This is a genomic window from Roseibium sp. (assembly GCF_051016195.1).
In the GTDB taxonomy this organism is placed as follows: Bacteria; Pseudomonadota; Alphaproteobacteria; order Rhizobiales; family Stappiaceae; genus Roseibium.
Genome location: NZ_CP134616.1, coordinates 6,292,111 through 6,349,141, shown reverse-complemented (window position 1 = coordinate 6,349,141; position 57,031 = coordinate 6,292,111). Strand labels below are relative to the sequence as shown.

At 58.5% G+C, this 57,031-nt stretch carries 53 protein-coding genes (2 of these 53 running past the window's edge); 34 read left to right on the top strand and 19 right to left on the bottom strand.

All coding sequences use genetic code 11. From position 1 onward, the window contains the following. Positions 1-538, bottom strand: the 5' end (the start) of a protein-coding gene (locus RDA78_RS28790; protein WP_434053168.1) for a bifunctional sugar phosphate isomerase/epimerase/4-hydroxyphenylpyruvate dioxygenase family protein. The gene continues 1,340 nt to the left of window position 1, outside the view; the window shows 538 of its 1,878 coding nt (coding positions 1-538); it begins with the start codon at positions 536-538; the stop codon falls past the left edge of the window. 102 nt (positions 539-640) lie between these two features. Between RDA78_RS28790 and RDA78_RS28785 the strand changes: the two genes are divergently transcribed. The 3 genes from RDA78_RS28785 (at position 641) to RDA78_RS28775 (ending at position 2,996) form a co-directional block, all read left to right on the top strand. After that, on the top strand, positions 641-1,291 hold the full coding sequence (locus tag RDA78_RS28785; RefSeq protein ID WP_434053167.1) for a TetR/AcrR family transcriptional regulator: 651 nt from the start codon (positions 641-643) through the stop codon (positions 1,289-1,291). A 215-nt stretch (positions 1,292-1,506) separates the two neighbouring features. Further along, positions 1,507-2,499, top strand: coding sequence for a YHYH protein (locus RDA78_RS28780; RefSeq protein ID WP_434053166.1), 993 nt, complete (start codon positions 1,507-1,509; stop codon positions 2,497-2,499). A gap of 71 nt (positions 2,500-2,570) precedes the next feature. After that, complete coding sequence (locus RDA78_RS28775; protein ID WP_434053165.1) at positions 2,571-2,996, top strand: YybH family protein; 426 nt, start codon at positions 2,571-2,573, stop codon at positions 2,994-2,996. Between the two features lie 40 nt (positions 2,997-3,036). Here the strand turns inward: RDA78_RS28775 and RDA78_RS28770 are convergent, their stop codons facing one another. Genes RDA78_RS28770 through RDA78_RS28760 form a run of 3 tightly spaced genes read right to left on the bottom strand, consistent with a single transcriptional unit; the run spans position 3,037 to position 7,358 of the window. After that, positions 3,037-4,248 carry a mandelate racemase/muconate lactonizing enzyme family protein gene (locus tag RDA78_RS28770; protein ID WP_434053164.1) on the bottom strand — a complete coding sequence of 404 codons (1,212 nt, stop codon included), beginning with the start codon at positions 4,246-4,248 and terminating at the stop codon, positions 3,037-3,039. 9 nt (positions 4,249-4,257) lie between these two features. Next, a complete protein-coding gene (locus tag RDA78_RS28765) occupies positions 4,258-5,745 on the bottom strand; it encodes an aldehyde dehydrogenase family protein (protein ID WP_434053163.1) in 1,488 nt (495 codons plus the stop codon). Beyond that, positions 5,742-7,358 (bottom strand): GMC family oxidoreductase, encoded by a 1,617-nt coding sequence (locus RDA78_RS28760; RefSeq protein WP_434053162.1) that lies wholly within the window; start codon positions 7,356-7,358, stop codon positions 5,742-5,744. Before RDA78_RS28760 ends, RDA78_RS28765 begins: the two co-directional genes overlap by 4 nt. A 154-nt stretch (positions 7,359-7,512) precedes the next feature. Between RDA78_RS28760 and RDA78_RS28755 the strand changes: the two genes are divergently transcribed. Next, positions 7,513-8,409 carry a LysR family transcriptional regulator gene (locus tag RDA78_RS28755; protein ID WP_434053161.1) on the top strand — a complete coding sequence of 299 codons (897 nt, stop codon included), beginning with the start codon at positions 7,513-7,515 and terminating at the stop codon, positions 8,407-8,409. 23 nt (positions 8,410-8,432) lie between these two features. Here the strand turns inward: RDA78_RS28755 and RDA78_RS28750 are convergent, their stop codons facing one another. Together RDA78_RS28750 and RDA78_RS28745 are read right to left on the bottom strand one after the other, a co-directional pair. After that, complete coding sequence (locus RDA78_RS28750; protein ID WP_434053160.1) at positions 8,433-10,817, bottom strand: fatty acid cis/trans isomerase; 2,385 nt, start codon at positions 10,815-10,817, stop codon at positions 8,433-8,435. A 5-nt stretch (positions 10,818-10,822) separates the two neighbouring features. Then, complete coding sequence (locus RDA78_RS28745) at positions 10,823-11,080, bottom strand: hypothetical protein (RefSeq protein WP_434053159.1); 258 nt, start codon at positions 11,078-11,080, stop codon at positions 10,823-10,825. A 205-nt stretch (positions 11,081-11,285) separates the two neighbouring features. On the opposite strand from RDA78_RS28745, the gene RDA78_RS28740 reads away from it, so the two are divergent. Next, positions 11,286-12,611 carry an NAD(P)/FAD-dependent oxidoreductase gene (locus RDA78_RS28740; protein ID WP_434053158.1) on the top strand — a complete coding sequence of 442 codons (1,326 nt, stop codon included), beginning with the start codon at positions 11,286-11,288 and terminating at the stop codon, positions 12,609-12,611. Between the two features lies 1 nt (position 12,612). Beyond that, complete coding sequence (locus RDA78_RS28735; RefSeq protein WP_434053157.1) at positions 12,613-13,935, top strand: NAD(P)/FAD-dependent oxidoreductase; 1,323 nt, start codon at positions 12,613-12,615, stop codon at positions 13,933-13,935. 34 nt (positions 13,936-13,969) lie between these two features. On the opposite strand, the gene RDA78_RS28730 is transcribed toward RDA78_RS28735, so the two are convergent. Beyond that, entirely contained in the window at positions 13,970-14,365 is a 396-nt protein-coding gene (locus RDA78_RS28730) for a hypothetical protein (RefSeq protein WP_434053156.1), read from the bottom strand. A gap of 257 nt (positions 14,366-14,622) precedes the next feature. Here RDA78_RS28730 and RDA78_RS28725 point away from each other — a divergent pair, with 257 nt between their 5' ends. Next, positions 14,623-15,129, top strand: a complete 507-nt coding sequence (locus RDA78_RS28725) for a ClbS/DfsB family four-helix bundle protein (RefSeq protein ID WP_434053155.1) — start codon at positions 14,623-14,625, stop codon at positions 15,127-15,129. A gap of 36 nt (positions 15,130-15,165) precedes the next feature. Here the strand turns inward: RDA78_RS28725 and RDA78_RS28720 are convergent, their stop codons facing one another. From RDA78_RS28720 to RDA78_RS28710, 3 genes are read right to left on the bottom strand one after another with little or no spacing between them, the layout of a single operon-like run. Next, positions 15,166-15,852: a GNAT family N-acetyltransferase gene (locus RDA78_RS28720; protein ID WP_434053154.1), complete on the bottom strand. Its 687-nt coding sequence runs from the start codon at positions 15,850-15,852 to the stop codon at positions 15,166-15,168. 1 nt (position 15,853) lies between these two features. Further along, a complete protein-coding gene (locus RDA78_RS28715; RefSeq protein ID WP_434053153.1) occupies positions 15,854-16,156 on the bottom strand; it encodes an antibiotic biosynthesis monooxygenase in 303 nt (100 codons plus the stop codon). Then, positions 16,153-16,683: a MarR family winged helix-turn-helix transcriptional regulator gene (locus tag RDA78_RS28710; RefSeq protein ID WP_434053152.1), complete on the bottom strand. Its 531-nt coding sequence runs from the start codon at positions 16,681-16,683 to the stop codon at positions 16,153-16,155. Before RDA78_RS28710 ends, RDA78_RS28715 begins: the two co-directional genes overlap by 4 nt. Positions 16,684-16,773: 90 nt before the next feature. Here RDA78_RS28710 and RDA78_RS28705 point away from each other — a divergent pair, with 90 nt between their 5' ends. Then, positions 16,774-17,136 (top strand): ArsR/SmtB family transcription factor, encoded by a 363-nt coding sequence (locus RDA78_RS28705; RefSeq protein ID WP_434053151.1) that lies wholly within the window; start codon positions 16,774-16,776, stop codon positions 17,134-17,136. Between the two features lies 1 nt (position 17,137). Then, a complete protein-coding gene (locus tag RDA78_RS28700) occupies positions 17,138-17,629 on the top strand; it encodes an SRPBCC family protein (protein ID WP_434053150.1) in 492 nt (163 codons plus the stop codon). Positions 17,630-17,711: 82 nt separating this feature from the next. On the opposite strand, the gene RDA78_RS28695 is transcribed toward RDA78_RS28700, so the two are convergent. Together RDA78_RS28695 and RDA78_RS28690 are read right to left on the bottom strand one after the other, a co-directional pair. Next, a complete protein-coding gene (locus RDA78_RS28695) occupies positions 17,712-18,707 on the bottom strand; it encodes a DnaJ C-terminal domain-containing protein (protein ID WP_434053149.1) in 996 nt (331 codons plus the stop codon). A gap of 201 nt (positions 18,708-18,908) precedes the next feature. Beyond that, positions 18,909-19,376, bottom strand: coding sequence for an RT0821/Lpp0805 family surface protein (locus RDA78_RS28690; RefSeq protein WP_434053148.1), 468 nt, complete (start codon positions 19,374-19,376; stop codon positions 18,909-18,911). 81 nt (positions 19,377-19,457) lie between these two features. Here RDA78_RS28690 and pdxH point away from each other — a divergent pair, with 81 nt between their 5' ends. Then, complete coding sequence (gene pdxH / locus RDA78_RS28685; protein WP_434053147.1) at positions 19,458-20,093, top strand: pyridoxamine 5'-phosphate oxidase; 636 nt, start codon at positions 19,458-19,460, stop codon at positions 20,091-20,093. A 52-nt stretch (positions 20,094-20,145) separates the two neighbouring features. Here pdxH and RDA78_RS28680 read toward each other — a convergent pair whose 3' ends face one another. Together RDA78_RS28680 and RDA78_RS28675 are read right to left on the bottom strand one after the other, a co-directional pair. Next, positions 20,146-21,120, bottom strand: coding sequence for a magnesium transporter CorA family protein (locus RDA78_RS28680; protein ID WP_434053146.1), 975 nt, complete (start codon positions 21,118-21,120; stop codon positions 20,146-20,148). Positions 21,121-21,961: 841 nt separating this feature from the next. After that, positions 21,962-22,402: a hypothetical protein gene (locus tag RDA78_RS28675; RefSeq protein ID WP_434053145.1), complete on the bottom strand. Its 441-nt coding sequence runs from the start codon at positions 22,400-22,402 to the stop codon at positions 21,962-21,964. A 190-nt stretch (positions 22,403-22,592) separates the two neighbouring features. Between RDA78_RS28675 and RDA78_RS28670 the strand changes: the two genes are divergently transcribed. Continuing rightward, a complete protein-coding gene (locus RDA78_RS28670; protein ID WP_434053144.1) occupies positions 22,593-23,579 on the top strand; it encodes a DUF1499 domain-containing protein in 987 nt (328 codons plus the stop codon). A 3-nt stretch (positions 23,580-23,582) separates the two neighbouring features. Here RDA78_RS28670 and RDA78_RS28665 read toward each other — a convergent pair whose 3' ends face one another. Then, positions 23,583-24,485 (bottom strand): MBL fold metallo-hydrolase, encoded by a 903-nt coding sequence (locus RDA78_RS28665; RefSeq protein WP_434053143.1) that lies wholly within the window; start codon positions 24,483-24,485, stop codon positions 23,583-23,585. Positions 24,486-24,897: 412 nt separating this feature from the next. On the opposite strand from RDA78_RS28665, the gene RDA78_RS28660 reads away from it, so the two are divergent. The 8 genes from RDA78_RS28660 (at position 24,898) to phoB (ending at position 33,650) form a co-directional block, all read left to right on the top strand. Continuing rightward, positions 24,898-25,377 (top strand): SRPBCC family protein, encoded by a 480-nt coding sequence (locus RDA78_RS28660; protein ID WP_434053142.1) that lies wholly within the window; start codon positions 24,898-24,900, stop codon positions 25,375-25,377. A 187-nt stretch (positions 25,378-25,564) separates the two neighbouring features. Further along, positions 25,565-26,899, top strand: a complete 1,335-nt coding sequence (locus tag RDA78_RS28655; RefSeq protein ID WP_434053141.1) for an ATP-binding protein — start codon at positions 25,565-25,567, stop codon at positions 26,897-26,899. A 504-nt stretch (positions 26,900-27,403) separates the two neighbouring features. After that, entirely contained in the window at positions 27,404-28,441 is a 1,038-nt protein-coding gene (locus RDA78_RS28650; protein WP_434053140.1) for a substrate-binding domain-containing protein, read from the top strand. Positions 28,442-28,523: 82 nt separating this feature from the next. Continuing rightward, the gene (gene pstC / locus RDA78_RS28645; RefSeq protein ID WP_434053139.1) at positions 28,524-29,996 is read left to right on the top strand and encodes a phosphate ABC transporter permease subunit PstC; all 1,473 of its coding nucleotides are present in this window, start codon (positions 28,524-28,526) and stop codon (positions 29,994-29,996) included. After that, positions 29,996-31,345, top strand: coding sequence for a phosphate ABC transporter permease PstA (gene pstA / locus RDA78_RS28640; RefSeq protein WP_434053138.1), 1,350 nt, complete (start codon positions 29,996-29,998; stop codon positions 31,343-31,345). The genes pstC and pstA overlap by 1 nt, the downstream gene beginning before the upstream one ends. 11 nt (positions 31,346-31,356) lie before the next feature. Beyond that, complete coding sequence (gene pstB / locus RDA78_RS28635) at positions 31,357-32,154, top strand: phosphate ABC transporter ATP-binding protein PstB (protein ID WP_434053137.1); 798 nt, start codon at positions 31,357-31,359, stop codon at positions 32,152-32,154. A 31-nt stretch (positions 32,155-32,185) separates the two neighbouring features. After that, complete coding sequence (gene phoU, locus RDA78_RS28630; protein ID WP_434053136.1) at positions 32,186-32,884, top strand: phosphate signaling complex protein PhoU; 699 nt, start codon at positions 32,186-32,188, stop codon at positions 32,882-32,884. Between the two features lie 67 nt (positions 32,885-32,951). Continuing rightward, positions 32,952-33,650, top strand: coding sequence for a phosphate regulon transcriptional regulator PhoB (phoB, locus tag RDA78_RS28625; protein WP_319386220.1), 699 nt, complete (start codon positions 32,952-32,954; stop codon positions 33,648-33,650). A 118-nt stretch (positions 33,651-33,768) separates the two neighbouring features. Here the strand turns inward: phoB and RDA78_RS28620 are convergent, their stop codons facing one another. Further along, the gene (locus tag RDA78_RS28620; protein WP_434053135.1) at positions 33,769-34,302 is read right to left on the bottom strand and encodes a GcrA family cell cycle regulator; all 534 of its coding nucleotides are present in this window, start codon (positions 34,300-34,302) and stop codon (positions 33,769-33,771) included. A 525-nt stretch (positions 34,303-34,827) separates the two neighbouring features. Between RDA78_RS28620 and RDA78_RS28615 the strand changes: the two genes are divergently transcribed. From RDA78_RS28615 to RDA78_RS28595, 5 genes are all read left to right on the top strand, one after another. After that, a complete protein-coding gene (locus RDA78_RS28615; protein ID WP_434053134.1) occupies positions 34,828-36,027 on the top strand; it encodes an aspartate aminotransferase family protein in 1,200 nt (399 codons plus the stop codon). Further along, positions 36,024-36,953, top strand: coding sequence for an ornithine carbamoyltransferase (argF, locus tag RDA78_RS28610; RefSeq protein WP_434053133.1), 930 nt, complete (start codon positions 36,024-36,026; stop codon positions 36,951-36,953). Before RDA78_RS28615 ends, argF begins: the two co-directional genes overlap by 4 nt. Before the next feature lie 12 nt (positions 36,954-36,965). Continuing rightward, complete coding sequence (locus tag RDA78_RS28605; RefSeq protein ID WP_434053132.1) at positions 36,966-37,940, top strand: Hsp33 family molecular chaperone; 975 nt, start codon at positions 36,966-36,968, stop codon at positions 37,938-37,940. 176 nt (positions 37,941-38,116) lie between these two features. Next, positions 38,117-39,547 carry an efflux RND transporter periplasmic adaptor subunit gene (locus RDA78_RS28600; RefSeq protein ID WP_434053131.1) on the top strand — a complete coding sequence of 477 codons (1,431 nt, stop codon included), beginning with the start codon at positions 38,117-38,119 and terminating at the stop codon, positions 39,545-39,547. A 15-nt stretch (positions 39,548-39,562) separates the two neighbouring features. Next, positions 39,563-42,961, top strand: coding sequence for an efflux RND transporter permease subunit (locus tag RDA78_RS28595; RefSeq protein ID WP_434053130.1), 3,399 nt, complete (start codon positions 39,563-39,565; stop codon positions 42,959-42,961). 4 nt (positions 42,962-42,965) lie between these two features. Here the strand turns inward: RDA78_RS28595 and RDA78_RS28590 are convergent, their stop codons facing one another. Continuing rightward, the gene (locus RDA78_RS28590) at positions 42,966-43,613 is read right to left on the bottom strand and encodes an alpha/beta family hydrolase (RefSeq protein ID WP_434053129.1); all 648 of its coding nucleotides are present in this window, start codon (positions 43,611-43,613) and stop codon (positions 42,966-42,968) included. 146 nt (positions 43,614-43,759) lie between these two features. Between RDA78_RS28590 and RDA78_RS28585 the strand changes: the two genes are divergently transcribed. Continuing rightward, positions 43,760-44,608, top strand: coding sequence for a sterol desaturase family protein (locus RDA78_RS28585; protein WP_434053128.1), 849 nt, complete (start codon positions 43,760-43,762; stop codon positions 44,606-44,608). Here the strand turns inward: RDA78_RS28585 and RDA78_RS28580 are convergent. Both RDA78_RS28580 and RDA78_RS28575 read right to left on the bottom strand, forming a co-directional pair. Then, on the bottom strand, positions 44,602-45,441 hold the full coding sequence (locus tag RDA78_RS28580; RefSeq protein ID WP_434053127.1) for a transporter substrate-binding domain-containing protein: 840 nt from the start codon (positions 45,439-45,441) through the stop codon (positions 44,602-44,604). The two genes, RDA78_RS28585 and RDA78_RS28580, sit on opposite strands and share 7 nt — an antisense overlap. Before the next feature lie 308 nt (positions 45,442-45,749). Continuing rightward, on the bottom strand, positions 45,750-45,950 hold the full coding sequence (locus RDA78_RS28575; protein ID WP_434053126.1) for a hypothetical protein: 201 nt from the start codon (positions 45,948-45,950) through the stop codon (positions 45,750-45,752). Positions 45,951-46,093: 143 nt separating this feature from the next. Here RDA78_RS28575 and RDA78_RS28570 point away from each other — a divergent pair, with 143 nt between their 5' ends. From RDA78_RS28570 to RDA78_RS28530, 9 genes are all read left to right on the top strand, one after another. Next, complete coding sequence (locus RDA78_RS28570; protein ID WP_434053125.1) at positions 46,094-47,734, top strand: hypothetical protein; 1,641 nt, start codon at positions 46,094-46,096, stop codon at positions 47,732-47,734. Between the two features lie 22 nt (positions 47,735-47,756). Next, positions 47,757-48,887, top strand: a complete 1,131-nt coding sequence (locus RDA78_RS28565; RefSeq protein WP_434053124.1) for a phosphatase PAP2 family protein — start codon at positions 47,757-47,759, stop codon at positions 48,885-48,887. Positions 48,888-48,904: 17 nt separating this feature from the next. After that, complete coding sequence (locus RDA78_RS28560; RefSeq protein ID WP_434053123.1) at positions 48,905-51,034, top strand: hypothetical protein; 2,130 nt, start codon at positions 48,905-48,907, stop codon at positions 51,032-51,034. 270 nt (positions 51,035-51,304) lie between these two features. Further along, the gene (locus RDA78_RS28555) at positions 51,305-52,204 is read left to right on the top strand and encodes a hypothetical protein (protein ID WP_434053122.1); all 900 of its coding nucleotides are present in this window, start codon (positions 51,305-51,307) and stop codon (positions 52,202-52,204) included. A gap of 838 nt (positions 52,205-53,042) precedes the next feature. Next, the gene (locus tag RDA78_RS28550) at positions 53,043-54,266 is read left to right on the top strand and encodes a tyrosine-type recombinase/integrase (protein ID WP_434053121.1); all 1,224 of its coding nucleotides are present in this window, start codon (positions 53,043-53,045) and stop codon (positions 54,264-54,266) included. A 166-nt stretch (positions 54,267-54,432) separates the two neighbouring features. Continuing rightward, positions 54,433-55,425, top strand: coding sequence for a hypothetical protein (locus RDA78_RS28545; protein WP_434053120.1), 993 nt, complete (start codon positions 54,433-54,435; stop codon positions 55,423-55,425). Between the two features lie 92 nt (positions 55,426-55,517). Then, entirely contained in the window at positions 55,518-55,760 is a 243-nt protein-coding gene (locus RDA78_RS28540) for a helix-turn-helix transcriptional regulator (protein ID WP_434053119.1), read from the top strand. After that, positions 55,757-56,068, top strand: coding sequence for a hypothetical protein (locus RDA78_RS28535; protein WP_434053118.1), 312 nt, complete (start codon positions 55,757-55,759; stop codon positions 56,066-56,068). Before RDA78_RS28540 ends, RDA78_RS28535 begins: the two co-directional genes overlap by 4 nt. After that, positions 56,061-57,031, top strand: the start of a protein-coding gene (locus tag RDA78_RS28530) for a DUF6371 domain-containing protein (RefSeq protein ID WP_434053117.1). It continues 1,273 nt past the right edge of the window; the window shows 971 of its 2,244 coding nt (coding positions 1-971); the start codon lies at positions 56,061-56,063; the stop codon falls past the right edge of the window. The genes RDA78_RS28535 and RDA78_RS28530 overlap by 8 nt, the downstream gene beginning before the upstream one ends.

Here is a 57,031-nt window from a genome sequence, read left to right as displayed (position 1 = left end):
GGATACTGTCCGGCGAAAGCTTTCGCCCCAGCGTATGGAAACTGTCGACGATCAGGCCGACGGTCGGATGATCAGCCCGGCGCACCGCCTCCCAGGCGTCCCGGTGATCGTTGATGTACCGGCCCCATGCGAGCGCCTCATAGCCGACGCGAACGCCGTGCGCCCGGGCAATGTCTCCGAGTTCGGCAAGGTCGGATGCGGCCCGGTCGATCCCTCCAAGTGCCTGCGGGTGGACGCTTGAACAGATGAGAACCAGATCGGTTCCGAGCTTGTTCATCACGTCGAACTTGCGCTTTGCGCGGTCGAAAGCGCGGTTACGCAGGGTATCCGGCAAACCTTCAAAGTCGCGGAGGGGTTGAAACAGCAGAATTTCTAGCCCATGGTCGCGGACCATTTTTCCGATATCTGTAGCGCCACCATCATGTGCGATGAAGTCCTGTTCGAAAATCTCGATCCCGTCGAAACCGGCAGCCGAAATTGCGGCCAGCTTCTGCGGCAGGTCACCGGCAATCGATACCGTCGCGATCGACGTCTTCACCGCGTTGCCCTCCTCCAAAGAACGCTTGAGCAAATGGTATTTCAGAATGTACCAAAAGGTTAAATTGTCAATGATCAAGTCTCAGAAAGACGGTTCAGGCGCGTGAAAAAGAACGAAGGCGAGCGCAAGACGAGCTGGAAACAGGACCCGGAAGGCGTAAAGGCCGACATTCTGGCCGTGGCCACATCCGTTTTCGCCGAAGCCGGCTTTTCGGGTGCACGGATTGACGAGATCATCCGCCGGACAAAGTCGTCGAAGCGGATGATCTATTATTACTTCGGTGACAAGAGCGGCCTTTATACCAAGGTCCTTGAAGCGGCCTACACGCGGCTTCGAACCGGTGAGGGGCAGCTCGACCTGGAGGCTTTACCGCCCCTGGACGCACTTGCAAAACTGGCCGCTTTTACCTTCGATTTTCATCGCGAAAACCCCGAATACATTCGCCTGATCACAATCGAGAACATCCATCACGGCAAACACCTGAAACAGTCCGAGACAATTCCGAAACTGAACAGCCAGATCATTACGGGGCTGGAAGATCTGTGTCGACGCGGTGTCGAGGAAGGCACGTTCAGGCACGACGTCGATCCGCTTGAGCTGCACTGGACCATCTCCGCATTCTGTGTGTTCAACATTTCGAACAGGGCGACGTTCTCGCACCTCTATGGGGATGATCTGTTCACGGAAGCCGGGCAGGAAAGACTGCGCGCGCGCCTGGTCTCCATGGCGCTCGATACCGTGCGGGCAACATAGTACGGGCTGGCGGGATGGCTCAGGCCCGTAGCGCGTTTTCCCGGAGAGCGCAGGCATTCAACCTGCCATGACACCGGGAGAAACCTCGCTGCCGTTTGTCGAAGTTCGGATTAGCTGCAATAGTCGAGAACTGAGCTTGAGTCCCGACCGGCGGCAAGACCGAAAATCTGGAGTTCCAAATGATTGTTTCTGCGCGCGATCTCCGATGCCTATTCATGGCTACATTTATGTTCGCCTGGACTCTGCCGGCTTTGTCCCACGAAGAGGGCCAACTGAAAATTCCGGCAGACGCGTCGCCGGCGATGCAGGCCTTTCTGTCACATCTAAGCGCGGATTCGCTTATGCAGGAACCGGAGGTGGTCGATTGCACCCTCTCGGGCGGCAGCGAGGCGAAGTGCATCAAACTGATCCTCAAGCAGGCACCTGCATATGAACCGGGCCCGTGGTGCCCGGGCAGCATCACCGACGGACCGGAAGCTGCGGGCATCTGGGTCAAGGACGGCAAGGTTTATGACGCCGACGGCGAGTTCGTGAAAAATCTTGCCAAGTTCTACGGTGACCCAAAGTGGAAAATGTACGACCCGGCGACAGGCGAAGTGCTTGTGACCAGATCGTTCGACGCCTGTTATGGAGCCGCACGTGTCGATGTCTGGAAGGAGTATTACTACTACTGTGCCCAGTGTGAAATCGACCAGACAGTAGCGGCTCCGATCAACACGTTTTTCATCCCGCTCGACCCGGTCAAGGCGGAGAAACCCACGCCTTTGAAGGACCAGCCGGGGGCCGGTGTTTCGATGAACGGTGTCAGGTTCGAAGGTCCGGCACCGCTGTCCGCGATCCTCAAGGCCTACAATATCGCGCCATTCGACGATTGCGGCGGGCATGTGAACCCGTTCGCGGGATACCACTATCATTTTGTGACGGGATGTCTTGAAGACATTGCCGACCCCAGCGGACACGCGTCCCAGGTCGGCATTTCGGTCGATGGCCATGGTCTGTTCAAGCGTCTGGACGTTAATGGAAATGAACCGGAGGGCCTCGACGAATGCCGCGGGCATTCTTCGGAAGAACTCGGGTACCACTATCATGCGGCCGAAGTTGGCATGAACAGTATCATCGGCTGCCACACCGGCCAGACCGGGTGCGTTTCCCCGGGTGGAACCCAGACCTGCGACGCTACGAAGAAACACACGCCTCCGTTTCAGTAGAACCGTGGTCAAATGGACGATCCGGCACGCGGAACTGCAATTCCTACCGGGAGCAACAGACAGGAACAAACATGAGCGACAAGGAAGAGGTACGCGAAGCCTCGCGTGCATTTTACGCCGCCCTGAACAGCACGTTCAACAAGGATGCGACTCCGATGCGCGACATTTGGCTACACAGCCCCGAGGTGACGGCCATGCGCCCGAACGGCGGCAGGGAGGTCGGTTGGGACAGCCTCTGGGAGGCATGGCAGCATGTCGCCGATGTGTTCTCCGGCGGCAAGGTCGAACTGACCGAACAGGTCATCGTCACGGACGGAAACTTTGCGTATGAAATAGGACTGGAGATCGGCACCTTTTATCCCGGAGGGGAAACAGTCGAAGTTGCCCACAGGGCGACCAATATCTACCGTCGATCGGCGGAAGGCTGGAAAGTCGTTCACCACCACACGGACAAGTCCGATGGTGCCATGGTCGCCTTCAGTCACTTGGAGACTTAGCGCAAATCAAGACCGGACAGGTGACTTGCACACCGTTCCTTCAAAGCGGTGGCGCCGGTGTTTCCTGCAGGCCCAGATGCAACTCGTCGCCTTCATAGGGATGTGCGCGGGCTATGTCCTCGTTGAGGTCTGCGCCGAGACCCGGTTCCGTCGACGGGATGACATAGCCGTCTTCCCAGCGGATCGGCGTTTTCAGGAGATCGGCATAAAACCCGTCGAACGTGCGGATCGATTCCAGCACCAGGAAATTGGGACTGCAGGTGGCCAATTGGACATTGGCGAGGGCGATCAGCGGCCCGCAGTAGAGATGCGGCGCGACCTGGGCTGAATGACACTCGGCCATCGCTGCGATTTTCTTGGCCTCCAGCAGGCCGCCGACGCGCCCGAGATTCATTTGCAGGATGCTGGCGGCCTTCGTTTCAAGAACGCGGGAAAATTCGTACTTGGTACACAGGCGCTCGCCCGTCGCCACGGGGATGGACGTGAAGCGAGCAACCTCGGCCATATCCTCCGGTTTTTCCGGCGGGATCGGTTCTTCGAACCAGAGCGGGTCGTAGGCCTCCAGCCGCCGGGCCATGCGTTTGGCGCCGGAGACTGTGAACTGGCCGTGAGTGCCGAACAGAAGATCCGCCCTGTCCCCGACGGCCTCCCGGATCGCGCGGCAGAACGCTTCCGAACGGTCCAGGTCCTGAAGGCTCGGCTGGTGCCCGTCATAGATCGTGTAGGGTCCGGCCGGATCGAACTTGACAGCAGTGAAGCCTTTCTCAACGGCTGCGACAGCTGCCTGCGCGGCGATGTCCGGATCGTTATAGACATTGGGTTTGCCCGGGTCCGGGTAGACGTCCCCGGCCTCGGGATAGAGATAGGTGTAGGAGCGGAGCCTGTCGTGAACCCTGCCGCCCAGCAGTTCATAGACGGGCTTGCCTGCCGCCTTGCCGACAATGTCCCAGCAGGCCATCTCCAGCCCGGACAGCACACCCATCACCGAAACATCCGGGCGCTGCGTATAGCCGGCCCCATAGGTTCTGTGCCACAGCTTCTCGATATGATGCGGATCCTGGCCTTCAAACTGCCGCCTGAAAACATCCTTTGCCATCTCGGCCACGAGGTGCGGCCCGAAGGTCGCGTTGTAGATCTCGCCATAGCCGGTGACACCGCAGGCCGTCACCAGCTTGACGAAGATGAAGTAGCGGCCGCCGTGGCGCGGCGGCGGATTTCCGACGACAAAAGTCTCGATTTGGTCGAGTTTCATGGACTGGTCTCAACTCGCGTTGCTGATCGTGATCGACTTCACCTTGGTATAGGCATCCAGTCCTTCCCAGCCTTTTTCGCGGCCATATCCGGATTTCTTGTTGCCTCCGAAGGGCAGTTCGAGACCTCCGGCCCAGTAGTCGTTCACCGATACCTGGCCGCAATCCATTGCGTTGGCAATCCGCATCGCGCGCCCGACATCCCTTGTGTAGACGCTCGCAATGAGCCCGAATTCCGTTCCGTTTGCAAGCCGGATGGCTTCTTCCTCGGTTTCGAAATTCTGCACGGACAGAACGGGCCCGAAGATTTCGTCCTGCACGGCCGGATCGTCGGGACCGAGATCGGCAATGACCGTCGGTTGGAAAAACCAGCCCTTGCCGGTGTCCGCGTCGGTCGTAACGCCGCCGCCGGTCAGAAGGTTTGCCCCACGGGCCTTCGCCGCATCGACATGCGCCTTGATGCGTGACAGGTGCAGTTCTGAATTGATGGCGCCCATGTCCGGCGACGACAGTCCGTGTCCGGGTCGGATGGATTTTGCCCGTTCTGCCAGGATCGCAAGCACGTCGTCACGGATCGCCCTGTGCAGGATCAGCCTGGATCCGGCGGAACAGATCTGGCCCGAATTGGAGAAGATCGCCCAGTAGGAGCCGTCGGCCACCTTTTCCGGATCGGCATCCTGAAATGCTATGAGGGGAGACTTGCCGCCAAGTTCCAGTGTGAGCCGGGTCACATTGGGCGCGGCCATCTGTGCGACATTGATGCCCGTTGCGACCGAGCCCGTGAAGGTAAGCTGCTTGATCCGGGGATCGCGCGCCAGTTGCGCCCCGACGTCGGCCCCAAGACCAGTGACCACATTCACCAGACCTTCCGGAACACCTGCCTCGCACAGAAGCTCCGCCATCACCAGCGCCGTGAAAGGGGTGGTTTCGGCAGGTTTGGCAACAACGGAACAGCCCGCGGCAAGAGCGGGGGCGACACCGCGTGCGAAAGTCGAGGTCGGATAGTTCCAGGGAATGATGTGCCCGGTGACACCGACCGGTTCGCGCACCGTGAAGGCGGTGTGGTCCGGCCCGAGGTTGACGGACCGGCCGTCGAGCTTGTCGGCAGCTCCGGCATAATATTCGAACAATCGTGCGGAGGACTGCACGTCGCCCTCAGCTTCGGCGAGGGTCTTGCCGCTATCGACAACCTCGATGACGGAGAGGCGCTCGGCGTTTTCGCGGAAGAGGCGGGCGACATTATTGAGGATCGTGCAGCGTTCCCCCGGCGCGACGTGACGCCAGTGGGCGGCCGCCTTTTCCGCCGATGCGATGGCCTTGTCCATGTCGGCCGTATCCGCGAGCGAAAACTCTGCAAACGCCTCGGCTCTGCCTGGATCGAAACTTTCCATTTTCCGGGGCGACGGTGGTGTTGTCTTGCCGTTGATGAAATGGCCCTCGGGCAGGGAGGGCAACTTGCCGGTGTTCAGGTATTCGCGGGCGATGGTCTGGGCTGTCATGTTGCGGCTCGTTTCCGGTCTTGCAGGATCAGGTCCGCCCCTTTGAGGGCGAGCATCATGGTCGGGGCATTTGTATTGCCAGAAGTGATGTTGGGAAAGGCTGAGGCGTCAACAACGCGCAGGCGGTCGACGCCGTGCACGCTGAGGCGGCTGTTGACGACGGCGGTCTTCCGATCATCACCCATCATGCAGGTCGAGACCGGATGATAGACGGTGCTCGCCCGATCCCGGAAATCGGCAAGCAGTTCGTTGTCTGCGAGAGTCTCGAGATGCGGCGCGAGCGAGGTATCGACAACGCCGCGCATCGACTGGCTGCCCATGATTTTCTGGCAGAGCCGGCCACCGGCAATCACCGCCTGCCGGTCTTCCTCGGTGCTGAGCGAATTCGGCTGAATGCTTGGTGGGACAGCGGGATCTGCACTTCTGATTTCGATACGCCCACGGCTTGTTGGCCGGGTCGGCTGCGCGCAGATGATGAACCCGTCGAAAGGGTCGAGCGCCAGCCTGGTTCGATCTCCGCTCTGTGCCATGCGGTAGCTGATCGGGTTGAAATAAAGCTGCTGGTCCGGCCGGTCCATGTCCGGATCGGATCGCAGGAAACCGCCGCATTGGTTGACCGAAAGGGCAAGCGGACCACGTCGGGTGAGGACGTATTGCAGGGCAGCCCGAACCTGGCCTGCAAGCGGCCGCAGAACGGAATTCAGCGTGCTCTCCCTGGCTCGGAAGGTATATGTGGCCGCGAGGTGATCCTGGAGATTGGCACCGACATTGTCGTTGGCGCAGATCACCGGGATCTTGAGGGACTGCAGCAGGCGGGCTGGACCGATGCCGGAGACCTGCAGCAGATGAGGAGACCCGATTGCGCCGGCGGAGAGAATGACTTCGTGCCGGGCGGCGACCCGCTCGCCGCTCGCAAGCAAGACACCGTTCGCCGTGTTTCCCTCAAGGAGAATGCGGCTTACCTGGGCATCGGTGCGAAGCACAAGATTGCGTCTCGCAAGCACAGGCCGCAAAAACGCACGCGCGGAAGAGCAGCGCTCGCCATTTCGCGTGTTAATGTGATAGACGCCGCCGCCTTCTGGACCCGCACCGTTGAAATCGTGCGACCTCGGCAAACCGGTATCTCGAAGCGCGGCGAAAAAATACTGGTTCAGCCTGTGGATCTGGCGTGATGTATCCTGAACATGGATTGCACCAGAACCTGTCGTTTCACCTTCTGGCCCAACCTTTGTTTCCAAGCGTTCGAAAACGGGTTTGACGTCGTTCCAGCCCCATCCGCGCGCACCGGCGCTTTCCCAGTCGTCGAAGTCGCCCGGAAGACCGCGGCAATAGACCATGGCGTTGATCGAGCCGGATCCGCCGAGCATTTTGCCGCGCGGCCAGGAAATGCTGCGCCCGTTTAGCCCGCAATCCGGGTCGGTTTTGAATTGCCACGTGTGCTTTGCGCTGGTGACAAGTTTTGCGTATCCGAGTGGCATGCGAACCCAGGGCGACGCATCATTTCCACCTGCTTCCAGCAGCAGAACGGAGATCTCGGGATCGGCGCTCAGGCGTTCAGCCAGAATGCATCCGGCTGATCCGGCACCGACAATGATGTAATCGAAAGTCTGCATCGCTTTATCGCCAGACGACTGTTGCCTGCCGCGAGTTTCATCGAATTCCCCAAAACACTGAAACGAAAAAAAATTTGGCAATACATCGAAAATTTTTGTAGGAAGGCATTGCTTGCAAACACAAAAGCCCGCATATGCGCGCTAGAGAACACCGATGTCCTACAGTCTTCCACCCTTGCCCTGGTTGCGCGCGTTCGAGGCCGCCGCGAGGCTTGGAAACTTCACGCGGGCCGCAGAAGAACTGCTGCTCACGCCGGCGGCTGTCAGCTATCAGGTCCGGCAACTGGAACAAAAACTCGGCTTTCCGCTCTTTGACAGGGTGCACCGGGAACTGGTCCTGACGAGACTCGGCCAGACCTACCTGCCGAGCGTCGAAAAGGCGTTCTCGGACCTGTCCATCGCAACTGTTTCGGTGTTCGGAGAACGCGACCGCCAGCCGGTGCGGTTTCGGTGTCTCAACAGTTTCGGTCATCTCTGGATGATCCCCAGGTTGAGGACTTTTCAGGAAGCGTTCCCGGACATCGAATTGCAGATGATCTCCGCCGCATGGGCGGAGGCTCTTCAGCCGGACCTGTTTGAAATCGACATTCGCTTCGGGGATGGAAGCTGGACGGACGGACATGTTGAATTTCTGCTCAACGATCCGATTGTGCCTGTGTGTCATCCCGGCCTCGCGCTAGGCGCGAAGGAAAGGGACCTGCCGGCCCTGGCCAAAGCGCCTCGTCTTGACATCATGGGGGTCGTCGATACCTGGGAAAGTTTTTTCAGGACCTTTGATTATCCGGTGCCCCAGCGCACGGGTCTCCAGGTCGACCAGACACTGTCCGCACTGGAGCTTGCGGCCCTTGGCCACGGACACGCGCTTGTTTTGCAGAGCCTCGCGCAACCCTATCTTGACAGTGGCCGGCTGATCTTCTCGTCCAGCCGCAGGATCAAGAGCCGTCACAGCTACCATCTGGTGACCTCCGGGCCCCGCCCGGCTCTCGGTCCGGACGCTGCGGTTTTCTGCGAATGGCTGATCGACGAGCTCGGCAAGACCAGCGGTCAATGACGAAAGCCGGGGGACCAGGTTCGTCAGTCGACGGAAAAGGTGAACTCAAACAACCTTTCGATCGGATCGAGCGGTTTGGGATCATTGTAGCGGTTGATGTCGAGAAGGCCCGCCTGAACCGCGTTCTGGGCGTTGAGCTCGGATTGGATCAGGTCAATGCTCTCCCAGAACCGCGGATCGGTCCGCCTGATGCCGTAAGCCGCAATCACGCCGAGATAATCCCGCTGGCTGCGGATTGCTCTGACATCGGTCACAAAGTCAGGCACCTGTTCGGCCCTCATCCTGAAGATGAAATTCGGGTAGCTGCTGAACTGCTCCTTGACGATCGTGAGTTCGTCCTGTTCCGGCTCCCGTCGCAGATCTTCGTTGAAGATGAAGGCGACGTTGCTGTGCGCCATGTCATGCGCGATCGTGAAGACGTCCCGCGCATCGCCGTTTTCGACCACGAGAACCGACACATCGGGCATGAACTTCGCCCACGGTGCCGGCTGGTTGCTCAAGCTGCTGAGCTGGCCGGCGGCAGATGCCTTGTCGGCGCATTCATCACCGCTGCAGCGATTGATCGGATCGGCTACCGGCCAGAGCCTTGGCGCAATCGTCAAAAGCCGCGTCAGAAACTCCGTCTTTGGCCTGTCGGTTTGAAAGCGGATGCCCGTTGGAGTCGTGTCGTCGATCGGGCTTTCCTTCCACAGATCCAGGAGATTGGCCAAAGGCCCCTTGTACCAGCTGTCGTGAAGGGCGTCGCGCCGGTCCGCCGGCAGGAAGTAGAGGAACATGCGCTCGCCTTCCCGGCGGAGATTGTCCATGTACATGCGTGTGGTGAGCTGGTGCTCGACATTGCCGAACACATCGAAGCCGGCCACCAGATCGTAATAGATCCGCTCAAACAGCGGGAAGTCCATCACCCAGGCAGTCTTGGGGATCGCACCCTCGAAGCCGGTGACCACCGATGCGGACGAGAAATTCCTGTAAATCGTGAGGCGTGCATTGGTATTGGTACCGTCGCCGTCCCAGATGTCCGAATAGTCGAGGCCACCGTTTCGTGAGGCTCTTTTCGCGTAGCGCTCCTGCCGGAAGGCCTGGTACTTGAGCGGTCCAACCAGCAGAAAGCTCTTTAGCCGTTCCGATATCTTGTCGTCCGAAAGCGCGACGGGCAGCTCAAGGACCGGAATGGCGTCGGCGAGAAAACTCGGATCGGTAACGGAAAGGTCCGCATCGGGATCGAGGAAGGAAACCCAGAAACGGTCCTGGATGACATTCACCGCAACCTGTCCGTAACAGACCGGACCCCTGATGAAGGTGCGGACAAAGAAAAGCGCGTCATCGAGAAGGAACTGGTACCTGCTGCGCGGCGGAATCGCCTGGAAGGTCGAGAGCGGGTTGCCGCCGGCCTCCTTCGAATAGGGGGGCAGTGTCTCAAGATCCCAGTCCTGTGCGAGGAACAGATCCCGATAACGCGCCAGCCGCTCGGGCCCGATTTCATAGACGATGTGTTCCTTGTGCAGGATCGTGCCGTCGATCTGAATGAGACGGTAGAAGAAGGGCCCTTCAGGGTCGTCGAACGGGCGCCTGGAGGGGATTTCTTCGTGCGGGCGACCCACAGGGGTGCGCGATCGGATGATCCTGAAAAAGCGCCTCGGATCGTCGCCTTGAATGCGCAGATGCGCAAGGAACAGGTGCTCGTAGATGTAACGCGCAACCAGCCTGGACCGCAGAGTGTCGGTGTTGAGGAACGTCTCGATCTCGTCCACGCTGTCGGCGACCTTGCCGGGAATTGCAACTGTCTCACGCCCGGCAGGAGACCCCGCTGCTGCCCAGGCGATCAGTGTTTCATAATCCTGATCCGGCAGTGGCGCGGTCCCGAATGGCATGCCGCCGTGTCTGTGGTCGGAAAGATAGTCCTCGATCTCTGAAGGTGACGGGCAACTGTTGCGTCTCAGCGGGCTGATGTTGAGCTCGTCGGGGAGCGCTGCGCCAAGCTCGAATTTCTGCCGGCGTCCCGCCTTCAGAAATTCTTCCAGAACGGAAGTGCGTCCTTTTTCTGCTGTTACCGGAAAGAAGCCCTTTTGGCGCCACTCGGGAACAGTCGTTGCGTCGATGCCAAGGCGTGTGGTCGGCGCATCTTCCAGCCGTTTGGAATCGTAGACCCTGGCCTTGGTCGCTCCTCGCTGCCAGCCGTCAGGCGAGGACAGTTTCAACTGGCAGGGGGCGTCGTAACACCCGTGACAAACAACGCAGCGTTTGTTCAAGGTGTCCTGCACGCCCGACTGCGGGCCGCTGACTGCCTCGCTGGCCAGGGCCTCATTCGCGTCTTCAGAAAGCCCGCCGAGGTATATCGTGACACCCAACACCGCAGCGAAGGCCGGTCTCGCTGCGTTCAGGATCCTGTGCTCAATAGCCCGCCGCATTCCGCCTACTGAGCCTCGTCTTCTTTCGCCTTCGTGGCCGCTTCCGGAGGTGGGGCTTCGGAACCCTTGTAGGCATAAAGGTAGCACCAGGCCGCATAAGCGGTAATGGCACCGACGATGCTCGCCCAGCCCGTGTTACCTGCCGCAAATTCGACGATCGTCCAGCCGCCGCAAAAGACAACAAGCGCGACTCGCCGCCACAGCGGATCGAGCCAGGGGTGTTCAGCCGGTCCCAACACAGTTTCGCCTTCCTTTTGGGTCATCTGGATTTAATCATGTCATCAGTCCTGCCCGGGCTGTCAAGGGCCAGAGTTGACGTCGGGGGAGTTCCAAGAGCTTGCAAAAACAAGCGAAACTTACGCGAAGAAAGTCGATTTTCGTCTTGAAGTTGGCATCTGAACGCGGGAAGGTGACGTCCTTGTTTCAGTTCAACACCGGGTTTCAGTCAACGGGAGCTGGCGGTCCGCGATGCTAACAGCGCTAGATCTCCTGACAGCAAACGATACACCGGGCCAGCATGCTCCTTCCTACTATGCCGCCACTTCAAACTGGAAGACGGCCAACCCGCCACTCGATGGTTCCCTAAATGCTCAGGTCTGCGTGGTCGGTGGCGGTTACACCGGGCTATCGGCAGCGTTGCATCTGGCAGAACGCGGCATCGATGTTGTGCTTCTTGAAGCCAACAGGATCGGCTGGGGGGCGTCCGGCCGCAACGGCGGTCAGGTCGGATCCGGCCAGCGCGTCGAGCAGACTGTTCTGGAAGAACGGCACGGCAAGGCGCATGCGAGGCTGCTCTGGGATCTTGCAGAACAGTCCAAGGCGCTCGTTCGTGAACTGATTTCCCGTCATGCGATCGCGTGCGACTATGCACCTGGTATTCTGCACGCAGATCATCGCAAGTCTTATGTCGAAGAAAGCCGGGACTATGTTGAACATCTCCGGCTTGCCTACGGATATGACGACATTCGCTTTGTCGACGGCGATGAAATCGGAGACCTTGTGGGCAGTCCGCGTTATTTCGGCGGGTCGCTCGACACGGGAGCAGGACACCTGCACCCGCTCAATTTTGCGCTTGGATTGGGCCGCGCAGCGGAGGAGGCGGGGGCAAGGATCTTCGAAGAGACGAAAGTTACAGGGATAGACGGCAAGGGCAGCGGCAGGATCACGGTCAGAACGGGACAGGGCGATATCGCTGCCGATCATCTCATACTTGCCTGCAACGGATATCTTGGCAGGCTCGATCGGCAGACCGCCTCGCATGTCATGCCCATAAACAATTTCATCGTTGCGACGGAACCGTTTTCGGATGAGAAGGCCGAACGGGTCATTCGCAACAACGTGGCTGTTGCCGACAGCAAGTTCGTGATCAACTATTTCCGGTTGTCCGCCGATAAGCGTCTCTTGTTCGGTGGCGGCGAAAATTACGGCTACCGTTTCCCGCAGGACATAAAATCCTTTGTGCGCTCCCCCCTGGAGGAGATATTTCCTCAGCTCAAGGATATCGGTCTGGACTACGGCTGGGGTGGGACGCTGGCCATAACGCCGAAGCGCATGCCCTATTTTGCGCGTCCCGCACCCAACATACTGACAGCTTCCGGCTACTCGGGACACGGCGTTGCCATGGCGACGCTTGGAGGCCAGATCCTGGCCGAGACCGTGGCCGGAATGGCGGGGCGCTTTGATGTCTTTGAAAAACTGAATATTCCGGCGTTTCCCGGCGGCGACCGTCTTCGTTTTCCGCTCCTGGTTCTTGCAATGACCTGGTTCTCGCTCCGCGACAGGCTGGGGATCTGAGATGCTGCAGCAAAGCAGGGCGCCGCGAGAAGCCATCGGCAGCTACTGGGAGGCAAGTGTCGAGGAGCCGCGCGCAGACCGGCAATTGATGGGCAACGCACTCTTTGACGCTGCCGTCATAGGGGCCGGCTACGCGGGCCTCAGCGCGGCCCTGAAACTTGCGCAAAGCGGCATGTCCGTCTGTGTGCTGGAGGCGGAGCGCGTCGGTTTTGGTGCATCCGGGCGCAATGGTGGCTTCTGTTGCCTGGGCGGAACGACGCTCGATCATCGCCAACTGATCAGAAAGTTTGGCCTGGATGAGGCGCGCCGGTTCGTTGCCTACCAGGTCGCCGGAATAAACCTTGTCGCGCAGAGGCTCGAAGCCTGGGGTGTCGATGTGGATCGTCATTCACGCGGCGAAATCTACCTTGCGCATCGGCCATCGGACGTTGCCGGCTTGAAATCGGAAGCATCCTTCCTGAAGGAAAATTTCGGGATGAAGGCACGCGTTCTCGCCAAGGAAGAACTGGCCGGGGAAGGTTTTGGCGGCAATTGTTTCCATGGCGGCTTGCACGTACCGTATGGCTTTGCTCTCAATCCGATGAAGTATGTTCTTGCGCTTGCAGACGAGGTGCGAAAAGCAGGCGGCAGTATATTCGGCAAGTCGCCGGTCACAAAGGTGGCCAGGGACAGTGAACGCTGGCAGCTGGAAACCGAACATGGATACGTCCGTGCTAGAAATGTGGTCCTTGCCGGGAATGGGTATGCAAGGGAAAACGCTCCAAAATGGCTTTATGGCCGGACGCTTCCGGTGATGTCCTCGATCCAGGTGACCCGTCCGCTGAGCGATGGAGAACTGGCCGATCAGGGATGGATATCCGATACCATGGCGGCCGATACCCGGGTCCTGCTGCATTATTTCCGGCTGTTGCCGGATCGTCGGTTTCTGTTCGGGACACGCGGAGGAATTTTCGACGCCGAACCTGCGCTGACAACCATGCGCAAGCGGGCGCGCACCGACTTCGAAACCATGTTCCCGGCATGGGCGGATGTGGAGACCGAGTACAGCTGGCACGGAAACGTCTGCATGGCGCGCAGGCTCACTCCCTTTGTCGGCGCGGTGCCGGGAATGGAAGGGGTCTATGCAGCGCTTGGCTGGCATGGCAGCGGGATCGCCATGGCGTCTATCTCCGGCGAGAAGCTCGCCGGATTGATCACTGGAGCGCTAAGGGAACAGGATCTGCCAGCGCCGATTCAGCAGCCAATGAAGAAGTTTCCGTTGCCGCTGTTCCGCAAGTTCTATCTGCAAGCGGCGTACTGGCTTTACGCCTGGAAGGATCGCTAACGATTAGACAACCGGTCCAGGCGTTGAGAGCGGGTCACTGCACCTTGATGACGTACCTGTTGCTGACGTTCCTGATCTTTGCAGTTCCGTAAGTGTGCATGTTCATGACGAACCTGACACGGAATACATCTTCGCCGCGGAAACCTCGGTTCGGCTTGTAGACCACAAGTGTGCCCTTGACGGTTTTACCGGCACTGCGGCCCGCCTTTTCGCTCAGCTTGCTGGTAACCTGCTCGAAGGAAACAGTGCCGTTTTTCGGTTCCTGCGTCACTTTCATCTTGGGAATTGTACCGCCCTCGCACAGCGGGCCGTAGGTCGCATGAGCACCAACCACGGATGTTTTGTTGGCCGGAACTGTTTCCCGGATTGTGTCCGCCTGGGCGAAAGCCGGAGTGAGAAAAAGAAGGGTGGATACCAGAAGGGAACGCATCGTCTTTCCTTGTTATTTTATACAATGATGTAGTGCGTATTGAATACCCTTAAAGATTGCAATCCGGTGCAACGCGAAGATTTTGAATTTCGAGGGGCGTGTTGCAGATGCGCAACTTTTGATAGCATTCACTCATTGCAAGAGCTTGAATTTTCAAAAGGACACGTGGAACCGGTCCGGGAACGGCGCTCCTTTGCTCGATGTCAATGCCGCGCTGAGCCGATTGCGCTTGCCTCTCCGGATCAAGGAGCGGAAAATTGGCAGCATCGACGAAACACGACCTTCTGGTTTTGGCGCGGGCGGAATACCGGAAACTGGCTTCCATTCTGGACATGCTTCCCGAAACTCTGAGGCTCGTGGCCGATGACGATGGTGTCTCACCCAAGGATGTTGTCGGGCATAGGGCTCATTGGATCGAGCTGTTCAAGGGCTGGTATTCTGAAGGTCAGTTGGGCAACCCGGTTCATTTTCCCGCCGAGGGTTACAAGTGGAACGAACTCAAGCGCTACAATGCGGATCTTCGGCGGCGGCAATCAAAGATGAATTGGGACGACGCCGTCGCTTTGTTGAACCTCAGGCACGGAGAACTTCTGGAATTCATAGAAAGCCTGTCTCAGGCGGATCTGTACGATGGCCCGATGAAGGGCGGCAAAAACGCCTGGACGACCGGCCGCTGGGCGGAGGCCGCCGGTCCAAGTCACTACAGGTCGGCGGCAAAGTATCTAAGGCAACGGATCAGGGCGTCACAACAGGTCAAGAAGTGAAATGCTCACCTGTCTCGTGATGGCATTCCGAGCCGCTCAGGTGCGTCGGCGCACGACGGCAACATTGACCTCGTTCCAGATTTCGAACCCGAGTTTCCGGTAAAGCGCGATGGCGCCGTGATTATCTGCATATGCATGGAGAAAAGGCGTATCGCCTTCTGCCCGTATTCTTGATGCGACATGCAGGGTGAGGGCGCTTGCAAGGCCGCGGCCCTGAAAATCGGGATGGGTGCAAAGTCCGCTGATTTCCCGGTAACCGGTCAGACTGAGCCGGGTTCCACCCATCGCGGCAAGCTGGCCGTCAAACCTCACTCCGAAGAAGCTGCCGAGTTCGGGTGTGCGGGTCGTGAAGGGACCGGGCTTCGTCAATTCTGCCAGCGCCACCATCTCAGGAATATCTTCGACCGAAAGCGGCAGAATTTCGGCATGCTTTGCAGGCGGTGCGATCGCTGCTTTCTCGATCATCAGGACGCCGAGTGCCGTCTTTTCGGCAACCAGTTTGCCGGGCAGCCGGATTTCGTCGGCCTGCAGAAGGAAGGAAGGAGCGTCGCCGGGTAGAATGAGCTCTTGAAGCGCGGAAAGCGCCTCCTCCGAGTTGTCCTTAGCGGAGGCAAACGGAGACACTTGGGGGTCAAAGCGGCGCGCGTGCCTAGTCCCCTGCGAGAACGGGTTCTGCCGTGTCGCGAGTGCCGACCACACCACGCGATTGAGAAGTTCGGTCATGTCAAGGCTCCGAAGGGTTGGGCAGGATCATCATCTTCAAATGGGCAGCCGTATCGTCCCAGCGTCTCAGCACCTCGCGAGCTGCGGCAGGAACGTTGCTGCGCGCGTATTCGGGACCTTGAAACGCGACGACATCGCCGATGGGGCTGAAGGTCATGATCGTTGCGAATTCCACCTCGTCCCCGAGGTCTTGCCGCAGAACTTCGATCCCTAAAGATCCCGGAATTGCGGTTTCGGAAAGGACACTGAAACACCGGTCCGCACTGTCCGGTGTGGTCCAGCCATGCCGGATGCGCTGGATCACCTTGCTTCCTCCACATAAGAGATCATGTCTTTCCAGGCGGGCAGCGGCTCGGCTGCACGCCGGGCGGTCAGCGGACGGGTCTTCAGAGCGTCTTCCAACTGGGAAAGCTGCTGAAGCAGTGAACCGTTCAGGTCGGAACAGGCATCTGCAACCGCGAGAATGATCTCCGGCCACAGAGTTTGTTGCAGGTGGCGGACCAATGCCTGACCCTTTTCAGTGAGCGCGACCCTGGAGACCCGTCGATCCTGTGCGTCGGGCAGGCCCTCGACCAACTTGTCTGATTTCAGTTTGGTGATCATGCGCGTCACTCCCGGTTGGCTCAGGCCAACCGCATCGGCAAGACTTCCAATGCTGAGCGGCCCGTTGCGGTCGAGCGCCGCGAGGATCGGGTGATGTGATGCCGGCAGGTTCAGCTCCTGTGTGCGGGCGCTGATTTCTTGGGTCTGCGCCTGAAGTCTTTCGCCGATCCGCTTCAGGCGGCTTCCGAGTGTTCCATAGCCAAGCGCACGGACAATATCTTCAACCATCAGGATCTCCCATTTGCATAACATGTAATATAACAAGTTATGTAAAACAAGGTGCTTGACAGGTTTGGCAATAAATATAACCATAGAGTTATGGAACAAGTTGGTTATATAAAGCCTGAGCCCACGCTTGATGCCGTCTTCGCCGCATTGTCGGACCCGACCAGGAGGGCGATCCTGACGCGCCTGGCAGCAGGGGAGGCGTCCGTCAACGAAATCGCTGCGCCATTCGACATGAGCCAGCCGGCCGTCTCGAAGCATCTAAAGGTGCTGGAACGGGCGGGTCTTATCATGCGCGGCGCGGATCGCCAGAGGCGTCCGGCGCAACTGAATGCGGTTCCCATGAAGGAAGCCGTCGCATGGCTGGAAGAATTCAGAAAGTTCTGGTCATCGAGATTCGATCAGCTCGATACTTTGCTCGATGAACTGAAAAACACGGAAAACTGGGAGAAATAGCGTGTCATTGCCCGAGTATATTTTGGAAAGACGTTTCAACGCACCGCGTGAGCTTGTCTGGAAAACCTGGACCAACCCTGACCTGCTCGCCCGCTGGTACGGCCCGGGCGTGGAGACGATTATACACAAGCTGGATGTGCGGCCCGGTGGACTGTGGTTGAACGAGATGCGATATGGCGGCGGGTCGCATTACCAGCGGGTCGAATATACCGAGGTCATTGAACCTGAAAGACTCGTCTGGCTGCACTCCGTTTCGGATGAAAACTGGGACCCGGCCTCCAATCCCATGATGCCGGACTGGCCGAGAACGCTTCTGACAACGGTGACCTTCACCGAAGCGGGCGACGACACCGAAATGCGTCTCGTGTGGACCCCTCATGACGCCAGTGACGCCGAGATTTCCTGCTTTGCCGGAGCAATCAGCGGTCTCGATCAGGGTTGGGGCAAAGGTATGGAGATGCTGGCGGAACTGCTTGTGGAGTTGAAGAACTGATAGCCTCGCATGCGCCCGGCGCATCCGCACATTCAAAATCGGAACCGAAGCGGGCAGCCATGGGCTGCCCGCTTTTGAATGTTCAGTCGTATTCCGGTCCGCGCGCGCGGTAAGGCGTGATTTCCTTCCACGCCTTCATCAGCGTGTCGAGTTCGTTATCGCTATGTGGCGCCATGATGATCTGGGGCTTGACCAGAAGGTCGCCATGGCCGCCGCTCTTGTTGGGCAGGCCCTTGCCCTTGAGACGCATCGGCTTGCCGCTCGACGTGTTGGGCGGGATCGTCAGATTGACCGCGCCGGATAGGGTGGGCGTGCGCACCTTGGCACCAAGCACGGCTTCATACAGCGTCAGCGGCAGGTCAAGATGAAGGTCCGTCCCCCTCATCTCGAACAGCTTGTGCGGCTTGATCCTGACCTCGACCATCGCATCCCCGGCGGGACCGCCGTGCTCGCCCGGGTAACCCTGGCCTTTCAGGCGGATCTTCTCGCCTTCCTCAACACCTTTCGGCAGCGTGACGTTGACCGTCTTGCCGCTGGGCAGCGTGACCTGCGTCTTGCCTGAATTCACGATGTCCTCAAGGGAAACGCGGGCGACGATTTCTGCATTCTTGCCTTTTTTCCTGGGCGGTGCCTTTGCACGCGCGCTCCCGCCGGCGAAACCACCGGCTCCGGCTCCGGCTCCAGCTCCGGGACCGGAACGACCACCGCGACCGCCGAAGCCACCAAAAATGTCGTTCAGGATGTCGTCAAATCCGCCCGTGTTGCCGCCGCTGGAACGGAAACCCTGGGCACCGCCTGCAGCACCAAAGTCCTCAAAACCGGAGAACCCGTCAAATCCCTTTGACTGGAAGCGCTGCTTGCCTTCCGCGTCGATCTCGCCGCGATCGAACTGAGCACGCTTGTCCTTGTCTCCGACGATTTCATAGGCCTGGTTGACTTCGGCAAAGCGCTGCTGTGCACCCGGATCATCCTTGTTCTGATCAGGGTGGTACTTCTTGGCCAACTTCCGAAAAGCCTTTTTTATGTCGCCCTCGCTGGCATTTTTCGCCACCCCGAGAACGCTGTAGGGGTCTCGCATTCACATCACCAGGTATCTAAGATTTTCCGGCCAATCGCCTCACGCATAAACGCTTCGGACACATGACCTGCTCCGAAGCGCGCGTATTAGCCTGACTATGACTGACCGGACTTCTCTACTATATCGGAACGCCGCAGGCAAAATTCCAGTCCTGCGGGCCCTTTGCGCAGGGCGCGGCGGAAAACGGTCCCTTGCTAGTGATCAGGCGTCCGTAACACTAAGCGCAGTCACAGCAAATCGTTGCGTGATATCCCGGCAGGCCGTTCCCGAATAGAGCTTTATGCCAGCAATGGTGTTTGCCGTCGTGCGGAAGGAAAGGCAGCCGGTCGCATCGAATGTACCGGTCTCGATCTGCGTGAGGGTGCCCGAGTTGCCGCTGACGGGGTTGAGCCAGGACAGCATGACGTCCTGGTCCGTCTCGGTCAGGTCGAGTTCGTCGCTCAGGGTGTTGAGATTCTCGGCAATAACCGCACGATCATCGGCATTGACATCGGAATAGGCCTGATCCGACGGGCTCGGAATGGAACCCGTCAATACCGTCGGCGTATCGACGTTGTTGCTTCCTGTTGGCACCGTGACCTGGGTGCAACCGGCAAGACAGACCGCAAGGGCCAACGCTGCGGCGACAAGGGGCTGGATCTTGCCGCCTCCAAGAGTATATGAACGCATAAGATACAATTTTTAAGTCGGCCCCTTCACTGGCAGTTTCTTGCCGTGCTTCAGGCGGTCGAGTTCTTCGACAGGTAACCCATGACAGACCCCAACCTTCCTACTGAAGAGTTAACAAAAGGTGACTTTGCGGACGTCAAGAAGCCATTTGACCTTTTTTCTGAATGGCTTGAGGATGCCAAGGCCTCCGAGCCAAACGACCCGAACGCGCTTGCGCTGGCAACGGTTGATGAAACCGGCCTTCCCAATGTGCGAATGGTTCTGCTGAAGGGCTTCGATGAACGGGGTTTTGTTTTTTACACGAATTTTGAAAGCGCGAAGGGCATCGAACTGCTGACCTCCGGCAAGGCGGCAATGTGTTTTCACTGGAAATCCCTTAGGCGGCAGGTCCGCATTCGCGGTGAGGTGAACAAGGTGTCCGACGAGGAGGCGGACACCTATTACCGGTCACGCCCGCGGGGCAGCCGGATAGGGGCCTGGGCCTCGAAACAGTCCAGACCGCTGGAAAGCCGGTTTGCGCTTGAAAAGGAAGTCGCCAGGTTCACCGCGAAATTCGGGGTCAGCGACATCCCGCGCCCCGAACACTGGTCAGGTATGCGTCTTGTGCCGACGTCGATCGAATTCTGGCACGACAGGCCGTTCCGGCTGCACGACAGGATCGTCTTTTCGCGCAGCAGTCCAAACCAGCCTTGGGACAAGGAACGCCTTTATCCCTGAGAATTCCGTACGAGGGCGCCGCAGAACCGAACCGGTTTGCGTGACTTAGGGGTCACAAAAGGCGCTTCCAGCGGAAAAACAGGAACGTCGCGACGACGGACACGAACATCATTCCCAGGGAGAACAGGAAACCCTGTTCCCATTTGAGTTCTGGCATGTTGGTGAAGTTCATCCCGTAGATCGAGGCGATCAGCGTCGGGGGTAGAAAGACAAGACCGAGGACCGTGAAGATCTTCGAGATCTGGTTTTGTTCAAGCGTGACGAGGCCGACCGTCGCGTCCAGCAGAAACGCAAGCTTGTTGTCCATCGCATCGGCGTGTTCCTTGATGGACCGCACATCACGCCCGTAGGTCTTGATCTCGGCCGCCTGGTCGTCTCCCAGGCTCACCCGCCTCGAATGCGTGTTGAGGAACAAGAGCGCGCGCGACAGGCTCGTGCAGACGTCGTGCATTTTGGCAACGTGCAGGCCGATCTGTCCGAGTTGCTTGATGGCGACCTGATAGCTGGCGGTTTTGCGCGTGTTGTGACCATCGCCAAACACCTGCACCGCAAGTTCATCATAACGCGCGGACGCATTTTCCATCTCGTCCGCGCAGCGGTCCACGATGATGTCGAGCAACGCAAACAGAACGGCCGGTCCAAGATGCGCAATTGTTGCATCGCCCTGAACCTTCTTTGACAGGAGGGCAATGGATCTCGGTTCGCCGTAACGAACTGTGACAAGCCGCTTGGAACTGAGAACGATGGTTACGGAAGACAGGATCGGATCAAGCGTGCGCGTGGCCATCGGCATCTGGACGGTCATGACAAGGGCCCCGGGCTCGGCGTAGAGCCGCTCAGAGGTTTCGATCGAGGCAATTTCGTCCCGCGTCGGTATCTCTGCGCCCATGAGCTTTTCGGCGGCCTTTTGCTCTTCGCGTGTGGGTGAAATCAGGTCGATCCACACAGATGTTGACGGCACCGGCGCCTCGGGAGCGAGTTCGATGCGCTCAAGACCGTTCACGGATGGGCAGTAGGCAATGATCATCAAGTCGGACTCCGCACGCACAGGCCACGGGATGCGGACCTGCATTTCATTCCGGATCTGACAAGAAGCTGACTTTGGCCGCGCGATCCGCAGGCTTCCGAAAGAGCCTGCAGAAATTGCAGGACACCCCGAAAGCAGGACGTGACCTGCAGTTTCACCTGCGACGGATCCGTACACCCCGGGCTAGGCGCTAGTGCGCGTCAAACCGCGCACGTGCCATGGCAGATCGGCGGTGCTGATCCGTTCGCGATTTTGATCGAACACGATTCTCGACAGACCTTAACGGGGGGCAGTTTGCCGAACACGCCGACCCACGGCAAGCGTGCTGGAACCCGAAAAGAGTTGGTTCGCTGTCCGAATGGACCGAAATATGGTCCTTTGGCAATCGGTCCGCGATGCGGTTCCGATTACTTGGTTTTCTTTGTCGAAGCGCCCGCGTTCTTGCAGAGGGCGGCTGCATTCAGAGCAGCAATTCCGACTGGTTTATATTGATTTTCCAATTTGGCTCCCGCCGGGACTTTTGCAGCCGGTTGGGATGATTGCTCAGACATTTTTCCAAGGTCCGTTGTTGTACCAGCCCCCGCTGACTGGAGGTTTGATGCGCGGATTATTGCGGGCCGCGTGCATGTCGTGTCCAATTGCGGCATTCAAAGGGCAAGCTTCAGCAAACCTCAAAAAAATTCGCAACCAGCCATCGAATGATGCGCCTCTTTAGCCGTCTCAGCCAGTCAAATTCTATAACAGGATGTAACGTTAGGGCAGTGAATTTGAAGTAATTGGTTAAATAAAAATTTACTCTTTGTTGTGAGGCCGCCTGTTTGAGCCGGTTTTGCAGGCAGAACTACAAGATATAGGAGCGGTAGGAAGTCGGGGATTGGCGCATAATGGCAGAAAAAATGCCTTTCGCGCACCTGAGAAGGGCCAGCACGCCGGTAAGGGTGACAAGGAACAGGCCGGCAAGAGTGAGTTGTGTTGCAATTTCCGCCCCAAGAACGATCATGATGCCGCCCAAGCTGCTTCCGATGACCATCAGAGCGATTGTTGTTCTGATGTAGTGGTAGTGGGCAAAGAGACGTTCCTCTGGGTGTTCGGCGTAGTTTACGGCAAACAACAGCGCCAGCGGTGCGGGAAGAACCGCACAGCTGCAGACATAGCAGAGCAAAACATTGGAAAAGCCGGGCGAAAAAAGACGCTTGGTTCCGGCAGCATTATTGTTCGGGTTTGGACCTGCGTTCTGACAGATCTCGTCAGCGGAATGTCGGGGGGTCATTCCAATCGTCACCGCTCCGTGCTCTTAAGGCTTTCTTCCCACCTTTGACTCAGAATGATTCGAACCTTGACTGCGTGAATTATGAAGTGTGTGCGGCTCAAGTGAAGTTCTAATTTGACAAATTGTCCGTAAACACAAAAAACGGACTATATTTTGGTGAGCGCGCAAGCAGAAAAGACGCTGCGATCCAGGTTGGAAACACATGAAACGCTATGCCGTCCATAGAACAGCTGCCGCGCCGGCGAGCCGGGCGATAGCTTCGGTTGCGCTTGCGATAACGGTGACCGCGTTCTTTGCGAAGCGCTTCGGCTTCATAGACGCAGATGTGTTCGTTCTGTCGCTTTTGTTTTCCGCATGTGTGGCCTTGCTGGCATTCGTGGCCGCAGTCGTCGCGTTTCAGCGGATCTGGAGCAAGGGCGGGCCGGGTGTTCCAGCTGCCCTGACCGCAGTTCTGTTCGCAGTTGCGGCGCTTTTCCCTCCGACGGTCGTTGGCGGAATGATGATAACGAGCGGAGGCGTAAACGATGTAGCCACCAACCAGGTGGATCCTCCCGAATTGAAAATGCAGGCCGTCGTCGAGCAGCAACCGTTCTTGAACTGGACGACGGGTTTTCTAAAGGAAACCGCTTATCCATTCCTTTCCGGGTTGCCGCAGCAAGCTGCCCTTCGAAGGTTCGAACCGGACGGGAGAACGGCCGATATCGTGCCGCGCCGATACAGGATCGCGCCGGGCCAGTTGCATGTTGCCGGCGCCAAGGCGCTGGAGAACCTGAACTGGACGATCGTGGATGAGCTCCCGCCGGACCTGCTTGATGCCGCAACGAGACTTCAGGCAGAGGGAGAAACAGGTATTCTTGGCCTGAAGTTTGATGTCGTGTTGAGAATACGCCCCGATAGCGTGGGCGCATTGCTGGATGTGCGTTCGCGGTCCAGAACGTCGTTGAGGGACCTGTCCACAAATGCCGGTCAGATAAGGACCGTTTTCGACGAGATCGATCGCGTCCTTCTGGAGACCTACGGAAACCTTGCCCGCGTTTCCGTCGAAGAAGGGGAAGAGGAAGAAGAACTTCCGCCGATTGTTCTTGAAGATCAGCGCGATGTTATTCCCTTGCCCGGCTTCAAGCCGTATTTCGAGGACACCGAGACCATCGACCCGGACGCGGCTGATCTGCCGGATCTGGAAGGCTGATATTTAAATGCGTGATTTGTAGTGGGCGGCCAGCGACAACTCCGGAGTGGCGGCCGCAAGGCCTCTTTCAACCAGGTCCTCAAGATGCGCAAAGACCGAAAGTGCCGCTGCCGGATGAAGCGACGGGTCGACTGACGCGTAAAGTGTTTCCACGATCTCGGGGATGGATTTGTCGGAACCCGAAATCTCCGAAAGTATCGATTGTTCGCGGCGTATCCGGTGTTGCTTGAGATCGGCGACGTAGTCGTGCGCGTGCTCAATGTGGCCGCCATGCCCCGGGTGGTAGGTTTGCTCCGGCCGCGCCAGCAGCTTCTCGATCGAGGCCATGTAGTCCCGCATGGAGCCATCGGGAGGTGCGACAATGGATGTTGACCAGCCCATGACGTGGTCCGCGGACAGGATCGCATCTTCCCCCTTTATGGAAAAGCAAAGATGGTTTGCAGTGTGGCCCGGCGTTTCTATCGCTTCGATTGATGCTTCGCACGCCTCGAAGGTGTCCCCGTCCTGCAGCAGCCGGTCTGGCACGTGCTCCTTGTCGCCGCTGCTGTCGAGCGGATTGACCTCGTTTTCCATCAATGCGCGCGCCGCCCTGTGCGGACCGCAGCCGACAATGGGCGCCCCCGTCCGGTGTTGAAGCAGGCGAGCGCCCGGAGAATGATCCATGTGGGTGTGCGTGACGAGGATCGCTTCAAGTTCGCTTCCGTCAAGCAGGCTCATGATGGTGCCGATATGGTCTTCAAGAGCCGGGCCGGGGTCGACAACCACGATCTTCCGTGTCCCGATCAGGTAGGTGTTGGTGCCCCGGAACGTAAATGGTCCCGGGTTGCGGGCGGTGAGCCGCCGGAAGCCGGGAGAAAGTTCTAAGGCGGAACCGTATCGGGGGTCGAAGTCGAGATTGTGTTTCATGATGGCCGGTGGAAGATCTCAGCTCGTGTTGGAAAGGCTGCTTGGTCGTTCTTGAAAGTCCGTCAATGAATGCGTTTTGGCAACTCTGATTTTGGATGCGAACCGGTGCCGGTGCGCGGTCAGGCGCTCACATGCCGCCGTCATGCAGATGACGTCAGAATCGGCTAGTGCGGTGAATTTGAAGTTCGCTTCAGCAGGCTCCGAAGCGAACTTCAAATTCAAGAATGTGACTAGGGCATCGGGAACAACGGGACCGTTCGGGAAAATCGGCCCGTTCTGCTTCGTGCCGGCACAGAAATTCGCGGAATGAAAAGAAAGTTGATGCACTTGGGACACAGAATAATTCTTCGTCGTGGGCTAGAATGATTTGACAGTGAAGAAAACAGAAAATCGGGAACGTGGTGTTTTAGACATGGCAGATGATCAGGAATGCCGGTTCGAAGTGGTGCTGGACCTGCCCCGGGACCGGGCGTTCGCGCTCTTCGTTGACCGGCTTGACACCTGGTGGACATCACCTTTCCGGGAGGTTGACGAGACAGGTGTGGAGCCACATATCGAGCCCTGCGCGGGCGGGCGCTGCTACGAAATCGATGGCAGCGGTGCCAGCCGCACATGGGGCACCGTGCTTTCGATTGAGCCTCCGATTTACATCCGCATGGCTTGGCAGGTCTCCATGGAAGGTGAAGAAGTCGCCGACCCGCTCACCGCAAGCCGGGTCATGGTCAACTTCCGTGAGGCCGGCGAAAACACCCGGCTTGAAATCGTCCACACGGAGTTCCTGCGCCATGGTGAGAAAGGCGCGGACTATTGTGCGTTCATGCGCCAGGAAAATGGCTGGCCCAGGATGATTGCCGGATTGAAGTCCGCGGCGCAGACGGCGTCCTGGCGATAAGGCATCACGGTCGGAACCAATTCGCTCTGGTGTCGCTTCGCTGACATGCTTGGTGTGCTAAGGCAGCTGCAGCCCTTGCCCGAACAGCTGAATTCGGCCTTGCAAACTACTGAGACGTCGAAATAGTGTGCGGCAATTGAGGCGTAACCCACAGGTTCCCGATCTTGCGCTTGTTTTCATGTCTTCAATGTCTGTAGAGGAAACTCCCGAAGGGCATTCCCCGGCATCGCCGCTTACAAGGATCGGCGAGGCGCGCTGGATCCTCTTGACCGCTGTTTGCGCCGCGTTGACCGCCGTCCTGCTTTTCCAGGTGCCGTTCTGGCCGGCTGCATCGGCCGTCGCATTGATGACAGCGGTCGCGGCCTTTGTCCCCAGGCGGTCCGCGAGCAGACGGGTGAAACTGAACACTCAGCGCGAAATCCGGCGGATGTGGCCGGGCACCGGCATGAAGGTGACGGTGGATGCTTTGCCGACGCCGTGCTTCGTTGCCGACGGGCGCGGTATCACGCGCTATGTGAATGCCAAGGCACACGCAATCTACGAAGGGGTGAAACCGGGCGATCCCTTGTCCTTTTCGCTGCGTGCCCCGTCGCTGCTGGAAGCGTTCGACCGTGTCTGCAGCACAGGGAAGGAAGAGCGCATCTCCTGGATCGAAAAGGTGCCGACTGAAACCTGGTACGAAGCGCATATCGCGCCGATCTACATGCCCGGGTCGGCACATTCCGGGCGCACGCATCTGCCGGATTTCATCCTGGTGGTAATCCAGGACCTGACGGAGAACCGGCGCCTGGAGCGAATGCGGACTGACTTTGTTGCGAACGCCAGCCATGAACTGCGCACGCCCCTTGCCTCGCTCACGGGTTTTATCGAGACGATACAGGGGCCTGCAAAGAATGACCCGGAAGCCCAGGACCGGTTTCTGTCGATCATGTTGGATCAGGCCGCGCGGATGCGCCGGCTCATCGACGACATTCTCTCCCTTTCCAGAATCGAATTGAAGGCGCACGTGCGGCCGGTGACCGTGGTCGACCTTGCCGAAATCGTCCGCCATACGGCCGACGCGTTGTCGCCGCTTGCACGCGAACTTGACGTTGAGATCCGGATCGACTTGCCGGACGGGCCGACGCGGCTGAGGGGAGATCGCGACGAGCTCATCCAGGTGGCGGAAAACCTGATCGAAAATGCGCTGAAATACGGCAGTTCCGGCAAATATGTCGACGTATCGATGCACCGCACGGACGAGACGGAACAGCCGTCAATGTGGGTCTTCTCGATCCGGGACTACGGTGAGGGCATTCCCCAGGAGCATCTGCCCAGACTGACCGAGCGATTCTACCGGGTCGACGTTGAGTCCAGCAGGGCCTTGAAGGGAACAGGCCTCGGCCTTGCCATCGTCAAGCACATCCTGACGCGTCACAAGGCGCGGATGGAAGTGGAAAGCGCGCAAGGCGAGGGGGCGACATTCAAGATCTATCTTCCAGCGCTTGAAAAAGCGGAAGATCCTGCTCGAAAGCCGCAGTAACGCACGCATGCGATCGGCCAGGCCGGCGGTTTCGCCTTTCAAGACCGGGAGCGACTGGTTGTCACGAGCGGTTGGCTTGCCCCCGAAAACCTGAGGTCAGTGAAAAGAGCGGCAGACGGAAAGAAGCGGCGTATCACGACGTTGTCTGGCGGGCTTGCAACATGCCGAGTTTCAGGTATTTCGGGACGATCGCTCCGGCCGGTTTTCGCGTTGGGCGCTCCATTGGTTTGCGCTCGGGTTGCAAGGCTCGCAAATGCCCTTCCGTCAAGGACGTCGAGATCTGCGGCAGTCGGCATGAGATTCTGCTTTTGACAAAATTGTTTTCTGACATAAAAAATTCAAACGAGAAGAAAAGGTTATATATTTCAATATTTTAAATTGTCACATAACTGATAAGAAACTGTCATAGAACTCTCATCCATCGGGCCTAGGGTCCCGGCATCGTTCACGTGTGTAAGGCGTGGCGACTATCCATAAACCTTGACATTCAAAGGGAGTGGTCAAGTGAAATTTACGACCCTCGTAAGCGCAACTGCCCTCGCGGTTGCATCCACTGCATTCGTTGGCGCAGCCCAGGCTCGCGACCAGGTCCAAGTTGCTGGTTCTTCCACGGTTCTTCCCTACGCTTCGATTGTTGCCGAAGCTTTCGGCGAGAACACCGACTTCCCGACACCGGTTGTTGAGTCCGGTGGCTCTTCCGCTGGTCTGAAGCGCTTCTGCGAGGGTGTTGGCGAAAACACCATCGACGTTGCCAATGCGTCCCGCAAGATCCGCGAAAAGGAAATCAAGGCCTGTGCCGAAGCTGGTGTCAAAGACATCATCGAAGTCCGCATCGGTTATGACGGAATCGTCTTCGCTTCGCAGAAAGATGGTCCTGCATTCACCGCCTTCGAACCGGTCGATGTGTTCAACGCTCTTGGAGCCAAGGTCCTCAAGGACGGCCAGATCGTCGACAACCCGTACAACACCTGGGCCGAGTTCAATTCCGAACTCCCGGATGTCGACATTGCTGCCTTCATCCCGGGCACCAAGCACGGCACCCGTGAAGTCTTCGAAGAAAAGGTTCTTGCAGTTGGTTGTGAAGAATCCGGCGCTCTGAAGGCAATGATGGACTCCGGCATGTCTGAAGACGACGCTGAAGACGCCTGCATCGCAGTTCGTCGCGACGGCAAGTCTGTTGACATCGACGGTGACTACACCGAGACCCTGGCCCGTATCGACACCAACCCGAACGGCATCGGCGTTTTCGGTCTCGCATTCTACGAGAACAACACCGACAAGCTCAAAGTCGCGACCATGAACGGTATCGCTCCGTCCACCGAGTCGATCGCTTCCGGTGAGTATCCGGTGTCCCGTCCGCTGTACTTCTATGTCAAGAAGGCACATATCGGCGTGATCCCGGGCCTGAAAGAATACGCTCAGTTCTTCATCGCTGACGAAATCGCCGGTCCGCAGGGCCCGCTGGCACAGTACGGCCTGGTTTCCGACCCGGAGCTGGCCGCTGTTCAGGCTTCCGTCAACAACGAAGAAACAATGAAGTAATCGAGCCCTTGCTCGATCGAGGGGCGGCAGTTTCCGCCGCCCCTTTTTCTTTTTTCTTTTCGTTACATATCCGGGGGAGCAAATGCCTTTGTTCTGGCTCATCTTGATCGTGCTAGCCATCGCTGCGGTGGGGTACGTTCTCGGGCGGTCGCGGGCCTTGTCCAGTGCCGGGGGAGAGCTTTCGGCTCTGCATTCCCTGCCGTCCTATTACGGGGCAAACGTCGCGATGAAGGTGGTTGTCCCTGCCTTCCTGCTCCTCATTGTATGGCTGCTTGCGCAGCCAATTTACGTTAACAGCGTCATTTCCGACATGATCCCTGAAACCGCGATTGAGGAGGGATCCTCGCGCGGGCTCGTTCTTGCCGAGGTGCGCCGTGCCGCCAGAGGCCTCGACAATGCCGTCGCGACCGGGGCAATGACGGAAGAATTCGCGCGCAACGCACGCGCCGACTTCGCCGACATCAGCACGCGCCTCAGAGAGGCGGGTCAGATCGTCACGTCCGAAATCACGCAGCCGATCCTGCGGGCCGCGCAGCGCTACCGCATCCTGAATTCGACCGGCAATCTGATCATGTCGGTTGCCGTTGTACTGGTCGCGCTCTTCGCCGCCTTCTGGGCGCTTCGCGAGACGAACGCAGAGTTCCGTGCGCGAAACGTGGTTGAGCAGGGGATCAAGGCGATCCTGATCGCGGCAGCTTCCATCGCCATTTTGACGACGATCGGAATTGTGCTCTCGCTGGTGTTCAACACCTGGGAGTTTTTCCGGCTCTACCCGGCTTCGGACTTCTTCTTCGGTTTGACGTGGTCGCCGAGTTTCTCCGGACGCGGCAGCTCGTCTCAGCTGGGCATCCTGCCGTTGCTCTGGGGCACATTTTATATTTCCATCGTCGCGCTGCTCGTCGCTGTGCCGATTGGTCTTTTCGCTGCGGTCTACCTGTCGGAATATGCTGGGCCGAAGGTGCGTGCTGTCGCCAAACCTCTGCTCGAGGTTCTGGCCGGCATCCCGACCATCGTTTACGGTCTCTTCGCTCTTCTGACGGTCGGTCCGCTGCTCTTGTCCGTCTTCGGCAACGAAGGCCTCGGGATCATGCAGGCGGGAACAGCGGTCATGACCGCGGGTCTCGTAATGGGCATCATGCTGATCCCTTTCGTGAGTTCGCTCTCGGACGACATCATCAACGCCGTGCCCCAGGCGATGCGCGACGGATCCTACGGTCTTGGCGCAACCAAATCCGAAACGGTGCGCCAGGTGATCCTGCCGGCCGCGCTTCCAGGTATCGTGGGTGCGATCCTGCTGGCGGCCTCGCGAGCCATCGGTGAAACGATGATCGTGGTCCTCGGTGCCGGTGCGGCCGCGCGCCTCAGCCTCAACCCGTTCGAGGCCATGACGACTGTCACCGCCAAGATCGTCAGTCAGCTGACCGGTGACGCGGACTTTGCGTCCCCTGTCGCGCTTGTGGCCTTCGCGCTTGGCATGACCCTTTTCGTGATAACCCTGGGCCTCAATATTGTCGCACTCTACATCGTGCGCAAATACCGGGAGCAGTATGACTGATGACCGACGCAACACTTCCTCCCGAGACTTCCGTATCGCCTGAAAAAGCACCGATGCAGCCGAAGTCGCTCTACGCGCTCGATGACCTGACACGCAAGCGCAATGCCGCCGAAAAGCGCTTTCAGGCCTACGGCATCACGGCCATCTTGATCGGGCTGTTCTTCCTTGTGGTGCTGGCATACGCCATCATCTCGCAGGGCATCCCGGCTTTCTCGCGCACGGTCGTTGAGGTCGAGTTCACCCTGACCCAGGAACAGTACGACGCCGCCGAAAGCACGCTGTTCAAGACAAGGGCCTATGAGGAGATCTTCATCAACGCCCTGTCTGGCCAGCTGCAGGACAGCGGCATCGAGACGCCGGTTGAACCGGAAGCCATCGAACGCATCGTCGGCAAGCCGGGTGGCACCATCCGCACGTTTTTCCGGGAGAACACGGACCAGCTGGGCCAACCGGTCCGTTTCGATCTGGCGGCATCATCCAGGGTCGACGGCTATATGAGCGGCCGGATCACCCGCGAGAGCATGACCGACAGCCGCTTTCTCATGTCATCGGACCTTGACGTCGTCGACAATCTGGTCGAGGTAGGCGTCATCAAGACCGTGTTCAACTGGCCGTTTATCACCGGCGCCGACGCAGGCGTGGACAACGCCTCTGCCGCCGGCATCGGAGCGTCTGTGATCGGGTCTTTCTTCATGATGCTGGTGGTGCTGTTCCTGTCGCTCCCGATCGGGGTGGCCGCATCCATCTATCTTGAGGAATTCGCTCCGCAGAACCGGTTCACGGATCTGATTGAAGTCAACATATCGAACCTCGCCGCCGTGCCCTCGATCGTGTTCGGTATTCTTGGTCTGGCGGTCTTCATCCAGTTCATGCACCTGCCGCAATCGGCGCCGCTGGTTGGCGGGCTGGTTCTGACGCTGATGACATTGCCGACGATCATCATCTCGACGCGCGCCTCGCTGAAGGCGGTTCCGCCGAGCATCCGGGACGCGGCGCTTGGTGTCGGAGCCTCCAAGATGCAGGCGACATTCCACCATGTATTGCCGCTGGCAATGCCCGGTATCCTGACCGGCACCATCATCGGTCTCGCGCAGGCCCTGGGCGAGACAGCGCCACTGCTCCTGATCGGGATGGTCGGCTTCGTCGCGCGTGGGTACCCGGACGGCTTCATCGCCGGCTTCACGGAGCCCAACTCGGCGATGCCGGCGCAGATCTACACCTGGGCAGCCCGGTCGGACCTCGCCTTTACCGAAAAAGCCTGGGGTGGAATTATTGTCCTGCTGGTTTTCCTTCTCTCAATGAATATTCTCGCGATCATCCTGCGCCGCAGGTTTGAGCGCCGCTGGTAAGGACTGATGCGATGAATGAAATGCCGAGCATTGAACAGGCGAAAGACATGACCGAGAGCAAGATTTCCGCAAACAAGGTGCAGGTCTTTTATGGCGAGAACCACGCCATCAAGGACGTCGACATCGAGATCCAGCCGCGGTCCGTGACCTCCTTCATCGGACCGTCCGGTTGCGGCAAGTCAACGTTCCTGCGCACCATCAACCGCATGAACGACACGATCGACATCTGCCGTGTCGAAGGATCGATCAAGATCGACAACGAGGATATCTACGACCCGAAGGTGGATCCGGTACAGCTTCGCGCGAAGGTCGGCATGGTGTTCCAGAAGCCGAACCCGTTCCCGAAGTCGATCTACGACAACATCGCCTACGGGCCTCGCATCCACGGTCTCGCCCGTAACAAGGCTGAACTCGACGATGTCGTCTCCTCCAGCCTGCAGAAGGCCGGCCTTTGGGAAGAGGTCAAGAACCGACTGGACGAGCCTGGAACCGGCATGTCCGGCGGCCAGCAACAGCGCCTCTATATTGCGCGGGCGATTGCGGTCAGCCCGGAAGTCATCCTGATGGATGAGCCCTGTTCGGCCCTTGATCCGATTGCAACGGCGAAGGTCGAGGAACTGATTGATGAGCTGCGCGAGAACTACACGATCGTCATCGTGACGCACTCCATGCAGCAGGCCGCCCGTGTCTCGCAACGCACCGCGTTCTTTCATCTCGGTATATTGGTTGAAGAAGGTCTGACCGAGGACATCTTCACGAATCCGAAAGACAAGCGCACTCAGGACTATATTACTGGCCGCTTCGGCTAGGCTGATTTCCGAAATCGGAAGGGGACACAGGATGTCTGAACACATTGTCTCGGCGTATGACGAGGAACTGACGGAAATGGCCGGTAAGGTCGCCGAAATGGGCGGCCTGGCGGAGCGCGCGTTTGCCGACGCGGTCGCAGCCCTTGTCTCTCAGGATCACGAGCTTGCAAAAGCCACGGTCGCAAACGATGAACGTCTCGACACGCTGCACCAGGCGGTGGAGGCAAAACTCATCGAAATGATCGCGCGCCGTCAGCCCATGGGCCAGGATCTGCGCGAAATCACCGCGGCAAGCCGCATCGCCAATGATCTGGAGCGTGTCGGCGACCTTGCCAAGAACGTTGCCAAACGCGCGATTGCGATCGACAGCAATCTCCAGTCCAAGAAACTGGCCATTGGTGTTGAGCACATGACCGAGCTTGCCCTAAGCCAGCTCAAGCAGGTTCTGGACGCGTATACGCGCCGGGACGCGGAAGCCGCACGCCGCGTCCAGGAAGCCGACGCGGAAGTGGACGCGATCTATACGTCCCTTTTTCGTGAGCTGCTCACGTACATGATGGAAGACCCGCGCATCATAACGCAGTGCGTCCACCTCTTGTTCTGCGCCAAGAACATCGAGCGCATTGGCGACCACGCGACCAACATTGCGGAGAACGTCTACTTCATGGTCACCGGTGAGCGCCTGCCCGAAGAACGTGAAAAAGTCGACGAAATGTCAGGTACCGTCTGAGCAGAAAAGACGGATTGAATTTTGGCCGGCGCTTTGATGCCGGCCGGTACAATCGGAGCTAGTTTGAATGCCGAAGGTGCTCATCGTTGAGGACGAAGAACCTCTCAGCCTTCTCTTGAGATACAATCTGGAAGCCGAAGGATATCAGGTGGAATCCTGTGTTCGTGGCGACGAAGCGGAAATCCGTCTGCGCGAAAGCCTGCCCGACCTTCTCCTGCTGGACTGGATGCTGCCGGGGCTTTCCGGAATTGAACTCTGCCGGCGCCTGCGCGCGCGCGAAGACACTGAGCGCCTGCCGGTGATCATGCTGACGGCGCGCGGCGAGGAAGCCGAACGCATTCGCGGGCTGTCCACCGGCGCCGACGACTATGTTGTCAAACCATTCTCGGTGCCGGAGCTGATGGCCCGCGTGCGTGCGATCCTGCGCCGCGCAAGCCCGGAAGTCGTGTCCACCATGTTGCGTTCAGGCGACATCGAACTGGACCGGGAAACCCATCGCGTGCGCCGGAACACCAAGGAGATCCACCTGGGACCGACCGAATTCCGCCTGCTGGAGTTTCTGATGACATCGCCTGGACGCGTGTTTTCGCGCGAGCAGTTGCTCGACGGCGTCTGGGGCCATGATGTCTATGTCGATGAGCGCACCGTGGACGTCCATGTCGGACGCCTGCGCAAGGCACTGAACCGCGGCAAGGCAAAGGACCCGATCCGAACGGTCCGTGGTGCAGGCTATGCGTTCAATGACCAGTTTTCGGTTGCCAGCTGAGACGGTCGAGGGCCTTCACCAGACCCTTTTTCTGAAGTAAAAATACCCGCTGAAGCAGCGGGTATTTTATTAAATAGGCTTTTGATTGCTGCGGCGTGGCAAAGACCGCGAGACTTGTTCAGGAAGCCTGGGCGACCTTGCGGTCGCGGCGCCGGTCGGCGACAGGCTGATACGCGATTTTGCAGTGATAGGTGCAATAGGGCACGTTCGGATCCGACTGCCGGCCGCAGAAGTAAAAATCGTCCGTCGCCGGGTCCCCGATCGGCCATTTGCAGGTCCGCTCGGTCAGCGTCAGAATGGTTGCCCGCTCGGAAATTGGGACAACCATTTCGGGCACGGGTTCCAGGCGCGGCTTTATCTCGGCCGCCGGTGCCGGGGAGGTCTCCATCTTGAGCGCCGTCGCACCGATTGATTGCGGCTGGCTGGCTGGTTTCTTAGGTGCGCCACCGGCCGCTGGAGCAGCAGCCCGCGGTCGGCGCGGCTTTCCTGCCGTGCTGGACGTCTTGGCGCGCCCGGACAGCCCGAGCCGGTGCACCTTTCCGATGACGGCATTTCTGGTCACGCCGCCGAGTTCACCTGCGATCTGGCTTGCGCTCAGGCCTTCGCTCCAAAGTTTCTTGAGCAGTTCAACCCGTTCGTTCGTCCAACTCATTGCCCGCACCCTTTTGTTTGGCCCAAAGAGCCAATAGTTCCCGTCAGGACGTGAACCCACACGCCCAGTATGGCATATCTTGTGCCTCTGGATGGTTTGTGACACGAGATCTCGTGTCTGATAGGCCAAAGGTTACAATAACGTTAATTTGGCAGGCAACCGTTGCGCCCAAAGCAACTGGGGATGAACTGACTTTTCCCCAGTTATGGTAAGTTCTTCGGGAATTTTACGAATCCGGTTTCGGAGCGCTCGCGCCCGCGGCCCATTGACAGATCACCGTGCTGACGGTGTATAAGAAGAGCGCAACGTGCCGCCTCTTCGGGGCGGCACGTTGCGTTTTGGCTTATTTTCACCCTTGAGATGCATCGGTGCGAAACGCAGGTTTCGTTGCGAGGATAAGCTTTTCCAGATCCGGGAATGAGCGGCCGGAAAAGGTGGCTGCGTTTTCCGGTTGAAACCAAACGCAAGGAGCCCCTGGCTTGCCCTGACCGGCAGGCAGAACGCTCTAGGGAGTTAGACGAGGTTATGTCCGCGACTGCACTATTCGGAAACTACGCAAGATCGAACCTGACATTCGATCACGGGGAAGGTGTCTGGCTTGTTACGACCGACGGCCGACGATTCCTCGACTGCGGTTCCGGCATTGCAGTGAACTCCTGTGGTCACAGCCATCCGCATCTCGTCAAGGCGCTGCAGGATCAGGCGGCAAAGCTCTGGCACGTATCGAACCTGCACCAGATGCCCGAGGGAGAACGTTTGGCGCGGCGGCTTGCCGAGGCAAGTTTCGCGGACAAGGTCCTGTTCGTGAACTCCGGCGCCGAAGCGATGGAAGCTGCCATCAAGTGCGCGCGCCGGTATCATTTCGACAACGGTCAGCCGGACCGCTACCAGATCATCACCTTCGAAGGCGCGTTTCATGGTCGTACGCTCGGCACGATCGCGGCCGGTGGTCAGGAGAAGTATCTGGAAGGCTTCGGCCCTAAGGCGCCGGGCTTCGATCAGGTGCCTGCCGGTGATCTGGACGCACTGAAAGCTGCCATCGGCCCTCAGACGGCCGCACTTGCCATTGAGCCGATCCAGGGTGAAGGCGGCATTCGCGAAATCCAGCCGGACTTCCTGCGCGCTTTGCGTCAGATCTGCGACGATCAGGGCATCCTGCTCATATTCGACGAGATCCAGACCGGCGTCGGCCGTACCGGCAAGCTGTTTGCGCACGAATGGGCAGGCATCAGTCCGGATATCATGGCGGTCGCAAAGGGTATCGGCGGTGGATTTCCCGTTGGTGCGTGCCTTGCAACCGCCGAAACGGCAACCGCACTGGCACCTGGGACCCATGGAACCACCTTCGGCGGCAATCCGCTCGCCATGGCGGTCGGCAACGCGGTTCTGGACGTGATCCTAGCGGACGGCTTCATGGAGGATGTCCAGAAGAAGGGTCTCAGTTTCAAACAGAAACTTGCCGGCCTTGTGGACGGGCATCCGAAGGTTCTCGACCAGGTGCGCGGTATCGGCCTGATGCTTGGACTGAGGTGTGTGGTTCCTGCGGGTGACTATGTCGCGGCCGCCCGGGAGGCGGGCCTCCTGGCGGTGCCTGCCGGGGACAACGTCGTTCGGATCATGCCGCCGTTGACGATGACTGAAGAGGAGATAGCAACAGCGGTAGAGCGCCTGGAACAGGCTGCTCAGGCCGTTGAAGCGAAGCTGGTGGAAGGAGCGGCCGAATGACCGCGAATGGATCTTACCGGAACTTTCTCGACCTCACGCAGTTCGAAGGCGACGAACTGCGTGCCATCCTTCAGACCGCCAAGAAGATCAAGGCAACCCGCAACGGCGTCCGTCCGGGCGAAGGCCCGCTTGCCGGCAAGGTGCTCGCGATGATCTTCGAACAGCCGTCCACGCGTACGCGCATCTCCTTCGATGTCGGCATGCGTGAACTTGGCGGCGAAACCTTGATGCTCACCGGCGCAGAGATGCAGCTTGGACGTGGGGAATCCATCAGCGATACGGCCAAGGTTCTGTCCCGTTTCGTTGATGCCATCATGATCCGGATTCTGGACCATGACGAGCTCAACCAGCTGGCCGAGCATGCGACCGTTCCGGTGATCAACGGCCTCACCAAGATCTCGCATCCGTGCCAGATCATGGCCGATCTGATGACATTTGAAGAGCACCGCGGATCGATCCAGGGCAAAAGCGTTGCCTGGACGGGCGACAGCAACAATGTCCTGGCGTCCTGGATCCATGCAGCACCGCGTTTCGATTTCGAACTGCGGATAGCAACTCCGGGTGAACTTGCACCGCCGCAGGACCTGATCGACGTCGCACGCGCCAAGGGGGGTTCCATTCAGTTGACGACAGACCCATATGAGGCCGTCAAGGGAACCGACTGTGTGATCACGGATTGTTGGGTCTCCATGGGCGACGACGAGTCTGAATCGCGCCACAACCTCTTGAGCGCGTATCAGGTCAACGAACGCCTGATGTCGGAAGCAAATGGCGATGCGCTCTTCATGCACTGTCTCCCCGCGCACCGCGGCGAGGAAGTCACGTCCGAGGTCATGGACGGCCCCAATTCGGTGGTGTTTGATGAAGCCGAGAACAGGCTCCACGCCCAGAAGGGTATTCTGGCGTGGTGCTTCGGCAAGGATTGAGGCAAAGCCGACGTGGCATTGAAACTTGAAGAACTGGGTATCGCAGCCGCAGGTTTGGACGCTGTCCGGCCCTTTGCCGTCGAGGAACTGGATGTGCGCGGACGCGCCGTCGCGTTCGGACCTGTTCTGGACGGCATTCTCGGACGGCACGACTACCCGGATCCGGTCTCGCGGCTCCTGGCGGAAGCGATCGTGCTGACCGGCTTGCTCGGGACATCGCTGAAATTCGACGGCCGCTTCACGCTGCAGACCCAGACCGAGGGCCCGGTTTCCATGCTGGTCGTGGATTTCGCGTTTCCCGATGCGATCCGGGCATGTGCAACCTTCGACGACGATCGCGTCCAGGCCCTGATGGCGGCCGACAAGGCGACACCGGAGGCATTGCTTGGTCACGGTCATCTGGCGATGACCATCGATCAGGGGCAGCACATGCAACGCTACCAGGGTCTGGTTGAACTTGACGGTATCTCGCTCGAGGAGGTCGCACGGCGTTACTTCGAGCGATCGGAGCAGATCCCGACCGAAGTGCGTCTTGGTGTCGGCGAACTTTATACGCGCAAGGAAGGGGAGGGGCACGCCAGGACCTGGACGGCTGGCGGTGTCCTCATTCAGTTTCTGCCCGAAGCTCCGGATCGCCAGAGGCAGGCCGATATCGATCCCGGAGATGCGCCGGAAGGCACGGTTCCGCATGAAGTGGAAGAAGACGATGCCTGGGTCGAGGCCAAGGTGCTCGTGGATACGGTTCAGGATGATGAACTGACCGATCCGGAAGTTAGTGTCGAGATGCTGCTCTTCCGGCTGTTCCATGAGCGCGGTGTACGCCTGTTCGATCCGCAGCCGCTGGCGGACAAGTGCCGATGTTCGCGCGAAAAGATCGAAGGTGTGCTGGCAGGCTTCAGTGCGGAAGAAATAGAGGCAGTGACCGTGAACGGCAGGATCGAGGTAACCTGCGAGTTCTGCAACGCGAAATACGAATTCGAGCGCTGATGTCCCGAAAAATGGGACAATTTTGAGTCTTCAGACACATTTCGTTACAATTTTGCAGGTGTCATCCTGCGTGCCAGGGCGTATGCGGGACTTGAATTTTGCAGTGCGAAGTAAATCTAACTGCAAGCGCACAGTTCATATGCCCGATCGAGATACCGTAGTCCGGAACGCTGACAATGTTGCAGTCCTTGCCTCAGGAACCGGGAAAGGAACCGGTTTCCGAATTCCTTCCCCCAGCCGGTCCGCAGCCGGGCAACGGCTGGCGACGGGTTATGCTGATCCTGAAAGCATTGCTGCAGGCGTTGATCGCGTTCGCGATCCTGGTGGGCGCGTTCATGGGCATGAAGACGCTCGTGGCGACAAAACCGGATGTTGCCAAGCGGCCGATCCAGGAACGCAGCTACGCTGTCGTCACGACGGTTCTGGAGCAGGGCGACTTTGCGCCCGATATCCGCGTCTTCGGTGAAACCGCCGCAGGGCGCGAAGTCGAACTCCGCTCGCTTGTCGGCGGAGAGGTCACGGAGGTCCATCCCGATCTGAAAGCCGGCGGCCACGTCTCACAAGGAGATCTGCTGGTTGCAATCGATCGCTTTGATTACGAGGGCGCCGTGACCGAGGCGGAAGCCAATCTGGCCGAGGCCAACGCCGGGCTCGTTGAAAGCGAAGGCCGCGTCGAACTTGAAAAAGCCAATGTCGTCAGGGCTCAGGAACAGCTTGAGTTTGCACAGCGGGATCTGGAGCGCGCCGAGGAACTGATCGGACGCGGCGCGGTCACGGAACGAACCGTTGACGACAGGCGCTTGCTCGTCTCACAGCGCCAGCAGGCAGTTGAGCAGCGCCAGAACTCGCTCGCGCTTGAGGAAGCCAAGGTGGTGCAGCAGACGGCGGCGGTCAAGCGCCTCGAATGGGGCCTGGAAAACGCAAACCGTCAGCTCGACAATACGATCCTGAGAGCTCCTTTCGATGCCGTTGTGCGCACAGAAGCCGCCGAACCCGGTCGTCTGGTGAGCGTCAATGATGCAGTGGTTTCGCTCTACAGCAGTGATGAATTCGAAGTCCGGTTTACACTGTCAGACAATCAGTACGGCCGTCTGCTTGCAGAAAGCGGAACCGTCATCGGCCGCCCGGTAGATGTGACCTGGTATCTCGGCAACACGCCGGTGACCTATCCGGCGAAGGTCACCCGTGTCGGCGCCGACGTCGCCAGCACGCGGGGCGGTGTGGAGCTGATTGCCGCAATCGACAATACGGACGCCGCAGTCCCTCTGCGTCCCGGCGCATTCGTCGAAGTGTCACTGCCCGACCAGACTTATCTGCAAAGCTTCCGCATCCCCGAAACAGGGTACTACGGCGAAGGCACGGTCTATGTTGTCAAGGACAACCGGCTTGAACCGCGCCAAGTCGAAGCTTTGGCGATCGACGATGGCTTCATTCTGGTGAGAGGAAATCTTCAGCCAGGCGAAACCCTCCTGACGACACGCATACCCGAGGCAGGGGCGGGGCTGCTGGTCAACGACGTGGCCGCGTCTTCAGCAGAAACACAATCGTCCCGGACCGGAAGCGATCCCGCGCAAACGGCGGGCAATCGTAACGCCGACGCGCAGTAGACGGAGGGCTCGGCGATGAGGCAGATCCAGTCCAGAGGCTTTCTCGAGCTCATTGTTCGGCATGCGAACGCGGCCAATCTCATCATGGTCGTGATGGTGTTGTTCGGGGCTTACGGACTGGCAAAACTGAACACCCAGTTCTTTCCGACCGTCAAGACCGACCGGATATCCGTGTCGATCATCTGGCCGGGTGCGAGCGCTGAGGATGTCACGACGAACATCCTTGAGGTGATCGAACCGGAACTGCGTTTTATCGACGGTTTGGACGAGATCGTCTCCTACGGCCGCGAAGGGGCCGCATCGGTGCAGATGGAGTTCATCGAAGGCACCAACATGCAGCAGGCACTGTCGGACGTGGAGCAGGCGATCTCCGGTGTCACGACCCTGCCGGTTGAGTCCGAAACACCGGTCGTGTCGGCGTCGACGTTCACCGATGGCGTTGCAACGATCGCGCTGCGGGGCCCCTTTTCGGAGCAGGCGCTGAAGGTATTCGCGCGCCAGATGCGCGATGACCTGCTCGCGCGCGGGATCGACAAGGTAGAACTCTATGGCTATCGCGCACCGGAATATCTGGTCGAGATCCCGGAACGCGAACTCAGGCGCCTGGACCTGACCATCTCCGATGTCGCAGGTCAGATCGCCGGAAACACGATCGACGTGCCGGCAGGCAATCTGGACGGCGATGTCGAAAGACAGATCCGTGCCCTCTCGGAAGACCGTTCACCGGAGGCCGTCGGCAGGGTCGAGGTCAAGTCCTTTGCATCCGGCGAGAAAACACTGGTCGACGATATCGGCACCGTGGTTCGGGACTTCGATTCCAGCGAGAACCAGGGTTTTTCAAATGGAACGCGGGCGATCGAACTGCAAATTCTCAGAACCGAGAAAACCGATACGCTGAAAGCCGCGCAGGTCGTTGATGACTATCTCGCCGAGATTTCGCAACAGCTGCCGCAGACCCTCGAAATCCTGAAATACGACGTGCGCGCGGATGCCGTGAAGGGCCGGATAACGCTTCTGCTCGAGAACGGTCTGACCGGCCTTGTCTTGGTTGTTGCGATCCTGTTCCTGTTCCTGAATGCCAGGATCGCGCTTTGGGTTGCCGCCGGTATCCCGGTGGCGATGATGGCCACCCTCGGGATCATGTGGCTCATGGGCGAGAGCATCAACATGATCTCCATGTTCGCGCTGATCATGATGCTGGGCGTGATTGTCGATGATGCGATTGTCGTCGGCGAGCATACGGCAACGCGGCTGAGCATGGGCGACAGTCCTGATGAAGCAGCCGTCAACGGCGCGACCACGATGCTGGCACCGATTTTCGCGGCGAGCCTGACAACGATCGCAGCCTTCCTTCCCATCCTCCTGATCGGCGATGTGCTCGGCCAGATCATGGGCACATTGCCCATTGTCGTGATCGCGGTCGTGATTGCTTCGCTGATCGAGTGTTTTCTAGTGCTGCCCGGCCACCTGTCCCATGCGCTCGGGAGCAGGCCCGGATGGAGCTGGTGGCGCGTCGTGATCGTCGCCGGCGTTCCGGCCTTCTTCCTCAGCGCGCTTGTTGCGCAGCCGGACATCTCCGTGCCGCCCTATCTTGATGTCGTTGATGATCCCCTGCGCGCCTTGAGGGATGTCACGGGCGTGGTCGTGTTCGAGATGATCGTCATCGGTGTCTGTTTCCTGGCCGCACTGGCATTCGAGACGTTGCTGATGGCGTTGCGGCGCAGGAAGCAGCAAGCACAGGAGCCGGACAGACCGAGTTGGTTCCGCCGCGGGTTCGACACGGGCTTCGGCTGGATACGCGACTACCCGTTCCGCGCCTTCGTCTCCCTGGCGGTTCACTGGCGTTACGTGACGCTCGCCGTCGCGATTGCGGCAATGGTTCTGGCGGTGGGACTCGTTCGCGGAGGCCGCGTTGGCTTCACCTTCTTCCCGTCTCCGGAAGCGGAAAACCTGATCGCGTCCATTTTCTTCCATGCGGGCATTCCGGAAACAGACGCAATCGAAGGCATTGCAAGGATCGAGCAGGCGCTCAGGGATGCCGAGGCCGGTCTGACGCGCGACAACGGCGAGACGCTTGTCGTGGCGACTTATGCGACCCTCGGGCAGGCAGGGAACAACCGCGGCGACAACGTCGCCAACATTTCCGTGCAGCTGAGCCGCTCGGAAGAACGCACGGTCCGCACGCCCGAGATCGTCCGCGCATGGCGCGCAGCGCTGCCGGCAATTCCCGGCGCGGCCCGCGTCGCAGTCGCCGAAAGGCGCGGCGGTCCGCCGGGTCGGGATCTCGATATCCGCCTCACAGGCGCGTCTCTGCAGGAACTGAAGGCGGCCGCCGAGGAACTCCAGGAGGAGCTCTCCGCGTTCCCGGGAACGAGTGCCGTGGAAGACGATCTCCCATGGGGCAAGCCTGAACTGCTTGTCGAACTGACACCGCGAGGCCGGGCGCTCGGCTTCACGGTCGAAAGCGCCGCCCGGCAGATCCGCAACGCCTTTGAGGGCAACATAGCCCGGCGCTTTGCCGAAGGAGACGAGGAGGTTTCCGTCAGGGTCAAACAGGTGTTTGATTCAGACGGGACGGCGGCTCTCAGACAGCTGTCCCTGCGCACGCCCGCGGGCGAATTTGTGCCACTGACGGAGATCGTCGACCTGACCGATGCGCAGGGCTTTTCCGTCATCCTTCGGCGGGACGGACGCACCGTCGTTACAGTCGTTGCCGATGTCGACAGCACGATCACCTCGAACAACGAGATCATCGCCGAGCTGAGCAAGGAATTCCTGCCGGCGCTGTCGCAGACATACGGTCTGGAATATTCCTTCGCCGGGCGGGCGGAAGAACAGTCGAACGCGTTTTCCGATCTCCTGACCGGCATTCTCATGGCCGTGGCGGGTATCTACATCATCCTGGCAGCGATCTTCGGCCGTTATTCAAGACCCATCGTGGTGATGTCGATCATCCCCTTTGGCATCGTCGGCGCGATTGTCGGGCACTACCTGATGGGCTTCAATCTGACGATACTCAGCATGATCGGCCTGCTTGGGCTGGCCGGCATTCTCGTGAACAATTCGATTATTCTTGTCGCGCGTTTTGAAGAGCGTCTTTCGGGAGGGGAAGATCTGGATGCCGCGGCAATCGGTGCCAGTTGCGATCGCCTTCGCGCTGTGTTGCTGACCTCGATGACGACGATTGGCGGGCTGTTGCCGCTCATGTTCGAAACCAGCCTTCAGGCGCAGTTCCTGCTGCCCATGGCCATCACGATCGTGTTCGGTCTGGCCACTGCAACCGCGCTCGTTCTGGTGCTTGTCCCGGCGCTTGTCATGATCGGCGATGATATCGGCCGGGTCATCTTCCTGAGCCGACGCCGAAACCAGCACGCATTGCCCGGAAACGGCCGGAGCGTCACACCGGCAGAATAGGCAATCAGCCTTGCAGTGACACGGCGAACGCCGCCGCGGTGCGTGCGGCGGTCTGGATGTTGCCGTCCAGTGTCGCCGGTGATTTTCCGCGTGGGCCGAAATCGTGATTGCCGTCTTCCAGATAGGTCAGGGAAACGCCGTCCGGTAGAGCCACCTCATCGAGCTCCGCCTTGGACCCGAACGGATCCCGGTCTCCCTGGAGGATGAGAACCGGCCGCTTGCTTTCCTGCAATGGCGATAACCGCCATTCGGCATCTGGTTTGCCGGTCGGGTGAAACGGATAACCGAAGCAGCAGATGCCGCCAACCCGTTGAGGCAGAGATCCGCCGCCGCCCAGCATTGCGGCGACGCGCCCGCCCATCGATTTGCCTCCAAGGAGCAGCGGGCCGGCACAGTCTGTCAGAAGAGTTTGAAGCGCGGTCTGAAACTCGCCGATCAGGCGGTCCGCGCGCGGGGGTGGCTTTTTGGGGCCACCGGTCCGGCGTCCGGCCATATAGGCGAATTCGAACCGCGCCACGGCAATACCTTCGGCGGCGAGAGCGGTGGCAAGCTTTTCCATGAAGGCAGAATCCATCGGCGCACCGGCGCCGTGCGCCATGAGCAGGGTGGCTGCGGGTTCGGTTTCCGGGCGGGTCCAGAGTAAGTTGCTCATGGTGATGTGATCTGTCGCAGCTTCTTTTTTGAGAGTGTGGGCTATATTTTCACGAAAGGTGAAATAAAGGCCCCGGTCGGAAGATGCACTAACGCGCCTTCCGGACCTTGGCAAGGCGCTTTGCCGCCCGGCGGACACGAGACGGAATGTTTGAAGAGATTGACGTAAACCAGGTACGCATGGCCTGTTTCGCCGGAATTTTTCTGGTCATGGCCCTGCTCGAAGCGGGATTGCCGCGCCGGCGTCTGGAAAACGGGCGTCTGAAGCGCTGGCCGACCAACTGGGGCCTGATCCTGCTGGATTCCATTCTGGTGCGATTGATCTTTCCGATCGGAGGCGTGGGGCTCGCACTTCTGGCGCAGGAAAATGGCTGGGGTCTGTTCGGACTGCTTGGCTGGTCGGGGGTACTCGCCGGCATCGTGACGTTTTTCGCGCTTGACTTCGCCGTCTGGGGCCAGCATGTGGCGTCCCACAAGATCCCTGTGTTCTGGCGCATTCACCGCGTCCATCACGCCGACAGCGAAGTGGACGCCACCACGGCGCTCAGGTTCCATCCGATCGAGATCCTGCTGTCTTTCGTCTGGAAGGGGCTCGTGATTGTTGCACTGGGCGGGCCAGTCGAGGCGGTTCTGGTTTTCGAGATTGTGCTGAACGCGTCCGCCGTCTTCGGACACGCAAACGTCCGCTTGCCCTTATGGCTCGACAGGCTTTTGCGTCTGGTCATCGTCACGCCGGATATGCACCGGGTTCATCACTCGGTGATCCGGCGGGAGACCGACAGCAACTACGGCTTTTACCTGTCGATCTGGGACAGGATGTTCGGGACCTATGTCGACCAGCCCGAAAAAGGTCATGACGGCATGGAAATCGGCCTCGGAGCGCCGCTCACGCCGAAAGCCCATCAGTTGCCCTTCAGCCTCGCGATACCGTTCCTGGGCAATTCGAAGACGAAGTCCGAAAAACCCGGCGCAATGGATGTGCGCAGCAATCAGTAAAAGCTGAGCGGAAAATAGCGCAGGTACAGTTCGCGGTAGATGCCCTTTTGCTGAAGCTGCGCCAGCGCATAGTTGAGGGCCGCTGCACGCTCGGTGTCTTCCGGGCGCGTTGCGATGGCCATGCCCCGGTCGAAGAAGCCGGGTTCCAGCCAGGGGCCGCCGGCAAACGCGCAGCAGGACGCGGCCGCCTCGCTCGGGAGCCAGAAAGCCAGGCTCAACCCGTCCCCGAAATGGGCATCGGCCTCCCCTGTCTTCACGGCGTCTCTTGCCATTGACACGCTTTCCAGACCCAGGATCTCGGCTTCCGGCCAGAACCGTTCTGCAAAGGCTTCGTATCGGGACCCTGTTACCACCGCGATTGTCTTGCCGTTGAGCGCCTGCTCATTGAAGCTCTCGGCATTGTCTTCCGCGACCACGAAGCGCGCAGGCAGCTTCAGATAGTCATCGGTGAAGTTGAGGCGCCGGGTCGCCGGGAGGCCCCGTGAAAGGCCGGAGATGATCGCGTCCCCTTCCTCTTCATCGAGGGCGGACAGGAGAACGTTGAAATTCTTGATCCGAAGCGCGCACGAACTGCCGAGTTCCTGGCACAGCGCCCGCGCCAGATCGACATTGAAACCTGTCAGACGGCCCTGCGGGTCCCGGAATACGAAGGGCGGATAGTTGTCGGTTGCCAGGAACTGGATCTTGTCCGGTATGGAATTCGGCCGGTCGCTGACTGCCTTGGGGTCCCAGAAATTGGGCACGCGCACGCCCTCGTCCTGCGCAAAACCTTGCGCGGGCACGAGGGAGGAAAATAGAAGCGCGAGCAGGAACGCGACCGGGTGTATTTTCATGGAATACTGGATCTGAAACCGTTTTGATTTTCCGCAATCGGATGATGGAACGCGCAGAACTTTCTGCGCGAGTCACCTCTCCTAGTCAACATGATACCGCAAACTCAGCCCTGTGAGCAAAATGAGAATGCGGCGCGGGTTTCAGCCTCGACAAAGCCGTGTCAGCCGCGGTCCTGACCAGAACTGTCGGTTCCCTGGCACAAACGTGACCGGAGCCCCGCGACACTCAGGCTGCGTGGCGTTGGATCGTTTGCAGTGATACCGGCGGCTTAAAGCCGTGACCGTTCGTCGAGGAGTTCCTGCATGCCCTAATGCAGATCATCCTTCTCCAGATCGGTCAGGCTGACCCTGTCCGCCATCTTGACGAGCCAGTGAAGCGTCTTCTTCTGCTCGCTGTCCAGCTGGTCCATTTCCGAGATTTTCAACACGGTTGCACGATGATTGTTCCAAGCCAGGAAGAAATCAACAACATCCGAAACGTCGTCAATAATAGGGTTTTTTTCTGACAATTTTCCTGCTCACGGTTCTGTTCCTCACGCCGTGAGTTTAGTTGGAGATGGGTTTCGGCGAGCGTGAAAAAAGTGTGAAGTGGTTGGATACTGGCTATAAGTGCTGTTCTATAGAATGCGTATTTTTCTCGAGGCGATGGGGCATGCACGCGAAGTTACTGGAAATCAGCTTGTTCGGGTCCTGTATCGTCCGTTCCCTTGAGCCCGGCGCTTTCGAGATCACAGGTAAGAAGCATCGCGCGATCTTCGCGCTGCTTGCAACTGCGCCGCATGGCTGCAGGAGCCGGACTTTCCTACAGGAAACGCTTTGGGGCGCCGCCTGCTACGACACAGGCAGGCAAAGCCTCAGGCGAGCCCTGTCCGACATCAAGTCGGCGATGGGACCGTACTACAACCAGCTGATCACGACCAACAATTCGGAAGTCACGCTCGATCTGGGCAACGTCGCTTTTGCCGGCCAGCCGGGTCAGGGGACTTTCCTTGAAGGTCTGGATGTTCCGGCGCCGCTGTTCGAGGCCTGGCGAGACGCGGTCAGGGCTAATCCTGAACAGGTGCATGCGCTGTTCCGGAACCCGGCGTCATCTCTGCCAAGGCCCCCCGTGCCGACCGTAACGGTCATGCCACTTCTGAGCATTGACAGCAATCCGGAACTGTCAATGCTCGGAGATTGGTTTGCGGAAGAGATCTGCCGGTCGTTGTCGCGGACGAATCTGCTTGCCGTCATATCTCACTTTTCAAGCCGCGCCCTTGCGGGGCGCAGGATTGATATCGAAGCCATTCGCACGAAGCTGGCGGTCGACTATTGTGTTGCCGGCAGCATCCGGAAATTTGGCGACGAGGTGATCACCGATGTCGACTTTCTGGATGCAGAGACCGGGCGTATTCTCTGGACCCGCCAGTTCAGCGGCAAGCAGGCCGAGTTTATCAACGCCTCAGGTCTGGGTCTCACCAATATCGTGACATCCGTCGGAAATGCGATCGCGTCCGACACCTTGCGATATGTGCGCGGCCGCCCGATCAGCGAAATCGCCGACCACAAGCTGCTGATGGCAAGTGTCAGTCTCATGCACCGCTCGACCTTGCGGGACTTTGCAAAGTCACGCGAACTGTTGGACGAAGCACTCAGGAGATCGCCGCGCTCGGCGGAGGTTCACGCCTGGCGTGGGAAGTGGCACGTGCTCAGCGTCGTCAATGGATGGAGTTCGGACCCCACCAAGGATACCAAGAGCGCAGTCGGGAGCACCTCGAAGGCGCTGGATATCGATCCTGAAAACGCGTTCTGCATGACCATTGACGGCTTCGCGCACAACAACCTGCTCCGCCGCCTGGATGTAGCGTCAACCCGTTACGAGAATGCGCTTGAGCACAATCCGAATGAAGCGTTGTCCTGGTTGTTGCGCAGCGCGTTATACGCGTTTCAGGATTCTGGCAGCCAGGCAGTGCACGCCGCGGACAAGGCGCGCAAGCTGTCTCCCATCGATCCTTTCAAGTATTTCTATGACTGTTTGAGCGCAACGGCTTATCTGGCGTCCGAAGACTACGAAAAGGCACTGGAATTCGCCAACAGTTCGCTGGAGAGGAACCAGCGTCATCTGTCGACTCTCCGCGCAAAAATCATTGCTCTTCATTTCCTTGACAGGACCGCAGAAGCAACAACAGTCGCGGACGAATTGCGGCGCAGACAGCCGACCTTCTCCGTTGAAGGTTACATGAACGCGCATCCGGCGGCCGATTATCAGGTTGGTCAAAACGCAATGCGCGCCTTGCGCGCGGTTGGTTTCTAACGAGGAATTCTAGGGGGTATAAATGGCCTATTTCGGCGGAATTGGCGGTATCGGTGGTATTGGTGGCATTGGCGGTATCGGGGGCATTGGCGGCATCGGTGGTATAGGCGGTATCGGTGGAATTGGTCTCAACGCAACTGGCCTCGGCGGTTTCATCGGCGGCGGTGGCGCACTGGACTCCCTGACGATACAGGGGCTGCAAACCAGCGCACAGGCCATTGCTCATGCGGCCGGAGCCGGCGCGGCCCATCCATCCCGCGAAATCGACTTTTCATCGAGCGAAAACCTCGGGAAATGGGCAGGCTGGGTCCGGGCATCGCTCTATCTGAGCGATTTCATGAGCGAGCTTTCCTGGGAAACGAGGGACGGCACCAGCAAAGAAGTCACACTGTCATACCGGCCGCATGGCGGCGGCCATGTGCATCCCTTCTTCTCCGTGGTTCGTCCCGATGGCGACTTGTTCGACAAACAGCTGGATCTGGTACGCTCCTATATGGATCAGCGCCCGGAGCGGACAGCTGAAATCACGTCGCAGCTCGGTTTCCCGACCCCGTATTTTGCAATGATTTTGGGTCTCATATCCGGCAGGAACGACAACACGCTTGAACTGATCACCCTGACGCAGGTCCTCGCTGCGCATGTGGCCATGATCGTGAAACATCATCTTGCGATCCGGCGTCCGGACCGTATCGGGGCAGAGATCCTTCCAATGATCCCGACACCGGCGCACGGCAGCTTCCCGAGCGCTCATGCGACCGAGGCCTTTGCCGTTGTACGCATGCTGGAAGGCCTGATCGATGCGTCCGGCACACACTACCCGGACAAGGAAAAGCGTAAGAACCTATTGCGCAAACAGGCGGAACGCATTGCGGTCAGCCGCACAGTTGCCGGTGTGCATTACCCAGTCGACAGCTGGGCCGGAGCATTGCTTGGTAAGATGGTTGGCGAGATCGTTCTGAACAAGTGTGGCGCGCAAACGGAAATGCGCGGACTGAAATACGAGGCACATGCGGGTTCAGATTTCATGGTTTCGGACTACGTGCCGGCCAAATGGGGAGCACACGGTGTCACAGAACTTCAGCTCTGCGCGATCGACAAGAGCAACCAGTTCGAGTGGCTCTGGAAAAGAGCGGTCGATGAGTATGATCTTTGAGAAGGGGCACCTCTATCATGGCCGACATCACAGCAAACGGCGGTCAGGACCAGATCGTCGCACTCCGGAACTATCTCGGACCTTATGAGGCCTGGAATTTCGGCATAGGCAAGGACTACGCCTTTCCGGTCTATCGAAGCAAGGATGTCCGTTTCCTGACGGCCTTGGCCGAGCACCCCGAGCCGAAAAATCCGCACGCGCTCGCGGGCGGAGCCGAAGGCCAGCGCGGAATGTGGCTCCCCACGATTTGGGGACGGACGGACGATGTTTCCCTGAAATTCTGGCCTATCGTTGTTGAGAACCGCTCAGGCGGCGACATCGCGCCGGACTGCCTCACCCTAAATCTGAGTGAAGCCCTGCAGCCTGCAGCCGCTACGGATGCGCGCTTCAGATTGGCGTTTCCAGTGGAGGAAACGGCGATGCACCGGCTCGAGGACCGATTGCCATCAGGACCGGACTGGAGCCCCGATGCAAAGGTTCAGGCGGCGGATCTGCAGAGCAAGACGCTCAACGTTCTGGCGGTCATCGACGACGGCATTCCGTTTGCACACCGGAATTTCCGGGCTGCAGACGGAAAGCGTAGCCGGCTGGAGTTCTGCTGGCTGCAATCGGCACACAAGCGGGACGCGGACGAAACCCCTAGTGTGCTGTTCGGCTGCGAGCTGACCCGCGGGGATATTGAGCAGCTCGTTCACATTCACGGCGGTGACGAGGACGCGCTTTACGAAGAGGCGGGCGCGTCCCAGCGGCAATTCGGGTCAGGTGCAGCCATAAGGCGTCTTGCGACCCATGGCGCAAATGTCATGGATATCGCCGCGGGCGCCAACCCGGACAAGGGCGATCTTCCGCCTGAAGAGACCCGTCTCATCGCCGTGCAGCTTCCCAACACCTACGGTTGGGATACTTCCAGCTTCGGTAAGGACATGTATATGCTGTCCGCCGTGCACTACATCCTTGAACGTGCGGAGCGGATTGCAGCCGGCTACGGCGTCCCGGACATTCGCGTGACCATCAACATCAGCTACGGGTTTTCGGCCGGCCGACACGACGGCAAGGGAGAACTGGAAGCTGCCATTGACGAGTTGGTCGAAAAGCGCCGGGAACTGGGCAGGCCAACGGCGATTGTCATTCCATCGGGAAACACGTTCCTGGATCGTCTCCACGGCGAAATCAGGGCCGAAGACCTCGGCTCCGGCACGTTCGACTTTACCTGGAGAGTTCAACCGAACGACCGTTCATCCAATTATCTTGAGATCTGGTTCCCGGATCAGCTCGATCCCGGTGATTTTGGCATCGAGGTCGCGAGCCCGTTCGGGGAGGTGAAGGCGGGTCTCGTGCTGCAGCCGGATCCGGCATACCAGCACGGCGATCCGAGAAACTTCGAGACCATCCGCACCGGTCCGGGCGATGCGATCGGGCAGATCAGTCTTGACAACCACAGGCGATCGGGGCGCTGGCGCGTTCTGATCGCGCTCGCTCCGAGTGAGCCGCACGACGCCACCCTCGCGGCGGCGCCTGCCGGTGACTGGAAAGTCTGGCTGAAACGGGACTCGGCGGCGCCTTCCGACCATGAACCGATCTATTTGTGGGTGCAAAGAGACATTGATCTGGAGGCTTTTCTTACCGGCTCCCGGCAAAGCTATCTCCACGATAACGGCTATCGTCTCTTTGACGACAGGGGCAGCGGGGAAGACATCGACCGGCCCGAAAGCTATGTCAAACGCTTCGGCAGCATCAATGGCATGGCGACGGGTGTGACCACTCTGGTGGTTTCCGGGGCAGTGCCGCGCGTCGGAGCGTTGCCGGGAAATGCAGAAATAGAAGCATCGAGCTTCAGTTCGGCCGGCAAGTCGGGCGCTGGTGACGCGGTTGGCAGTGTTGATTGTGCGGCCCCGGCCGACCGATCGAACATCAGTCCGGGTATCGTCGCGGCCGGGACGCGCAGCAGTTCCTATGCGTCGGTGCAGGGAACCAGTGTCGCGGCCCCGCTTGTTGCGAGACGGATGTCGGAAGCTTTCGCGACGCGTTCCGACGCAGATGTCAAGAATGCGGAAGCAGAAAATTATATTCCGATCTTGAAAAAGCTCGAATTGCCAAGCCTCAATGATGACGAACGTGCGCGCTTTGGCAGATATCTTATAATCTGAACAGATAAATTCACCAGGTTTACTGTTTGGCCCGGTTTTAACCGGGCCTTTCTTTTTGCCTTGTGTCGAATTCACGCTTTTCTCACGCGCGTGAAGACGTTGAATATTGTAGAAAAATACTCATCAACGACGCACTCAAGTGGGGATCTGAGCGGATCGGGAAGACTGCGTTGATGCGGACCGGTAGGGGCGGTTCGCACTCGAAAAAGTGAGCGGGATCTGCCGTTTCTCTTTTTCATTGCGCAAACCGACCATGCTTAGGAGGTAGCCATGTACGCTGATATCCTGGAAGCGACAGTCCTGAACAACACGCGGTACGAAAAGGATCCGAACAGATGTCTTGCCTATCATGTTCTTGACGATACGCGAGCGCCTTTGAGCCAGGTACAGGTTGCTGCCGAGTGGTCGGCTTCAGGCAAGGGAGAGGACACGCATCCGATCAGGATCAGCCGGTCACCGTTGCGCGTCTGCGCCGGCGGCGATTCATGGATCAACGTCGTGATCGAGGTCTCCCGCTACCTGGGATACAACAGGACGTTTTTCGATATTCTGGAAGGCTACTACGAGACCGCAAGCTCGGCTTGGCCGGGGCACAGCTTTGACGACGTCGTGGCCGAAAAGCCCTTCCGTGTGCATGTCGACAGGGGCGCCTACGACTATCTCGTGTTTTCCGGCGGAGGTGACGAGGTTCTCGGTGGCTGTGCCTTGACCAAGCTGCTCAAGGACCGGAGTGCGGGGTTCGGATCCGACGATCCCGAGGACTTCCTCCAGATGGAAAAACTGGAGGAAATCCTGGAGAGGCTGAAAAGCGGTTATGTCGAGATCGCGCGTTACCTTAACGCGAACGCTCCGCGCACCCAGCTTCTCGTGCATGGCTACGACTATCCCGTTGCCCACAGTGACGGGCCCTGGTTCGGCCGTCCGTTCATCAAGCGCAACTTCCGCTTCGAGGCAGACAGGGACCTGATCCACGCGATCCTTGCCTATCTTGTTGACCGGTTCTACGGCTTCCTGCAGGAAGTCGACGATGCCCATCCGAATGTGACGGTGGTCGACATTCGCAACGTGGTTCGCGGACGCTGGACGGATGAATTTCATCCCGACCTGGATGCGTCCAAAGACATTGCGGGCTTTTACCGCAACCTGATCGATGGATATCCCATCGTCTGACGCACTCGTTTCGCGGGCAACCGCACAAGACCTTTTTGCCGACGGGCCATCCGGCCCCGAAGCGCCAGACCTTTGAACATACATTGCTTTTTAGTTCTAATCGGTGGCGGAGATCTTCTCCGCCACTTATTTTTTTGAGGAAGCAATAGAGAAGGTGCTGCTCTGCCATTGGGATTGGAGCGGGTGAAGGGAATCGAACCCTCGTCTTAAGCTTGGGAAGCTTAAGACCGTATTTCGACTAAATGCGCTAGAGATCGATAAAATATTGGAAAATATATAAATTCTATGTATCGTAATACGACTGATTGCGATGAGCCTTGTGTTGATTTGCTTCCCTATGCTTCCCTATTGCTTCCCCGTTAAACTCAGACAAAAGCCTTTGGGAGCCAAACATCGTGGGAGATCGAAGCGTGGCATTAGGACAACTGCCGAGAAATGCCGTTCATGCTGTCCATACTGTCTAAGTATCCGATTGGTGTTGAGGAAACACTTGGCAGAATGCAGTTGCACCGCTGTCCATTTGCTGTTTGCAACTATGTGAGAGACAGTTTGACGCGTCGATATCAAATTCCGCTTCTAGGCTGCAGCCTCTTGGATAAGGGACCGTATTGGGCGTCGCACATAAGACGGGTGAAAATACCCCGACGTTTCACCAGTAGCTCTCTCTGCAATCGATACACGCGTTTTTGCACGCACGCTTTGGGATACACGTAGAGATGATCAACGACTGTTTTAGGGACCGTACAAAAACGTCGGCTGGCTGCGGGCGGCAGACTCCCGGCGGTTCATCAGCCTGACGCCAAAATTGAAGCCTAAAGTCTAAATTTGAGGACCAAAATTGAGACTGGGAAAGAGGTTAACCAAACGAGCTGTCGATGCTGTGCACGCGGGTGAAAAAGAGATCATGCTCTGGGACGGTGACCTTCGCGGTTTCGGAGTTCGTGTCAAACCCAGCGGAACCAAGACCTATTTTATCCAATATCGGAATTCCCGCCGCCGAACGCGCAAGTTTTCAATCGGTCAGCACGGGATGCTTGCACCAGATGAAGCCAGGAAGATCGCTCGTCAGCTACTTGCCGAAGTCGCTCGGGGCGCCGACCCATCCGCGGAGCGAAAGACCAGAAGAGATGCGGAGACTGTATCCAAGTTCCTTGATCGATTTGAAAAGGAGCACATCGCCGAAAACCTTGCCGTTAGCACTGCGAAAGTTTGGCGGTATTTGATCAAGACCCATATTCGTCCAGCTCTGGGGTCGTTCTTGATCGCTGCGGTCACCAAACAGGACATCATCAAGCTGCACAGGTCTGTACCAGGGCAGGGCCGGCAAGCCAACAACGTTCTCACTGTCTTAAGTAGTGTTTTCGCCAAAGCGGAAGAATGGGGCGCCCGCCCGGAAGGAAAAAGCCCGGTCGCGGGTGTGCAAAGGCACAAAGAAAAGGTCCGTGAACGGTTTCTTTCCGATCAAGACATAACGCACCTCGGCAAGGCACTGCGGTCTGCCGAAGAAGGCGACAGCGAGCACCCGATCCACCTTGCAGCGGTGCGTCTTCTCCTCTTCAGCGGCGCGCGCACCTCGGAGGTGCTCTCGTTGGAATGGCGGCATGTTGATTTCAACAATGGGCTTGTCGCTTTTCCTGGGGTTAAGGGGGGTGAGCGCCTTTCCCACCCAGTGAGCGGCCATGTGATTGACATTCTGCAAGGCCTGCCGCGGGTTAAGGGATCTCCTTGGATTCTGCCGATGCCAACAAATCCAGCGGAACACGTACCTTATCATCAGATACGTCGCTGTTGGGACAGATTGAGGACCAAAGCGAAACTTCACGATGTTCGTTTGCATGATCTTCGACACACGGTTGGCACCTTCGGTGGTCAACTGGGAGCAAACGCGTTCATGGTTCGGGACATGCTGCGCCACCGAACATTAGCGATGACAAGCCGATACGCCAATCGAGACAACCACCCCGTTCGAGAGTTGTCAGAAAAGGTCGCCGGTCGCATATCGGCGGCGCTGCAAAATAATCGCCCGGATGAGGATGAGGAGGCGATGGGCAAAAATGAATGAGTCGCCAATCTCCTACGAAATCTGGTTGCCAGACGGATTTTCGCTAGAATTGGAGAAACTTAATAGTCTTAAAATCAAGAAAAGTCGCTCCAAGTCCTCCACAACCGGGGAAGTACTCTCTCCGCAAGAAGCTAGATCATTGGATAGGGGCACTCGGGACGTTGCCTTGTGGCATCGCTTGTTCGGAGCCGAATTGCCCATCCAGGGTGTCGCAAGGCCTTGCGCGGTGGCAATTCCGCCAGATTGGAAGTCTTGGCAACGGCCGTCTTCGCCGTTCGCACGATGTGCGTTCGATGTTCAAATAGAAGAAGCTCTATCTCGTGGTGGTTGCGGCTTTCGACAACGTCTTGAGATCAAAGGTGTCCGTTGCCTCTATTTGGAGGTGAGGGCGGAAATCCGTCGCTGGTTCTGGGATATTGAGCTAGCGCATGGTGGCTACATTGAAAGAAACAAAATTGCGGAAAAGCTGAGATTACTCCTTGATACGAGTTCGGAAGCGCTTAGAGCGCTTGAGAAGATGGGAGATGTAATCTCTTACCTTTCGTCTTTTGAATTTCCCCACGACCAAGACAAATTTGATGCGACTACGAAGATTTGGGAACTTTATGACGAAGAGATATTCGATCACCGCATATCAGACATTGTTGAGTACATTTTGAACCTGAGTGGGCCGACCGAGCGATACATCAAATACTACTCTCCTCTAGACCAAGGGAGGCAGAACGGCGGATCAAAGAGGCGAGGGCGAAAACGAGGCGTTGGAATTGATATCCGACGCAGGCTATTTGGCATAAATGGAATGGCTTTGTTTTCGTTTTTGAAAGAGGCATTTCCCGGTGAGACAAACAGGTCCTTTGAAGGGTTCTTGTCCGAACTCGAGCATGTGTTCTTCGCCGATGAAGATACGATGGCGCAATTTCCCTCGGAGGCACCATTGGCCAATCAGAAGGACATCAGGAGCCTTGCAGACAACACGGTTCGACTCCTTAAAGAAATCGGTTCTGTAGAACGACACCAGTTAGTGCCTAAGGACTTCGAGGGCCTTCAACGGACGCGGAATTTTCTGCGCGAACGTTTTGAAGAGAATGTATGGAACAGTTGGGAGGAAACGGCGTCAGGACTGTGGCCTCATCAACCAGGTGCCCGCGACCCCAGCTAATTGAGCGTAAATTTCCTTTTTAAGGTGGGGCGCTAAACCGCACTACTTTGCTATCGAACTTCTGCGAAAAACACATCGTAGGAGCGAATTCGATGATGAACCTGGTTGAACAATTCGATCCCGATCGACTGATAAACGAGCAGGACGCTGCCAACTTTCTGTGCGTCAGTTTCAGGACGCTTCAAGCGTGGCGTGTGCGCGGTGGTGGTCCGAAGTTCTGCAAGATCGGTCGTGCGGTACGCTACCGTCGTGCGGATTTGTTAGCCTTTGCGACTTCGAACTCTGCCCACTCGACCACAGAAGCCGACGCTAAGCGTGCGGAGCGCTCCAAATGAGGCGCCGGCAGATCAACTTCGAACGGATCTCCACAGCAACGCTGTTGTGTTCAGAAGTGCTTGTGGAACGTTGGCTACCCGACGGAAAGCGGGAAGGTGCCGAATGGGTCGCACGCAATCCCCGACGAAACGATCACAAACCTGGCTCTCTGAAAATCAATCTTCAAAGCGGCAAGTGGGCTGATTTTGCAACCGGCGAGGGTGGCCGTGATCTGGTCGCCCTGGCAGCATACTTGTTTGATTTATCGCAGCCAGATGCGGGGCTCAAGGTGGCGAAGATGTTGGGGATCCATGCGCACGATGACTGATCCCTTCGCACCTCTAGTTCCTGGCGGTGGGCAAACCGGCCGAAAAAAAGAGCAAAACTGGAAAGCGGTGTTTCCAGTGCCTGCGAATGCACCTGCGCGACCCACGACCCATCCTCAGCGTGGTATGCCTTCCGCTTGTTGGACTTATCGCGATCCGGGTGGCCAGCACTGTGCGTATGCTGTGCGTTTTGATGGTGAAGACGGAGACAAGGTCGTTTTACCCTTGACCCGGCAGGTGGACACGAAGGGGCAGGGTTGTTGGCGATGGGCGGCAATCGAAAAGGATCGGCCACTTTATTGTCTCGACCAACTGTCGCGACATCCAAACAAAACGGTTTTGGTTTGTGAAGGGGAAAAAGCGGCCGAAGCCGCACAAGCGCTCTTGCCAGACTTTGTCGCAACCACCAGCAGCGGTGGCTGCAAGGCCGCAACAAAGTCGGATTGGTCAATGCTTGCCGGTCGCCATGTGTTGATCTGGCCTGACGCGGATGCTCCAGGCCAGGCCTATGCTTCAGAAGTGGCGCACCTAGTCCTGGCCGCAGGTGCCAAATCTGTGGCGGCCATCGAGCCTCCAGAAACTGTGGAACCTGGGTGGGATGCGGCCGATGCGCTGAAGGAAGGATGGAATGAACAGAAGGCCAAGTGCCTTCTTGCGCAAGTGAAGGAAATTGACCGGACCACCTTGTCCAAGTCGCGAACACGCAACACTCGGTCTGGGTTGAGCTCCACATCTCCACTTTGCAACCCAGTTAATCCCGATTCAAGCAACTCTGTGACAGTCGAAGAAGGCGACGAGTCTGGCAACAATCAAAAACGCAAACGTCCACCGCAACGTGACCAGGTGTTGAGCGTGTGCGAGACCGTAGAGCTTTGGCATGACGAAGGTTTCGACGCCTGGGCCACTTTCGAAGTTCGAGGACACCATGAGAACTGGCCTATTCGCTCGAGAGAATTTCGTCGGTG

What these genes read in the sequence shown, in the direction of transcription:
- RDA78_RS28590 (WP_434053129.1), bottom strand. Translation starts at nt 43,613, where the DNA reads ATGAGCAACTTACTCTGGACCCGCCCGGAAACCGAACCCGCAGCCACC.
- RDA78_RS28595 (WP_434053130.1), top strand. Translation starts at nt 39,563, where the DNA reads ATGAGGCAGATCCAGTCCAGAGGCTTTCTCGAGCTCATTGTTCGGCAT.
- RDA78_RS28540 (WP_434053119.1), top strand. Translation starts at nt 55,518, where the DNA reads ATGATGAACCTGGTTGAACAATTCGATCCCGATCGACTGATAAACGAG.
- RDA78_RS28565 (WP_434053124.1), top strand. Translation starts at nt 47,757, where the DNA reads ATGGCCTATTTCGGCGGAATTGGCGGTATCGGTGGTATTGGTGGCATT.
- pdxH (WP_434053147.1), top strand. Translation starts at nt 19,458, where the DNA reads ATGACAGACCCCAACCTTCCTACTGAAGAGTTAACAAAAGGTGACTTT.
- RDA78_RS28580 (WP_434053127.1), bottom strand. Translation starts at nt 45,441, where the DNA reads ATGAAAATACACCCGGTCGCGTTCCTGCTCGCGCTTCTATTTTCCTCC.
- RDA78_RS28755 (WP_434053161.1), top strand. Translation starts at nt 7,513, where the DNA reads ATGTCCTACAGTCTTCCACCCTTGCCCTGGTTGCGCGCGTTCGAGGCC.
- RDA78_RS28770 (WP_434053164.1), bottom strand. Translation starts at nt 4,248, where the DNA reads ATGAAACTCGACCAAATCGAGACTTTTGTCGTCGGAAATCCGCCGCCG.
- RDA78_RS28740 (WP_434053158.1), top strand. Translation starts at nt 11,286, where the DNA reads ATGCTAACAGCGCTAGATCTCCTGACAGCAAACGATACACCGGGCCAG.
- RDA78_RS28620 (WP_434053135.1), bottom strand. Translation starts at nt 34,302, where the DNA reads ATGAGTTGGACGAACGAACGGGTTGAACTGCTCAAGAAACTTTGGAGC.
- RDA78_RS28655 (WP_434053141.1), top strand. Translation starts at nt 25,565, where the DNA reads ATGTCTGTAGAGGAAACTCCCGAAGGGCATTCCCCGGCATCGCCGCTT.
- RDA78_RS28585 (WP_434053128.1), top strand. Translation starts at nt 43,760, where the DNA reads ATGTTTGAAGAGATTGACGTAAACCAGGTACGCATGGCCTGTTTCGCC.
- RDA78_RS28710 (WP_434053152.1), bottom strand. Translation starts at nt 16,683, where the DNA reads ATGGTTGAAGATATTGTCCGTGCGCTTGGCTATGGAACACTCGGAAGC.
- RDA78_RS28705 (WP_434053151.1), top strand. Translation starts at nt 16,774, where the DNA reads ATGGAACAAGTTGGTTATATAAAGCCTGAGCCCACGCTTGATGCCGTC.
- RDA78_RS28535 (WP_434053118.1), top strand. Translation starts at nt 55,757, where the DNA reads ATGAGGCGCCGGCAGATCAACTTCGAACGGATCTCCACAGCAACGCTG.
- phoU (WP_434053136.1), top strand. Translation starts at nt 32,186, where the DNA reads ATGTCTGAACACATTGTCTCGGCGTATGACGAGGAACTGACGGAAATG.
- RDA78_RS28745 (WP_434053159.1), bottom strand. Translation starts at nt 11,080, where the DNA reads ATGACCCAAAAGGAAGGCGAAACTGTGTTGGGACCGGCTGAACACCCC.
- pstB (WP_434053137.1), top strand. Translation starts at nt 31,357, where the DNA reads ATGAATGAAATGCCGAGCATTGAACAGGCGAAAGACATGACCGAGAGC.
- RDA78_RS28765 (WP_434053163.1), bottom strand. Translation starts at nt 5,745, where the DNA reads ATGACAGCCCAGACCATCGCCCGCGAATACCTGAACACCGGCAAGTTG.
- RDA78_RS28720 (WP_434053154.1), bottom strand. Translation starts at nt 15,852, where the DNA reads ATGACCGAACTTCTCAATCGCGTGGTGTGGTCGGCACTCGCGACACGG.
- RDA78_RS28570 (WP_434053125.1), top strand. Translation starts at nt 46,094, where the DNA reads ATGCACGCGAAGTTACTGGAAATCAGCTTGTTCGGGTCCTGTATCGTC.
- RDA78_RS28670 (WP_434053144.1), top strand. Translation starts at nt 22,593, where the DNA reads ATGAAACGCTATGCCGTCCATAGAACAGCTGCCGCGCCGGCGAGCCGG.
- argF (WP_434053133.1), top strand. Translation starts at nt 36,024, where the DNA reads ATGACCGCGAATGGATCTTACCGGAACTTTCTCGACCTCACGCAGTTC.
- RDA78_RS28665 (WP_434053143.1), bottom strand. Translation starts at nt 24,485, where the DNA reads ATGAAACACAATCTCGACTTCGACCCCCGATACGGTTCCGCCTTAGAA.
- RDA78_RS28615 (WP_434053134.1), top strand. Translation starts at nt 34,828, where the DNA reads ATGTCCGCGACTGCACTATTCGGAAACTACGCAAGATCGAACCTGACA.
- RDA78_RS28680 (WP_434053146.1), bottom strand. Translation starts at nt 21,120, where the DNA reads ATGATCATTGCCTACTGCCCATCCGTGAACGGTCTTGAGCGCATCGAA.
- RDA78_RS28780 (WP_434053166.1), top strand. Translation starts at nt 1,507, where the DNA reads ATGGCTACATTTATGTTCGCCTGGACTCTGCCGGCTTTGTCCCACGAA.
- pstC (WP_434053139.1), top strand. Translation starts at nt 28,524, where the DNA reads ATGCCTTTGTTCTGGCTCATCTTGATCGTGCTAGCCATCGCTGCGGTG.
- RDA78_RS28560 (WP_434053123.1), top strand. Translation starts at nt 48,905, where the DNA reads ATGGCCGACATCACAGCAAACGGCGGTCAGGACCAGATCGTCGCACTC.
- RDA78_RS28775 (WP_434053165.1), top strand. Translation starts at nt 2,571, where the DNA reads ATGAGCGACAAGGAAGAGGTACGCGAAGCCTCGCGTGCATTTTACGCC.
- RDA78_RS28555 (WP_434053122.1), top strand. Translation starts at nt 51,305, where the DNA reads ATGTACGCTGATATCCTGGAAGCGACAGTCCTGAACAACACGCGGTAC.
- RDA78_RS28760 (WP_434053162.1), bottom strand. Translation starts at nt 7,358, where the DNA reads ATGCAGACTTTCGATTACATCATTGTCGGTGCCGGATCAGCCGGATGC.
- RDA78_RS28735 (WP_434053157.1), top strand. Translation starts at nt 12,613, where the DNA reads ATGCTGCAGCAAAGCAGGGCGCCGCGAGAAGCCATCGGCAGCTACTGG.
- pstA (WP_434053138.1), top strand. Translation starts at nt 29,996, where the DNA reads ATGACCGACGCAACACTTCCTCCCGAGACTTCCGTATCGCCTGAAAAA.
- RDA78_RS28660 (WP_434053142.1), top strand. Translation starts at nt 24,898, where the DNA reads ATGGCAGATGATCAGGAATGCCGGTTCGAAGTGGTGCTGGACCTGCCC.
- RDA78_RS28730 (WP_434053156.1), bottom strand. Translation starts at nt 14,365, where the DNA reads ATGCGTTCCCTTCTGGTATCCACCCTTCTTTTTCTCACTCCGGCTTTC.
- RDA78_RS28690 (WP_434053148.1), bottom strand. Translation starts at nt 19,376, where the DNA reads ATGCGTTCATATACTCTTGGAGGCGGCAAGATCCAGCCCCTTGTCGCC.
- phoB (WP_319386220.1), top strand. Translation starts at nt 32,952, where the DNA reads ATGCCGAAGGTGCTCATCGTTGAGGACGAAGAACCTCTCAGCCTTCTC.
- RDA78_RS28695 (WP_434053149.1), bottom strand. Translation starts at nt 18,707, where the DNA reads ATGCGAGACCCCTACAGCGTTCTCGGGGTGGCGAAAAATGCCAGCGAG.
- RDA78_RS28750 (WP_434053160.1), bottom strand. Translation starts at nt 10,817, where the DNA reads ATGCGGCGGGCTATTGAGCACAGGATCCTGAACGCAGCGAGACCGGCC.
- RDA78_RS28600 (WP_434053131.1), top strand. Translation starts at nt 38,117, where the DNA reads ATGTTGCAGTCCTTGCCTCAGGAACCGGGAAAGGAACCGGTTTCCGAA.